This is a genomic window from Mesorhizobium sp. WSM2240, from assembly GCF_040438645.1.
In the GTDB taxonomy this organism is placed as follows: Bacteria; Pseudomonadota; Alphaproteobacteria; order Rhizobiales; family Rhizobiaceae; genus Allomesorhizobium.
On record NZ_CP159253.1, the window covers coordinates 4,503,863 to 4,557,264 of the forward strand.

Below are 53,402 nucleotides of genomic sequence, written 5' to 3' on the forward strand. Positions count from 1 at the left end.
CGCTCGCCCTTGCCGGATTTCAGCAGTTCGAGGCCGGCGTCGATCCGAGCTTGTCCGCCGGTCAGAACGATGATCGCATCGGCCCTGGGCAGGTCCTCGGGCGTGGCCATCCCGCTTACGTGGCTGGCGAAGAGGCCGAAGCCTGCGGCGAACAGAACGGCCGCCGCCACGAGCGAAAATGCAGCAATGCGAAGAAGAGACACGAGGCGGCGCGGCTTCATCTGGCCATGATGTCCCGTGCCGCCGTTTCCGGCGGCGGCAGTCGAATCGGTCGAGTTCGGCCCGTTCACCATACGATGGTTAACTCCGAATCGCCGTCTTGAACAGCGCCAACGCGCGTCGTGCACCGGTTCTGCACCTAGTCAGCCTCCATCCGGACGGCCGACGTCTATGTCACTTAAATAGGTCACGACCGTGAAATGCGAAGTCGCCGCCGTCAGCGCGCCGACGACCGCCACCACCAGCGCCACGCCGGCATAGCCGGTCACGCCTATGGCGAAATTGCCGAACAGCGCCGTCGCCTGGTCGGCCTCGGGCGTGGCGAGGTTCATCGACGACCACCAGGAAAACACGATGAACACCACGATGGCCGCCAGGCCTCCAACGGCCGCGCCCTTCATGCCGGTGAGCAGGAAGTGGCGCCGGAATTCGCTGGCGATGAAGCGTGCCTCGGCGCCGACGAAATGCAGCACCTCGATGATGTGACCATTGCCGGCCATGGCGCCGCGCGTGGCGAACACCACCGACAGCACCGTCGCCGAGAGCATCAGCACCAGCACCGCCACGCCGAGCGTGACGGTGGTTCGCGCCATGGCGACCAGCCGGTCGACCCATGTGCGGTGGTCGTCGAGCGCAGCGCTCGGGACTTCCGCGGCGAGCAGGGCCCGCATGGACGCGAAATCCGGCGGGTTGTCCTGGTCTATGGTGACGATGACCAGCCGCGGCACCGGCAGTTCGTCGATATTCAGCCCGGCGCCGAGCCAGGGTTCGAGCAGCCGCGCAGTCGCCGCGCGGTCGATGATCCTGGCGTTGCGCACGCCGGCGAACTCGCTGGCGATGCGCTGGGCGGTAGCCAGTGCGGCCTCCATGTCGAGCCCTTCCGAGGGCTTGATCTGGATCGTCGCCTCGCGCGCGATCTGGTTTTCCCAGACCGATGCCGTGTCGCGCACCAGCGTGACCGCGCCAAGCGTCAGGCAGGACAGGAAGGTCATGATGGCGATGACGGAGATCAGCGCACGGCCGGCGATGTTCTGTGACGGCACGATCGGCGCTAACTTGCGCTGCGCGCGCTCCTTGGCCGGACGTGCCTCGTCCAAGCCATGCCCGTCATGCTGCTCGGCCAGTTCAGTCATAGATGTCGAGCCTCCCGCCGGACAGGATCATGCGGCGTGCGTCGACCTGTTCCATCAGGCCGAGATCGTGGGTGGCGATCACCACAGCGGTGCCGAGCCGGTTGAGTTCGATGAACAGCCTGAGCAGTCGTCTGGCCAGCGGCGGATCGACATTGCCGGTCGGCTCGTCGGCCAGCAGGATTTCAGGCTGCTCGATAAGCGCCCGGGCGATCGCGGCGCGCTGCTTCTCGCCGCCTGACAAGACCGGAGGCAGCACATGCATGCGCTCGCCGAGCCCGACCCATTTCAGGAGCTCGATGACGTCGGTGCGGTAGCTCGCCTCCTCGCGCCCGCGCACGCGCAGTGGCAGCGCCACATTCTCGTAGGTGGTCATGTGGTCGAGCAGGCGGAAATCCTGGAACACCACGCCGATGCGCCGGCGCAGCATCGGCAGTTCGTGCCTGGTAATGCGCGAGCGGTCCTTGCCGAAGACATTGATCAGGCCTCGCGTGGGCTTGAGCGACAGGAACAGCAGCCTGAGCAGCGTCGTCTTGCCGGCGCCCGAAGGTCCGCTCAGGAACTGGAACGAGCGCTGCGGAATGTGGAAGGAGATGTCGCGGAGAATCTCCGGTCCCATTCCGTAACGCAGGCCGACATTCTCGAAGCGAATCAACTCATGAACCCTGGATTTTTGGAGCGCCGAATACGGGCTGCCTGTCTCGATCGACCATCGGTCCGCATGGTTAACCGGCGGTTAAATTTTCTGCGGTTTTGGCCCCATATCCGCCCGGTGGCAGCGAAGCGTTAACCAATTCCGTTTACCTCCGCAGCGGGGGACGATCGAAGGCTGGCCGGCATCATGGCAGACCAACGCACCGCACGCCCGGTTTCCGGCGAAATCATGGCCGGCAGGGGCGCGCATTCCCTGCCGTCGAGTTCCGTTGCGGCATTCGACGACATTGTCGACGCCGACTACGAGACCGTCTCGCCGCCCGAGCGCGACCCCGACCGCTCCAGATTCCCCGCCGCTCCCCGACATGCGGCAGGCGGCATGGCAATGCTGCGTAGCGCCGGCGACGATCTCACCGCCAGGGGCCCGGTGCGCGGCGGACCGATATTCTGGACGTTCGGCATGGCCGCCGTCGCCGCTGCGTTCTGGGTTTCAGGCGGGCACGCTCTCATCCGCGGCGCCTCGCCGCAGCCTGCCGCCGCGCTGACCATTTCGGGCGTTTCGTCGCGCATCCAGACCGCCGGCGAAAAGAGCTTTCTGCATGTCGACGGCCATGCCGCCAATGACGGCAAAGGGGCTGCGGCGCTGCCGCCTCTCGAAATACGCGTCGCCTCCAATGACGGCCGGGTGACCCGCTACAAACTGGGGACATACGCCCGACAAATGGAACCCGGCGAACGTTTCGCCTTTTCGAGCAGGCTCGACGTGCCTAAAAGCGGAGTGAAGACCGTTTTGGTCACATTCGGCGAGTAGGAATTGATCATGCCAATCGTTCGCGGCAAACAAATCGAGGTGCTGTTCTCCGCCTCGACCATCGCCAGGCGCAATCTCGAACTCGCCAAGGAGATCGCCGCCCACGACTACACCGATCTGCTGGTCATTTCGGTGCTGAAAGGCTCGTTCATCTTCGCCGCCGACCTGATCCGCGCCATGCACGATGTCGGCCTGTCGCCGGAGGTCGAGTTCATCTTCATCTCCAGCTATGGGACGGGCACGACCAGCGGCGAGGTCCGGGTGCTCCGCGACATCGACAACGAGGTCAAGGGCCGCGACGTGCTCCTGATCGACGACATCCTCGAATCCGGCAAGACGCTGTCTTTCACGCGCGACTTGATGCTGTCGCGCGGCGCCAAGAGCTGCGCCATCGCCGTTCTGCTCGACAAGCGCATGCGCCGGCAGACTACGCTCAACGCCGACTATGTCGGCTTCGACTGCCCGGATTATTTCGTTGTCGGCTACGGCATGGACGTCGCCCACGCTTTCCGCGAACTGCCATTCGTCGGCGTGGTGAAGGGCGACGCCTGAGCGGCATGACGATCAAGCTCTACGGCTACAGCTACAGCGTCTATCTGCGCATAGTGCGCATGACGATGCTGGAAAAAGGCGTTGTCTGGAGCCATGTCGAGGTCGATCCCTTCGCCGAAGAAATCCTGCCGGACTATATCGCGCTGAACCCGTTCGGGCGCGTGCCGACCCTCGACCATGACGGCTTCGTGCTCTACGAGACCACGGCGATCACCCGCTACATCGACGAGATGTTTGCCGGGCCGAGCCTTCAAGCCGAAGCGCCGCGCCAACGGGCGCGGATGAACCAGATCATCGCCATCGCCGATTCCTACGGCTACTGGCCGATGGTGCGGCAGGTGTTTTCGCAGCGTGTCTTCAATGCCCAGCGCAGGACGCCGGACGAGGCGGTGATCGCCGAAGGGCTGGCGCGCTCGCGCAAGGTTCTGGCCGCGCTGGAATCTCTGGCCGGGGGCGGCGATTTCCTGATCGGCGACAGGCTGACGCTGGCCGACCTGCATCTCGGCGCGATGGTCGCCTATTTCACAGCAGCCGATGAGGGCGCGGCCGCGCTCGGCGACTATCCGAAGCTCGGCGCCTGGTGGGCAGCCTTCGAGAACCGAAAATCACTCGCGGAAACCGACCCGGGACTGCCGGGCGACTGAGGCCCATCAAAGGTATTCGTCAGGCGCAATTGCGCGCAGGTCTCATGACTTCGGCTGAGCTGCGAGCACATCCGGATGTTCGATCGCCTGACGACCGAAATCCGGAACGTCGATATCCTGGCCGGCCTCGATGATCGAGCGGCGCACGGCGCGGGTGCGGGTGAACATGTCGAACAGCTTGTCGCCGTCGCCCCAGCGTATGGCGCGCTGCAGCGAGGCGAGATCCTCGGAAAACCGCGCCAGCATTTCGAGGATCGCGTCCTTGTTGTGCAGGCAGACGTCGCGCCACATGGTCGGATCGGAGGCGGCAAGGCGGGTGAAGTCGCGGAAACCCGAGGCCGAGTATTTGATTACCTCGGTCTTGGTGACGGCTTCGAGATCGTCAGCTGTGCCGACGATGTTGTAGGCGATGATGTGCGGCAGATGCGAGACGATGGCCAGCACCATGTCGTGGTGCTCGGGGTCCATCGTGTCGATATTCGAGCCGCAGCGCCTCCAGAATTCGGACAGTTTTCCGAGCGCCGCGGCGTCGGTGCCGGGCAGCGGCGTGAAGATGCACCAGCGGTTCTCGAAAAGATCTGCGAAGCCGGCGTCGGGGCCGGATTTTTCCGTGCCGGCGAGCGGATGGCCCGGAATGAAATGGACGTTGGCCGGCATATGCGGTTCGATCTGTGCGATCACCGAACGCTTGGTCGAGCCGACATCGGTAACGATGGCGCCGGCCTTCAGCGCCGGCGCGATCTGCGCGGCGACTTCGCCCGACGAGCCGACCGGCACGGAGATGATGACGAGGTCGGCATCCCTGACTGCTTCCGCCGCGTCGGTCGTGTAGGAGTGGCCGAGGCCGAGCTCCTTCGCCCGCTTCAATGTAGCGGTGCTGCGCGTAGAGATGGCGATGTGGCCGGCCAGCTTCTCGCGGCGGATCACCCGGGCCAGCGACGAGCCGATCAGGCCGATGCCCACCAGGGCAATCTTTTCAAACATGGCTTCGGACATTTTCGGTCAGCTTTTCAGGAATTCAGCGAGTGCGGCGACCACGCCGCGATTGGCCTCTTCGGTGCCGATGGTCATGCGCAGCGCATTCGGGAAGCCGTAGGCTGCCACCCTGCGCAAGATATAGCCGCGCGCGGTCAGATAATCGTCGGCGGCCGCTGCCGAATGCTTCTCGTCCGCCGGGAAGTGGATCAGGACGAAATTGCCGACGCTGGGCGTGACGCGCAGGCCGAGCTTCGGCAGTTCCTGGCTCAGCCAGCCGAGCCATTTTTCATTGTGCGCGACAGTGCGCTCGACATGGGCGCGGTCGCGCATCGCGGCTGCGCCGGCTTCGATCGCCACCGCATTGACGTTGAACGGCCCGCGCATGCGGTTCAGCGCATCGACGATATGGGCCGGCGCATAGGCCCAGCCGACGCGTACGCCGCCGAGGCCGTGGATCTTCGAGAAGGTGCGGGTCATCACCACGTTCTGCGACGACGAGACCAGTTCGATGCCGGATTCATAATCGTTGCGGCGGACATATTCGGCATAGGCCGCATCGAGCACCAGGAGCACATGCTTCGGCAGGCCGGCATGCAGCCGGCGGACTCCCTCGAAAGGAATGTAGGTGCCGGTCGGATTGTTGGGGTTGGCGAGGAAGACGATCTTGGTCCTCGGCGTCACCGCGGCCAGGATCGCATCGACATCGGCGGTCTCGTTCGTTTCCTTGGCGACGACAGGGACGGCGCCGGCGGCCTGTATGTAGATGCGATAGACCAGGAAGCCGTGCTCGGTGAACACGCCCTCGTCGCCGGGCTGGAGGTAACTCTGGGCGAGCAGGCCGATGATCTCGTCCGACCCGTTGGAGCAGACGATGTTCGCCGGGTTCAGCCCATGCGCCTCGGCGATCGCCTCGCGCAGCTTGGTGGCGGAGCCGTCCGGATAGAATTCGAGCTGGCCGGCTACCTCGCGCGCCGCCTCGATCGCTGCAGGCGAGGCGCCGAGCGGGTTTTCGTTCGACGACAGCTTGTGGACCTTGGCGACGCCCGCGGGCGCGGTGCTCTTGCCCGGCACATAGGCGGCGATGTCCATGACGCCTGGCTTGGGCTGCGGGCGGCTTTGATCGATCGGCTGCGTCATGGCTAAAAGTCCGGTTTTGGGGAGCCGCGAAGGCCGCACGGAGATACAAGCCGAGGCACGGATTGTCGAGAAAAAGCTTGGCCAGTTGACGCCGGCCGAGTGTGGATTTACAAGCGGGCCCTCGTGGTGATTTGGCCGGTCGGCTTGCAGCCACGTTAAACAACTTGCTAAAGGGCCGCGAAACAAGTCCGGAACCGGCCGCGATTTCGCAGCCGGTTTTTTGTTTGGAGCTTGTACCATGCCGATCAAAATTCACGATCAGCTTCCCGCTCACGAAGTACTCGTCCGCGAAGGCGTATCCGTCATGGACGAGCGGACGGCACGGCGTCAGGATATCCGCCCGCTGCAGATCGGGCTCCTGAACCTTATGCCCAACAAGATCCGCACGGAGACTCAGTTTGCACGGCTGATCGGCGCCTCGCCCCTGCAGGTTGAACTGACGCTGGTGCGAATCGGCAATCACAGGCCCAAGAACACGCCCGAGGATCACCTCATTACCTTCTACCAGACCTGGGAAGAGGTGGCGGAGCGCAAGTTTGACGGCTTCATCGTCACCGGCGCGCCCGTGGAGCTATTGCCCTTCGAGGAGGTCTCCTATTGGGAGGAACTGACGCGCATCTTCGATTGGACGACCTCTCACGTCCATTCCTCCTTCTTCATCTGCTGGGGCGCGATGGCCGCCGCGCGGCATTTCCACGGCGTTGCGAAACACACGCTTGAGAAAAAAGCCTTCGGCGTCTTCCGTCACCGCAACCACGCTCCCGCCTCGCCTTATCTTGCCGGCTTCTCGGACGACTTCGCCATTCCCGTCTCGCGCTGGACGGAGGTGCGCGCCGCCGACATTCCCACCGGCTCTGGCCTCGAAATGCTCATGGAATCGGACGAAACCGGGCCCTGTCTGCTCGCCGAAACGACCGGCAACCGGCTTTATATGTTCAACCACATCGAATACGATTCGACTTCGCTCAAGGAAGAATATGACCGCGATGTAGCCGCCGGGGTGTCGATCGAAGTGCCGCACGAATACTTCCCCGACGACGATCCGGCCCGCCCGCCGCTTAACCGCTGGCGTTCGCACGCCCATCTGCTCTTCGGCAACTGGATCAACCAGGTCTATCAGACCACGCCATACGAGATCGAGAAGATCGGCGAAGCCCCGCAACTCGTCATGCCGTGAACCGTCTCCTGGCCGCCCTGGACTCTAACGACCAGAAGATCGGCTTCAAATGCCGTGGTGGTTCTGGAACTTCTTCGGCCAGCAGGCGGTTTTTTGCTGAGGCGGCAGGCACTCGCTCCCCTCGTATTGCCGCCAAGCGGCGCGCGTCAGTTTTTCTTTTGCATATCTCGGACCATGCAATCGAACGCTTTTACAGGCGCGGATTGCACGCGTAAGAGTTGTTCTCCAACAATACCAAAAAGCATGGGGAACTGATGAGAAACGGGGCTTGGGCAATTCTTGTCGCGATGATTGCGATAGCCGGCTGTGCGACAGCCGGGCAACAGGATGCAAACGACCAGAAACTACTGAAAGATCCGGCCGCACGCCAGCAGGCGTTGAACAAGTGCATCTCGATCGTGAAGTGGTGGGATCCGCAGGTTAAGCATGAGGTTGCCGAGTTCATGCGGATTTCGACCGACAAGGTGCCGCCTGTTTTCTGTCAACGCATGATGGCAGGCGTTATGAGCGGCCGTATCACCAGCAAGGATATGGTAGCGTTGCGCACAGGCAGCGCGACCAACTTCTTCAAGATCATCAAGGGAGGCTGACGGCGGCACCCTTCCGGGAAGCTGCGACAGCCGCCGAATCCTACCTGTCCAGTTCCGGATAAAACCGGTCCGAAAGCCGCTGCCTTTCGCGTTCGCCGACGAGGCAATCGACCGGCGCGCCCGCCTGCGCCGGAAGGACCCGCGGATCGGGCGAGGCTCCGCTGACTTCCAGGATGAGCTTTCGCCGGATGGCTGTCGCGAACTCCGAGATCGAGCGGATCGGCAGCACAAAGGAGCCGGGGCCGCCGGTAACGCACTCGGCGTAGTAGCGGTCGATCGCCGGGAAGATCGGCGACGGCCGGATCAGGATCGGCAGGCCGTTGACGACGATGTTGCGGCGGAGCGCCGCGTCGCGCGCCTGCATGACCGGGCCGCCGAAATTATTGGGACCGTCGCCGGAGACATCGATGACGCGGCGCGCGCCGTCGAAACCGTTCGTCTCGATCGAAGACGCGCCAAAGTCCAACGCCGCCGAGATCGACGTGCCCCGGAACACGTCGGCCGGCAGGCTTTCCACGCTGTCGGCAAAGGCTCGCGCGCTGTCGGCGCCGTCGATCACCTGCCAGGGCACGATTGACTGCCGGCGAACCGTCCCCGCCCATTCGAAATAGCTGAGCGCGATGCGGCTATTCGGGCCAGAAAGGACGGCCCGGATGAAGCCGGGATGGCGGAGCGCCGCTGCATAGCCGGCGCGCTGGATGGCGAACTCTTCCGGGTCCATCGATTCGGACACGTCGACCGCCAGCACCAGTTCGACATCGACCGCAACGGCGTCGGCGTGGGCCGGGACCGGCCAATGGCATGCAAGCCAGAGAAGCAGGGGCAGTGCCGCTTTCATGTCGGGAACGATAGATCGCCCCGGCCGCCATGCACAGCCCGGCCACGGCCCGTCAGACCTCGGGCGGCATCCTGGCGGTCTGTGCGCCCTGCGGTGTAAGCACCGGCACGAAGACGCGGCGGGAGGCGCGCTTTGCGACGGGTAGGCCCTGATAGAGCCGCTTCTGCGCCTCGACAATGACGACGCCGGAAAAAATCGGCCAGCAGCGCCGGCCGGCGCGCTCGAGGATGCTGTGGAAGCGCAGCATCCAGCGCCGTTTCGAAGGCGGAAAGAGCAGCGCTTCCGACCACGCCGACGGGGTGAAATTCGCCTCGCGAAGCAGCGCGTTAAGCTGGGCGCGCGAAAACGGCCTGCCGGTGCCGAAGGGCGTGTGCTCGAAGCGCGCCCAGATGCCGCGGCGGTTCGGCGCCACGATGACAACGCGGCCCGCCGGCGCCAGCACGCGCCAGATCTCCTTCAAGGTCTCGCGCGGATTTTCGGCGTGTTCGAGCGAATGGACCAGCAGCATGCGGTCGACGGAGGAATCAACCAGCGGCAGTTCCTCGTCGAATACCAGCGCCGTCGCGGAAGGCCCATTGGCGGGCCAGAAAACCGCCCCCTGCGTCGCCGGCATGAAGGCGAAGACCCGCTCGGCATCTGCGCCGAAACGGTCGAGCCAGGGCAGCGCGTAGCCGAGCCCCACCAGCCGCTCATCGGGAAGGCTGGCCCAAATCGAGGCAAGCGCCATAGCGATCGACCGCTCGGCGATGCGGCCGAGCGTGGTGGCGTAGAAGGAGCGCAGATCGACGATGTCCGAATTCATGTGCGCGACGGTATCCGCGATGTCCGCCGAGTTCAACAAAGGCCGCGACAGGGGTGACACGGGCCGGCGAGCGCCCTATCGTCCCCGCAAAAATGGAGGCAAGAATGCCGTTGCAGATCGACCAGTTCATGTGCCGGAGCGACAATTTCGGCGTGCTCGTGCATGATGAGACGACCGGGGAGACGGCGCTGATCGACGCGCCGGAAGAGCGTCCGATCCTTGCCGCTGTCGAGCGCACCGGCTGGACGCCGACGGTGATCCTCACGACGCACCACCATGGCGACCATGTCGAGGCCAATCTGGCGTTGAAGCAGCGGTTCGGCCTGCGCATCATCGGCCCGGAGGCGGAGGCCACGAAAATTCCCGGCATCGACGACACGGTCGAGGATGGTTCGGTCATCCCGTTCGGCGGAGAGGAGATCCGCGTGATTTCCACGCCGGGCCATACAGTAGGCCACGTCTCCTATTATTTTCCCAAGTCGAAGGTGGCGTTCACCGCTGACACCCTGTTTGCGCTAGGCTGCGGCCGGCTGTTCGAGGCGAAGGCGCCGGTGATGCTGCAATCGCTGAAGAAACTCGCCGCGCTGCCGCCCGAAACGACTGTCTATTGCGGCCACGAATATACGCAGGCCAATGCCCGCTTCGCGCTTTCCGTCGATCCGACCAATTCGGCGCTGAGGGAACGCGCCGCAGAGATCGACCGGTTGCGCCTCGAAGGCAAGCCGACACTGCCAACGACGATCGGCGAGGAGCTCGCGACCAATCCGTTCCTGCGCTGGCACGATCCGGCGATCCGCCGCAACCTCGGCATGGAAACAGCGTCGGACGAGGACGTCTTCGCCGAAATCCGCAAGCGCAAGGACATCTTCTAGTGACAATGTCCGCGGCCGAGATCATCGCGGCGCTAGGCATGAAGCGGCATCCCGAAGGCGGCTGGTATGCCGAGACTTTTCGCGACGGTCCCGGCCGGGGCCACTCGACGGCGATCTACTTCCTGCTTGAGAAGGGCGATATCTCGGCCTGGCACCGGGTGAAGGACGCGGCCGAGGTCTGGCATTTCTATGCCGGCGCTGCGATCGAGCTGACGGTTCACGAGGAGAGCGGCGGCATTTCGAGCCATCGGCTCGGGCCGGATATTCTCGGCGGCGAGCGGCCGCAGCATGTCGTGCCGGCGGGATGGTGGCAGACGGCGAAAAGCCTCGGCGAGTGGACACTGGTCGGCTGCACAGTCGCGCCCGGCTTCGAATTCGCTCAGTTCGAACTGGCGGAGCCGGGCTGGGAGCCCGAGGGCGAGGCGAAGCCGAGCCGGTGAAGCGGATAGTAATCTACACTACAGCAGAAACTCCAGCGTGATCATAAGCTGCGCGGCGTAGTACAACGCCCAGACTGCATGGCGCATCCATTCGCGATGTTGGGAGATGGCGGCGACGAGAAACTTTTCGACGGCGAGCAGTCCGTCGGAAGCCATGAACAGCACCGCGCCCACGATGATCCAGACATTGTCCAGCGTCAGCGCTGAAACGCCCATGCCCAGGATCGCCACGGCATAGGCCGCGACCGGCAGGCGCAGATCCGGCCCGACCCGCTGCCACAGCATAATGAGCATTGTTGCGGCGAACGCGGCCATGGCTGCGGCGAGAACCGCCCGCCATGGCTGCCAGAGCGGTTCAAGCCCGGCGCCCGCCAGCGAAAACAGCGCGATATAGACGAGATGCGCGGCAAGAAAGCTGGCGAGGCCGCCGAGGAATGCCTTGTCGCCGTCGCGCGACAGGAAGGCGTCGCCGAGGGCGCTGAGCGCCAGCGCGGCCACAAGCAGGAGCGGCCCGCCGTGGATGAAGGCAAGCGCCGCCAGCAGCGCAACGGCAAGCGTCTTGGCGGCCGAGCGCAGCAACGTTTCGCGCGTATTCAGGATCAGCCCGTAAACGACCGCAGCGGCGAGCGAGAAGAGGAGCGTCGCGTTGGCCGTCGCCTCTATGCCGCCGGCAAACGGCATCATGCTTCGGCCCGGCGCGCCGTTGCCGAGCCCTTGCCGAACAGCAGCGACTTCGCCGCCAGCACCGCGCCAGAGGTGATCAGCAGGCAGGCGGCGATGATGCTGAGCGTCGGCTCGGCGAAGCCGGCCACGATCAGCACCAGCGTCGAGAGCAGGGGCGCGGCGTAGCTGGCAGCGCCAAGAACCTGGATGTTGCCGCGCTTGACGCCATAGTCCCAGGCGTAGAAGGCCGCCCCTACCGGCATCAGCCCGAGGCCGAGCACCGCCAGCCACTGCGAAACGCCCGACGGCAGCACGGTTTCCTCCAGCGCGAAATGGCAGACCAGAGACAGGGCCGACGTCACGGCGCAGAACCATGTGACGATGCTGGTCGGGACGGCGGCAAAGCGGCGCGACAGAAGCGAATAGCCGGACCAGAGGAAGGCGCATGCCCCCGCCATGGCATAGCCGAACAGATATCGGCTCTCGAAGGCGAGCCCGCCGCCCTTGGTGACGATCATGAAGGTGCCGGCAAGGCCAAGCAGCGCGCCGGCGATATGGTTCCAGCGCAGCCGCTCGCCCGGCATCAGCGCCGAGCCGAGCACGATCAGCAGCGGCCACAGATAGGCGATCAGGCTGGCCTCGACCGCCGGCGCGTTGCGCAGCGCCGTGAAATAGAAGAAGTGGTAGCCGAACAGGCCGCCAATGCCGATGATCCACACCTGCGGCGGGATTTTTTCACGCCGCGGCTGAGCCGGCATGAACAGGCGCGCGACGAGCCCGACCAGCGTGCCGATCGCGAATGTGATGGCAGAGAGCAGAAACGGCGGCACCGCGCCGGAGGCGTCGGTGAAGAGCGCCAGCGACGCCCACATGGCGACTGCCGAAAAGCCGATCAGTGTGGCGCGCCCCATGCTTCACATCCCTGGCGCGCGGCATTTCGCGCTATTTCGTGGCCTCGAACCTTCGCGCCTGGACGGTGATCGTGCCGATCTGGGTGCCGACCGTGGCGCGGACGGGGCCATATACCCCGGTCGTACCGAGCGGCGCAAACGTGATCGTCATGCGACTGCGGTTTTTCAGATAGTCCAGCGCCTTGCGACCCTTGCGGTAGCCTGCGACCGGATTGAAACGGACGTTGCAGGTGACCGTATTGCCTTCCCAGCCGTCGATCGCCATGGTGCCGGTCGATTGGTAGCTGAGCGTCAGGTCGAAGCGCAATTCGCCGTCATAGATCTTGATCGTGCGCCCGCAGACTTCCGCCAGGCTGTCGGCGCGAACCAGCGTCGCCGAGAGCGGATCGGTGACCGTCCGCAAATGGGCGTTCGTGAGAGGCACCCAGTCCTTGCCGCGCTTTTTCAGCGGCGGCACGTTGTCGGTCCTGGTGACGGAGCCGCCCTTGAAGCGGATCGAGGTCATCTGCGACTTCTTGCCTTCAGTATAGTCGACGCGGAATGCCGTGGGCTGCGTCCTGTTGCCTGCGAAGCGGCCGGCAGCCGACACCGAGCCCTGCGTGTCATCGAAAAGCTGCGCCAGCCCAGCGGCCGAAGCCGTGCCTTTCACCGAGAAGGAGTTGCCTTCGAAGGTGCTGTTGAAGGTCGAATACGCGACGGGGATGCCGAGGAATGTCACGGAATACTCGCCGCTGAAGGATTGCAGCCCCTCTTTGCGCGGGGCGGGCACGGTCACCACCAGCGCGACCAGAAACGCCTGGAAAAGTCCCGCCATGGCGATGTCCTTGTTCACGCGGACGGCATGGCCGCCCGCAAATATCCCTGTCGCCTTGGTTCAAGCGAGAAATTCCGGCATTAGTGTGGATGCCGGCGGCCGCCGCTCCCGCTCGGTTGCGGCTTGACGCCTGGCCGAAATGCCACTATGGAACGCCAACTTTTCCATGAGGCCGCTTGATGAGGCTGCGCGCCACCCGTCCTGGTGCGCTACGATCAATGGCCGTTCGAGACCTGAAGGTACTGAAATGTCCCGCGCTTGTGAACTGACCGGCAAGGCCGTTATGTCCGGCAACAATGTGAGCCACGCCAACAACAAGACGCGTCGCCGCTTCCTGCCCAATCTCCTCAACGTGACGCTGATCTCGGAGGCGCTGAACCAGAATGTGCGCCTGCGCATTTCGGCCAACGCACTGCGCACAGTCGAGCACCGCGGCGGCCTCGACGCTTTCCTGGCCAAGGCCGATGTCGCCGAGCTTTCACAGCGCGCGCGCCTGTTGAAGAAGCAGATCGCCAAGAAGGCCGCCGAACAGGCCGCCGCCTAATTTCGCTTTCGGGCGGGGGACAACCGCCCGGAGCTTGGTCCGTTCCGATAGCATCGAAATAGGCCAGGCTTCGCTTCACGGAGCGCCGTCTTTCAAGACCGCTCCCTGGTTCCATTACCCAGGCTAAAAAAATGAAATTCTCTTCCGCATATCTGCCTTTCGTGGCCGTCATGGCGCTTGTCGTCGTGGCATCGAACATCCTGGTACAGTTCCCCGTCGCGGGGCAGATCGGCGACCTGTCGCTCGCCGACCTTCTGACCTGGGGCGCCTTCGCCTATCCGTTCGCCTTCCTGGTCACCGATCTCGCCAACCGCCGCTACGGCCCCGAAATGGCGCGCCGCGTCGTGTTCGCCGGTTTCATGGTGGCGGTCGTCTGCTCGATTCTCATCCCGCCGCTGATGTTCCGCTACGGGCTGATCGGCTTCGATACCGCAGCCGACAGGCTGGCGCGCATCGCGATCGCGTCCGGTTCGGCCTTCCTGCTGGCCCAGCTTCTCGACATCACCGTCTTCAACCGGCTGCGCCGGCAAAGCTGGTGGCGCGCGCCGGTCATCGGCTCGCTGACCGGATCGGTGCTCGACACCGCAATGTTCTTCACAATCGCATTCGCCAGCGCCTTCGCCTTCGTCGGCCCCGACGATGCGTTCGCACTGGAGGCGGCGCCGCTGCTAGGCGTGCTGCCCGTCGAGGCGGCGCGCTGGATGTCATGGGCGCTGGGCGACCTTGCCGTGAAGCTTCTGATCGCCGTCTTCGCGCTGATCCCCTACCGGCTGATCGCGGCGCGCTGGAGTCAGCCCGCACTGGCTTAGGACGGCAATTCGTGATTCCCTGGATCCAGCTCGATTCCGCGCAAATCCCCGATGGAGGAGAACTCCGCCTCAAACGGCGCGGCGCCGAGTTTTCGATCATGCTCGGCACCAACGAATTGATGAACAGCCGGCTGAGCGGCTCCGAAGAGGCGCTCGCAAAACTCTCCTGCGACAGGATCCGCGGTCGCCGGGAACCGCACATTCTGATCGGCGGGCTGGGCATGGGATTTACCTTGCGCGCCGCTCTTGCCGAGATCGACGGCGACGCTCGCATCACCGTCGCTGAACTCGCGCCCGCGGTGGTGGCCTGGGCGCGCGGACCGATGGCCGAGATATTCGGCGGCTGCCTGGACGATGCCCGCCTGACCATCCGCGAAACCGATGTGGGCGATCTGATACGATTGGCCGAGGGGCGTTACGACGCGGTCCTGCTCGACGTCGACAACGGCCCCGAAGGGCTTTCCCGCACCGCCAACGACGCCCTCTACGACCGGGCAGGTCTGAAAGCCGCTCGCGCGGCGTTGCGGCCGGGAGGCGTGCTGGCGGTCTGGTCGTCAGGACCGGATGCTGGTTTCACCCGGCGGCTGCGCGATGCGGGATTCTCCGTCGAGGAGGTCGGAATACGCGCCAACGGCAGGCGCGGCGCCAGGCATGTGATCTGGATCGCGATCAACACCGGGCGCTAGCTCGCGCGCCCAATCCTCGCGGCGAATGCCGGTTCACCAGCCAAACGAGAGGCATGCCGTGCCAACGGTCCTTTCCTGTGCTAAGGGCTGAACCCGTCAACTCGGCAACCTGCGGCTGTATCGCGGACCGCATGGAACAGCAATCGCGGACCAGGACCGTCGATGACCAAACGTTTGCTTCTCTGGCTCCTGGGCATAGTCGTCGTGCTCATCGTGGCGGTCGTGCTGGCCTTCCGGCTCAGCCCCTGGCCGTCGGTGGCGATCATCCAGGAGGCGTTCTCCCGTGGCGACCGGGCATCTGAAGCCGCGCTCGAGAAGCACGTCCCGGACAACATCCTCACGCGGCGGGATCTCGCCTATGGCGACGGACCGGACGAGATGTTCGACATCTATTATCCCGAGGGCGCCGACGGGCCGCTGCCGACAATCGTCTGGGTGCATGGCGGCGGATGGGTGGCCGGCAGCAAGGAAGGCGTCGCCAACTATCTGAAGATTCTGGCCGGCCGCGGCTACACGACCGTGGGTCTGGAATATTCACACGGCTTCGGCGTGACCTATCCCAAGCCGGTCGAGCAGGTGAACGCAGCACTCGGCCATCTCGTTCGCAATGCCGCCGGTCTCAATATCGACCCCGACACGATCATCTTAGCCGGCGATTCTGCCGGGGCGCAGATTGCAGCACAGGTCGCCATCATCACCACCGATCCGGCCTATGCCGGGCAGGTTGGCATTGCACCGCAGCTGAACCCCGATCGGCTTGCCGCCATCCTGCTGCTCTCCGGCGCCTATGACATCGAATCGGTCGATTTGGAGGGCAATTACGGCTGGCTCGCCAGAACGGTGCTCTGGGCTTATTCGGGAACCAGGGACTTCATGAGGGATGAGCGGTTCAGGCTGGCTTCCGTGACGAACTACGTGACCAACGCTTTCCCGCCGGCCTTTATCTCAAGCGGCAACGGCGATCCCCTCGCACCACAGGCTGTAGCGTTGGTGCGAAGGCTTGAGGAATTGAACGTGGAGGTGGACAGCCTTTTCTTCCCGGCCAACTACAGCCCGCCGCTGCCGCATGAATATCAGTTCAACCTCGATATCGCCGCGGGTCAGGAGGCGCTCGATCGCATGCTCGCCTTTATGGCGGCAAATGTTGAGCGGTAGGATGGCTATGGCAGCGCTGGCCTTGTCCTGCGCCTGGCTTCGAATGCGAGCGCCGTCAGCGGACCGACGATGAGCCACTGCACGGCGGTGAATGCCGTCTCGATGACGAGATAATCGGGAACGGAGGTCATCACGTTCTTGGCCCCGACGGCGATGGTCGTGAAGCTCCAGGAAAGCAAGGCGCCAAGCGCGGCATAACGCAGCCCGCGCGCAAACCAGCCATCGCCGCTTCCCGCGAACATCCTGTCGAAGATGTAGGCGAAGATCACAGCTTGGATCAGGATCGAGACGAGGCCAAACGGCACGATGATGTCATCGCGATAGATTTGCAGCGCCTTGTAGTAACCCTCGAAGAGGATGAGGTGCCAGACAAAGCCGAGCGCAAAGGTCGGCACGAGGTAGGCAAGCACCGGCAAAACGTAGCGTTTCATCACTTTCGTCCCTCCGCGAACCACGACGGTTCCCGCCGGCTCCGCCGTCTAGAAATCCGCGGGCCATAGCGACTTTCATTTTGCAAGTCACCGTATGGAACCATATATCGGTGCCACTTGCAACATGAAAGTCGAGAGGTGCGCTTTGGTGTATCCGCAGTTCCGTTCGCCCTGCCCCGTCGCATCAGCGCTCGATCTGGTGGGCGACAAATGGAGCCTGGTGGTGCTGCGGACGATCTTTGCAGGCCGCCATCGCTACAATGAACTCGCCGACATCACCGAGAAAATCTCGACCAATATCCTGGCCGACCGGCTCGCGCGGCTTGAGGCGTACGGGCTGATCACGAAACGTGCCTATCAGCATAATCCGGAGCGCTTCGAATATCACCTGACGAGGCGGGGAGCGGATTTTCTTCCGATTCTGCAGCAGCTCGCCCTTTGGGCGCGGGAACATATTCCGGACCGCTGGTCGCTGCCGGACTGGTTCGCCGAAGGAAAGGCCGCGCAGTTTTATCCTGATCTCGGGACAGAGGACACCGCGTTCAGTCCTCGTGCAGGATGAATTCCAGATAGAGGTTTCGCTGCAGGATGGAGTGGTTGTCGTCGGAGATCAGCGATACGATTTGAGCGCCGTCGGCGCGCCGCCAGACGTCGAGCCCCTCCATATTGTCGATCTGGTAGCTCATGTCGGCTTCGAGCAGCACCGGCCCGTCGGCGACCACGCCTCTGGCGATAGACTCGCCGTAAATGCGTCGCAGCCGCATCTTCACGCCTTCCGCCATGGTGTAGCTGCGCTCGAGCAGCAAGAGGTCGCCGTCGGGCAGGAAGGCGCCGTCGGTGATGTCGAAATTGCCGTTGCGCTTAACCGTGAACACGCCGCGGTTGGGGCCTTCGATGATTGCGGCGAAGATGTTGCCCTTCTTATCGAGGCTCTTTTCCGAAACGATTACCAGTCCGCCCTCGTGCTGCCCGTGCGGATGGGCATGGGTGACGGTCTCAAAGCCGCGATTTTGGCGCAACTCGTTTGCCGGCACCAGAAATTCCAGTTGGCCGAAGGCGGCCTTCATGCCGTCCGGCTCGATCCTGAACTGCGCGATGCGATGGTTGCGTTCGAAGCCGACAGTGGCGACGCCATCCCTGACTGCGAGCCCCTCGGCGTCGACCAGCCATTTCCGGTCGACGGATTGTCCGCTCTCGTCGACCATCTGGGTCATTCGGAAATTTTTCATGCCGACCGGGCGCTGCTCGGCGTCGCGGACGATAGTTCCAAAGAACCAGAAGCCGGTATCGGCGACGCCGATGAAATCGGCGCCGGGCGTGATGAAGCGAAAGGCCGAAAGCGCGCCGAGATCGCGGGAGGAGGAGGTGAGTTCCAGCCCGCCGACGAATTCCAGTGCCCCGAATCTCTTGTTCTCACGCCCGATGTGGAAATTCGCGATCGGGCGGGCGGAGATGTCGATTTGACCGACGGCGGATTGGGCGAAGGTGGGCGCTGGAGAGATAAAAAAGGCTGCAAGGGCCAGCGCAAAAGTTGCAGTTCGTACAGGCTGACGTCGGACGGCGCGGCGAAGGAATGTTGAATCAAAAGATTTGATGCAGTGCCGCAGCGCTGAGAGTGTTTGTCTTGTCACCCCGCCCGCCTCAACCCGCCGCGGCGGGTTTCCCGCACACTCTCCTCGCCGAACAATGAGGCGAGTTGCTCGGTCATCGCGCCGGCCAGTTCCTCGGCGTCGACGATAGTGACGGCGCGGCGATAGTAGCGCGTCACGTCATGGCCGATACCGATGGCCAGAAGCTCGACCGGCGAGCGCGTCTCGATCAGTTCGATCACCGCGCGTAGGTGTCGCTCCAGGTAATTGCCCGGATTGACCGACAGCGTCGAATCGTCGACCGGCGCGCCGTCGGAGATCATCATCAGGATCTTGCGCTGCTCGGGACGTGCGATCAGGCGCTGATGCGCCCACAGAAGCGCCTCTCCGTCGATATTTTCCTTGAGCAGGCCCTCGCGCATCATCAGGCCGAGATTGCGCCGCGCCCGCCGCCACGGCGTGTCGGCCGATTTGTAGATGATGTGGCGCAAATCGTTGAGGCGGCCGGGGGTCGGCGGTTTGCCGTCCTTCAGCCATTTCTCGCGCGCCTGCCCACCCTTCCAGGCGCGGGTGGTGAAACCCAGAATTTCGACCGAAACGCCGCAGCGCTCCAGCGTGCGCGCGAGAATGTCGGCGCAGGTGGCGGCGACCGTGATCGGCCGGCCGCGCATGGAGCCCGAATTGTCGAGCACCAGCGTCACCACCGTGTCGCGGAATTTGGTGTCGCGCTCCTGCTTGAAGGAGAGCGGCTGCATCGGATCGATGACCACGCGCACCAAGCGCGCCGGGTCGAGGTATCCTTCTTCCAGATCGAAATCCCAGGAACGGTTCTGCTGTGCCATCAGGCGGCGCTGCAACCGGTTGGCAAGACGGCCGACCACGCCCTGCAGATTGGCGAGTTGCTTGTCGAGAAAGGCGCGCAGGCGGTCGAGTTCTTCCTCGTCGCACAGTTCCTCGGCGCCCACGGTTTCGTCGAAGGCGGTGGTGAATACCTTATAGTCGACCTGGCGCGGCAGGTCAGCAAAGGGATTGTCCTTGCGCTTGGCTTCGCCCGGCGTCTCGGCGTCGGCGTCCTCGTCGTCGGAAACATCCTCGGCGGTGGCGTCGGAGGCTTCCATCTCACCCTGCTGCTCTTCCTCGGAAGCGGCTTCGGCATCTTCGGCCTGCGACTGCTCGGCGCCGGAATCGGCCTCGCCACCCTCCTCGCTGTTTTCCTCGCCCTGCGGCTGGTTTTCCTCGCTGTCTTCGGACTCTTCGCTCTCTTGGTCTTCGCCGAGTTCCTCGGCCATCTCCATGGAGGCGAGCATCTCACGCACGACGCGGGCGAAGGCCTGCTGGTCGTCCAGCTTGCCGGCCAGCCCGTCGAGATCGGCGCCGGCCTTTTCCTCCACCCATTTGCGCCAGAGATTGACCATGCGCTCGCCGCTCTTCGGCGCGGCGCGGCCGGTCAGCTTCTCGCGCACCATCAGCGCCAGTGCTTCCTCGATCGGCGCGTCGGCCTGATCGCGGACGTCGGCGAGATTGGCTTTGGCGTATTTGTCCTCGAGCATCGAGCCGATATTGTCGGCGACGCCGGCCATTGCGCGAGAACCGATCGCCTCGACGCGGGCCTGCTCGACGGCGTCGTAGACGGCGCGCGCCTGCTTGCCTTCCGGCGCGAATTTCGAGTGGATGCGGAGATCGTGGCAAGCTCGCTTCAGCGCCATGGAATCGCCCAGGCCCCGGGTCACCGAAATATCCGTCGCGGTCGGCTTCTTCGGTATTTCGGGCAGGCGGGCGCGGCTGCCGGCAAGCGCCGGCTTGTCCTTGGCGAAGCCGACTTCCAGTTCGTGGTCGCCGGAAATCGCTCGCATGCAGACCGTCACCGCACGCTTGAACACATCGGCGTCGCCGCCGGTCTTAGGCTTGTTGCGTATATTGTCGCCCGGACCCGCCATCGCTCCCCGATCTTAGCCCAGCACCACGTTCGCCGCGCTCTCCGGCAGTTCCTCGCCGAAGGCGCGCTGGTAGAACTCGGCCACGATGGTGCGCTCGAGTTCATCGCATTTGTTGAGGAAGGTCAGCCGGAACGCCATGCCGACATCGCCGAATATCTCGGCGTTCTCGGCCCAGGTTATGACCGTACGCGGGCTCATCACCGTCGAAAGGTCGCCATTCATGAAAGCCGAGCGGGTCATGTCGGCGACGCGAACCATCTTGCCCACGATTTCACGGCCCTTGTCGTTGCGGTAGTGCTTGGCCTTTGCCAGCACGATCGCGGCCTCGTTGTCGTGCGGCAGGTAGTTGAGCGTAGTGACGATCGACCAGCGGTCCATCTGCGCCTGGTTGATCTGCTGCGTGCCGTGATAGAGGCCGGTGGTGTCGCCGAGGCCGACCGTGTTGGCGGTGGCGAACAGGCGGAACGCCGGATGCGGGCGGATGACGCGGCTCTGGTCGAGCAGGGTCAGGCGGCCGGCAGATTCCAGCACGCGCTGGATGACGAACATCACGTCGGGGCGGCCGGCGTCGTATTCGTCGAACACCAGCGCGACATTGTGCTGATAAGCCCAGGGCAGGATGCCGTCGCGAAATTCCGTGACCTGCATGCCCTCCTTGACCACGATCGCGTCCTTACCGACGAGATCGATGCGGCTAACATGGCTGTCGAGATTGACGCGGACGCAGGGCCAGTTGAGACGAGCCGCAATCTGCTCGATATGGGTCGACTTGCCGGTGCCGTGATAGCCGGACACAATGACGCGGCGGTTGTAGGCGAAGCCGGCCAGGATGGCCATGGTCGTCTGGCGGTCGAACAGATAGTCGGGGTCGATGTCCGGCACATGCGCGTCGGCGGCAGAATAGGCCGGCACCACCATCTTCGATTCGAAGCCGAATTTCTCTTTGACCGACACGGTGGTGTCTGGAAGGTTTGCGATGTCGCGATCGACTTTATTCATCTAGACCATCAATCTCCACGCGCGAAAGCATCACCTTTCGCCGGCAATCTCTTTCTCTCGGGCGCGGTCTTTAACAGAACGGCGGTTTAACACAAACCCGCTTGTTTGAGCACGCGATATGCCTGCAGCACATCACGGAACCGGTCTTCCGAACCCCTGTCGCCGCCATTGGCGTCCGGATGGTGGCGCTTCACCAGTTCCTTATAGCGCGCCTTGATGTCCGCGCCAGTCGCCTTGACGGTTAGACCAAGCGTTTCCAGCGCCTTGGCCTCAAGCGGCTTGGCCTTGCGCTCGCGCGGCTCCGAGCGGTCACGCGGCCCGTCGAACAGGTTGAAGGGATCGCGGACGCGGTTGTAGTAGCCGGCGCGGCCGGAGCGCTTGGTGGCGAAATCCGGCGAGGAGCGCGCATTGCCGTTGGAGCCCATGGCCCAAGTCGGCCGATGGCCGGTCAGCGCCTCCTTCTGGAAGCGGGCGATCTCCGAATCCGGCACGCCGGAGAAATAGTTGAAGCCCTTATTGTACTCGCGCACATGCTCGAAGCAGAACTTGAAGTACTCGCCTTCCTTCATGCGGCCAACCGGCGCGCGATGCGTGCCGGCTTCGCTGCAGCCGTCCCATTGGCAGATCGGCGCGCGCGGCTCGGCCTCCGCCGCTTTGCGGTCGGGGCGCACGCGAATCTTTTCGAAATATTTCGAATACGTACTCATCTCGACCCATTTATGGGGTGTTCGCGATACGAAACAAGAATTGACATTTTGGCGACGATCGCCCTAACCCGCTGAATCGCGGATTAATCCAAGAGTTCGGTGTTTTTTGTGGCGGCGCCGGCATATGTGGGCGAAGGAGACGGCAATGTCCATAGCGGCGACGATGGAAGCGAAACTGAAAGAGGCGTTCGCGCCGGAGCGGCTGATGGTCATCAACGAGAGCCATCTGCACGCCGGGCATCACCACGTCGACGGCGACCACCACGCCGAATTCGACGGCAAGGGCGAGACGCATTTCCGCATCCGTATCGTGTCGCCGAAATTCGCCGGCATGAGCCGCATCGAGCGCCATCGCGCAGTGAACCAGGCGCTGGCAGGCGAATTCGACGCCGGGCTGCACGCTCTGGCGATCGAGCCCGCCGCGCCGGGCGAGCAGACGAGGTGGTGAGGGTTGATTGCGTCCGCTATTGCAGTACTGAGGTTAATGCTGTAATTTACAGCAATTCCTAGATTGCCAGGAATGCTGTAGTGTCCGTTGATCAAACCTATTCGACAAGCGACCTCTCCCGGAAATCCGGCGATATCATCGCGGAAGCGTTGCGTCACCCTGTGACCATCACGCAGCGCAACAAGCCGCGCCTCGTTCTCCTAAATATTGAAGATTACCGGCGACTCAAGGCGCGCGCCGAGACCCGCCATTCAGGCACAATCGAAACCTTGCCCGCCACTTTGATCGAAGAGATCGAGGCAGCAATCGATTCCTATGCGGAGGATGACGAGGCGGCTGGGTGACGAGTTTTGATTCCATCCAGACCGCTTGTGTGATCCGATATCCTTATCTTTGGGCGCGTGAAGCTGCACGTGGAGAAACCGAAGGCCGAAAATGCCCGCCCTGTTACAGTGGGGATCCGCCTGCCCCGCAATGATGGCGACTTACTCCTCTTGTTTCCGATCACCAGCAAGGAGCCAGAGGCCGGCCGGCTTGCTGTTGAAATTCCGGAGACGGAGAAGCGGCGCGCAGGCCTGGAAGCCGATCTCCGGCTCTGGATCATATTCGACGAATACAACACCGACATTGTCGGAGAATCATTTTATTTGGAGCCAGAGGTGCCGATCGGGCGATTCAGAAAGGCGTTCTTCCTGCCCCTGATGCGCACATTCATTGCCAGCAGCAAGAAAGCCGCCGCGATCAAGCCGCTGAAGATCTCTGAACGTAGTCACCCCTCCACTGCCGGCCTGATCCTGAGCCGGGTGATGCGGTTCCTTTCGCGCTTCATCACCACGAAACGCTTGCCGTGGAAGGTGAAGGCCTGCTTTTCGTCAGGGATCGACTGCGTCTCGTGGATGACGAGGCCGGCGATGGTAACCGCCTCGTCGTCGGGAAGTTTCCAGTCGAGCGCGCGGTTCAGGTCGCGGATCGGCACCGACCCGTCGACCACCACCGAACCGTCGGCCTCCTGCTTGACGCCCTGCATATCGATGTCGTGCTCGTCGGCGATCTCGCCGACGATCTCCTCGATGATGTCTTCTAGGGTGACGAGCCCTTCGACTTCGCCATACTCGTCGACCACGATGGCAAAATGCGCCTTGCGGCGGAGGAAAGCCGCAAGTTGGTCCTGGAGCGTCGTCGTGTCGGGCACGAACCACGGCCTTGCAGCGATCTTCATCACGTCGATCTGCGAAAAATCGTTGCCGACGTCGTTGAGCGCGCGGAGCAGATCCTTGGCGTGCAGCACGCCGACAATATTGTCGGTCGAGCCGCGCCACAGCGGCATGCGGGTATGCGGGCTCTGCAGGATTTCGCGCACGACCGCTTCCGGCGGGTCGTCGGCGTTGACCGAACGCATGTGAAGACGGTGGACCATCACATCTGAGACTTCGAGTTCGTGCAGGTCGAACAGTGCTCCCAGGCGATCCAGCTTCATCGTGCCGCCTTCGCGCTCGGCCGGAACGCCGGCAGATCCCTCATGCGCCGCGGGCCGAGATTCGATGGAACGCAGTTCAAGGCCGAACGCCGCCAGCAGCCGCATGCGGAAGATGGTTGCCAGCACGATCAAGACGAGCAGGACGCCGGCAATTATCCAGCCGGCGTTCAGCATCGCGAGAAACCCCGATGGAAAGGAGATTGCCCCTCACCCTCTCCCCATGAAGAACGGGGAGAGGGGGACATCGGCGTTGCGGCCATCATCCTTCTCCCCGTGGTTACGGTGAGAATGTTCCGGCAGGGGGATGAGGGGTCGAAGAAAGAATCAGCGCTCATCCGGGTGATTCTCCCGGAGGAAGGAGAGCACTTCGGATGCAGGCACATCCCTGGCGATGAAGGACTGGCCGACGCCATGCGTCAGGATGAAGGTCAGCGCGCCGCGCGACACTTTCTTGTCCTGCGCGATATAGGCGAGGAGGCGCTCGGCGTCGGGCAGCGGGCCCGGAATATCGGCCATCCGCCAAGGCAGGCCGACTGCGGCGAGATGCGCCTCGACGCGCGCCGCATCGTCGTGGCTGGCGAGGTTGAGCCGGGCCGAAAAGCGATGCGCCAGCGCCATGCCGATGGCCACGCCCTCGCCATGAACCAGACGGGAGCCGTCATAACCCGTCGCCGCCTCCAGCGCGTGTCCGAATGTGTGGCCGAGATTGAGCAGTGCCCGGTCGCCGGTCTCGAACTCGTCGCGGGCCACGACCTCCGCCTTGGCGCGGCACGATTGCGCAATCGCTTCGGTGCGCGCCGGTCCGCCGTCGAATACTTCCTTCCAATTCTTCTCCAGCCAGGCGAAGAAATCCGGGCGGTCGATCAAACCGTATTTGGCGACCTCGGCATAGCCGGCGCGGAACTCTCTGGGCGGCAGTGTGTCGAGCGCGCCGGTGTCGGCCAGCACAAGGCGCGGTTGATGGAAGACGCCGACGAGATTCTTTCCATGCGCAGTGTTGATGCCGGTTTTGCCGCCGACAGAGGAATCTACCTGTGCCAGCAGCGAGGTGGGCATCTGGACGAAATTCATGCCGCGCCGGACGATGCCGGCGGCGAAGCCGGCGAGGTCGCCGATCACACCGCCGCCGAGCGCGATAATCGCGTCGCCGCGCTCGAACCGCGACGCGAGCACTCCGTCGACGACCTGCTGCAGCGCGTCGAAGCTCTTTGTCTTCTCGCCGGCCGGAAGCACGATCGACGTCGATTCGATGCCGCTCCCGGAAAGGCTTTCCGACAATGCGCCGAGATGGCGGGCAGCGACGTTCTCGTCGCTGACGATGGCCGCGCGAATGCCCGGCAGGCGTTTGGCGATCTCCTCGCCGGCGCGACCGATCAGCCCCGGGCCGATCAAAATGTCGTAGGTGCGCTCGCCGAGCCCGACTTCCACCGTCACCGCGTCTGCGCTCATATCCTGTCCTTCGGGGAATTGTTGGAGGCGGCCTGTCCGAAATGCCGGTGCAGCGCCTCGATAACCTCGGCGGCGATCACTTCCTTGCGTTCGTCGCGCGTCGGCACCGTCAGCGCCGCCAGCGCATAAACCGGGTAGCGCTCAACCATCAGCTTTTCCAGCACTCCGCGCGGATCGGGGTTCTTGAGCAGCGGCCGGTTCTGCTTCTTGGAAACGCGCTCCATCAGCGTGTCGAGATCGGCCTTCAGCCAGACCGAGACGCCGCTCGCCTCGATCGCGGCCCGGGTCTGCCCGTTTATGAACGCCCCGCCTCCGGTGGACAGCACCTGCGGGCCGCTTTCTAACACGCGCAGAATGACCCGCTGCTCAAGTGCCCGGAACTCGGCCTCGCCGTAGCGCTCGAACAGTTCGGGCACTGTCATGCGCGACACGCTCTCGATCTCGTGGTCGCTGTCGGTGAAGGGCAGGCCTAGCGCCGCCGCAACCTTGCGGCCGATGGCGGTCTTGCCGGCGCCCATCAGCCCGACAAAGACGATGGAGCGCTGACCGAGATGCTTCAGCACCTCGGCATGGCTGCCCGCCGTCGGAATTAGCGCTTCTGTACCCATCCGGCTCATAAATTCCGATAAAATCGGACTCTCCGCTCTTGCCGGCGTTTCGACATGAAAAGGGGGTTTGCGTCAAGCACTGGCCCGCTAGCCCTTGAACTGACCTGCACCCCGTCCCATAACCGAAACGGGGACGCATGTATTCGGACAGCTTATTAATGCCGACATTATTCCGGTTTCTGGTGACCTTGGGCGTATTGGCGGGATTGATCTATGGCGCGATGTTCGCGCTGGTCATGTATGTCGAGCCGAAGAAGGGCGAGATCTCGGTGCGCGTACCGACCGACAAGCTCAACCCGAAGCCGCGGCAGTAATCATGCGCAGCGCAGCGCGCATCGAAGCCTTCCTCGAAATGATGAGCGCCGAGCGCGGCGCCGCCGAAAACACGCTTTCCTCCTATCGCCGCGACCTCGAAGACGCCGCCGAACAGCTCGGCGGACGCCTGGCGGAAGCCGATGCGAGCGCAATCCGGGCCTATCTCGGCGACATCGCCTCGCGCGGATTCGCGCCGACCTCGCAGGCGCGCAAGCTCTCGGCCCTGCGCCAGTTCTACAAATTCCTCTATGCCGAGGGCCTGCGCGCCGACGACCCGACCGGCACACTGGACAGCCCCAGGAAAGACCGCCCGTTGCCAAAGACGATGAGCGTGACCGAGACCGGCCGGCTGCTCGACCGGGCGGCGCTGGAAGCAGCCGACAGCTCCACCGGCCACGGCTCGCTTCTCGCCGCCAGACGCATGCATGCGCTGGTCGAGGTGCTCTACGCGACCGGCCTGCGCGTTTCCGAACTGGTCGGCCTGCCGGTGAATGTGGCGCTGCGCGACGAGCGCTACTTCATCGTTCGCGGCAAAGGCAACAAGGAGCGCATGGTGCCGCTTTCGGCCAAGGCGCGTGCCGCCATGCGCGCCTGGATGGAGGTGCGCAACGGAACGCCTGTGCTGGCCGAGAGCCCGTATCTGTTTCCCGCGTCCTCGGAGAGCGGCCATCTGCCGCGCCAGGTGTTTGCGCGTGAGCTCAAGGCGCTCGCCGCCCGCGCCGGCATCGCCGCCGCGAAAATTTCCCCGCATGTGATCCGCCACGCCTTCGCCAGCCATCTCCTGCAGAACGGCGCGGATCTGCGCGCGGTGCAGCAACTGCTCGGCCACTCCGACATTTCGACGACGCAAATCTACACCCATGTGCTCGAGGAAAGGCTGGTGCGACTGGTCAACGACCATCACCCGCTTGCCGACAAGTCGGGCTGACGCTATGTGAAGGCACGTTTCGCGGCCAATGCCGCTGGTCTAAATGACGGCCACATTTCTTTTTCAGGCAATTCGGTCCGCTTGCGCATGTATAATTATCTCGACTTCGAAAAGCCCGTCGCCGAACTCGAGGCCAAGATCCACGAGCTGAAGAAGCTCGCGGAGAATGGCGAGGCGGTCGATGTCGGCGACGAGATCACCCGGCTGGAGAAGCGCTCGCGCGACGCGCTGCGCGACATCTACAAGGCTCTGACGCCCTGGCAGAAGGTTCAGGTGGCGCGACATGCCGACCGGCCGCACTGCCTCGACTACATCGGCTCGCTGTTCACCGACTTCACACCGCTGGCCGGGGACCGCGCCTTCGGCGAGGACAACGCCATCGTCGGCGGCTTCGCGCGCTTTCGCGGCGATCCGATCGCGGTGATGGGCCAGGAAAAGGGCTCCGACACCAAGAGCCGCCTCAAGCACAATTTCGGCTCGCCGCGGCCTGAAGGCTACCGCAAGGCGGTGCGCATCATGGAATTGGCCGATCGCTTCGGCATACCCATGGTGACGCTGGTCGACACCGCCGGCGCCTATCCCGGCGTCGGCGCCGAGGAGCGCGGCCAGGCCGAGGCAATCGCCCGCTCCACTTCGGCGTGCCTGGCCATGAAATCGCCGTCGGTTTCCGTGGTGATCGGCGAAGGCGGCTCGGGCGGCGCTATTGCCATCGCCACCGCCAACCGGGTCTACATGCTGGAGCACGCCATCTATTCGGTGATCTCGCCGGAAGGTGCAGCGTCGATCCTGTGGCGCGACACCACCCGCTCCAAGGATGCAGCAACAAACATGAAGATCACCGCTCAGGATCTTCTCGAGATGAAGATCATTGACGCGATCATCCCGGAACCGCTGGGCGGTGCACACCGCGTCCCCGAAGCGGTGATCAGCGCCACCGGCGATCAGATCGCCAGGAGCCTGCGTGAGTTTGGATCGCAAAACATGGATTTCCGCGAGCACCGCCGCGAAAAGTATCTGGCGATGGGCCGCAGCCTCTAAGTTGGTTCCAAACGGGCTTCGCGGATCGTCCCAAACGAGGCGATGTTGCGGCAACGAACCGGTTTCGCCACAAAATTGCCGCCAGTTTTCTGTCAATGGGTGGTTGGAGGGTCTGCTCTTGCTGCTTGCGGTAATCAAATTTCAAGGTTAACGGGCTTACGGTCGCGACCATTGGACTGGACCGGCGGGGGACCGCGGGACGGTCAGTACGACGGAAACGAAGACTATTCATGCCGATGACTGCCAAATTCGCGCGCGCCGGACTGCTGCTTGCCATGCTCGCCGTGGCGGGCTGCAACGGATCGACCACATTCGAGGACATCTCGCCCCAGGCCAAGAAGCCGCTGCCGGCCAAGGTCCTGGCGCAGATGAAGGCGAAGGGGATGCCCCGCAATTCGCCGGTTATGGCGCGCGTCTTCAAGGAAGAAGGCAAGGTCGAGATCTGGAAGCAGAAGACCAATGGCCGCTACGATCTGATCGCCGCCTACGACATCTGCAAATGGTCGGGCAAGCTCGGCCCGAAATTCATCGAGGGCGACCGCCAGGCGCCCGAAGGGTTCTACTCGGTGAAGCCGCACCAGATGAACCCAAGGTCGAACTACCACCTCGCCTTCAACATCGGCTACCCCAACGCCTATGACCGTGCCCACGGCCGCACTGGCTCCAATCTGATGGTGCACGGCGCCTGTTCTTCGTCCGGCTGCTATTCGATGACCGACGCGCAGATCGAGGAGATCTACGCCTTCGGGCGCGACGCCTTCCAGGGCGGCCAGACCGAATTCCAGATCCAAGCGTTTCCCTTCCGCATGACAGCGGCCAACATGGCGCGCTACCGCAACGATCCGAACTATGAGTTCTGGACCATGCTGAAGGAAGGCTACGACCATTTCGAGATCACCAAGGTGCCGCCGAAGGTCGACGTCTGCGAAAAGCGCTACGTCTTCAATCGCATTCCCGAAGGCGATGCCAAGTTCGGTTCGGCCAGCGACGCCTGCCCTCCCTTCACCCAGCCGGACTCGCTGAGGACCGCCTACCAATCCTACCGATCGACTTATGAGGCCGCGTTTTCGAACGCGGTCGGCACGAGCAGCGCAATCGCACCCAAGCCGACCATCGCCGGCCTCAAGGAAGCCAGCCTGGTTTCGGAATGGACCCGCAAGCGGGCGCGCGGCGAACGCGTTCCGGTCGAGCCGCCGTCGCTGTCGCATGACGGCACGGTGACCGCGACGTCCCGGATGGGCCGCATCGATTCGCCGGCCGGTCGCCAGATGGCCGAGCGCGAAGCCGCCGAGGCGGCAAAGCAGCAGGCTGCGGAGGCGAAGAAGAAAGCCGCCGAGGAAAAGGCCGCAGCCGCAGCGCTCGCCAAGGCCGCGGCGCAAGCGCCTGCGCAGGCCCCCGCCGAGACCGCTCTCGTGCCCGAACCCGCGCCAGTGGCGGTGCAGGCTCCGCCTGCCGAGAAGCCCGGCCTGCTCGGCAATATGACCAGGCGCATCACCAACATGTTCGGCAGCTGAGCAGCCGCTTGGGCTGAGGACGCTGTTTACGGCCTCCGACCCTCACAAGCGCACGTCCTCTTCCGCGAATGCGTCAGTCGTATTCCAGCTGTTCTTCCCAGTCGGAAGGCCTGCCCTCGCGCGTCAGGTCGAAAATATTCCAGGACGGCTCGATGGTGCCAGCGTGGCGAGGATCCTGGCCAGGGTCGGCGGGTGCGTAAAGCATCTCAGAACTCCAGAAGTGCCGGATTTCAGAGCCATCGCGATGGAAGATCGTCACCATCGGCATCTGGAATCCTTCGGGTGTCTCGGCAAGATAGTCGCGCTTGAAACTGTTCCCGGCCGACGACAGCAGGCGCAGGTTTCGCCACCCACGCTCCTTGGCGAATGTGGTCAAGCGGTCAAGTGGCGCTTTGGCGATCACCACGAAATTGAACCCTGCTCCTTCCACATGCTTCACCGCGCCGTCCAACGCATCGAGAAAGGCGACACATGACGGGCACGGTCCTTCTTCCAGTTTCAGTCGCGCCGTCGCGCCCTCGGCCGGACCGGGTCGATCGTCCTTAGGATAGCGGGGAAACATGAAGTTATAGACGACCAGCGAGTCCTTGCCCGGAGCAAACAGCTCCGAGAGTTTCAACCTGGCCGGAATGCCGTCCGGGCCGAGGCCGTCGAAAACATAGTCTTCGGGAATGAGCCCGCCCGGCGGCAGTTCGCGCCGGAGGACCGAAACCGCCTCCATGGCGCGGCGCAATTCGATCTCCTTCGCCAGCAAGCGGTCACGGGAAGCTCTATATTCGGCGGACTCGCCGGGAAAAGCGATGTTCATCGTCTCGCATCCTTTCTACGCGAGACGAATCTAGCCCCCCGATTGGATGCGGCAAGGCAAACCAGGTGTGGTTCAACTCAGCGGCCGGCAATCGCCAGCGGGTTGTTTTCCATCGCGGCCCGGTCGGCCGTGTCGACCTGCGGCTGGTTGGTGAACGCGGCGAACAGGCGGCGGACATAATCCTCCGGCATATCCAGCGTGATCAGCACCAGTCTCGTTCCACGCACCTCGTCCGGCCATGCCGGCAGGCGGGCCGGCGGATGCAGAAGCGTCTGCACGCCGTGTACGACCAGCGGTCGTTCCGGGCTCTCGGCAAGCTCGATGATGCCTTTCATCCGCAGCAGCTTTTCACCGTGCGCCGAGCGCAACAGGTCGAGGAACATCTCGATCGTCGCATAGGGCACCGGCCGGTCATGGACCAGCGTGAATGACCGGACACGACGGTCATGCCGGTGCTCGTGGTCGTGGTCGTGGTCGTGATCGTGCCCGGCATGGTGATGCGCCGCATGCTCTGCTTCGGCGCCCAGCCATTTGCGAACGTCGGCGGTCTTGGTCGCCGGATCGTAGAGCCCGCAATCGAGCAGGCCCGCCACGCCGGCAGCGGAAGCATCGAGCAGCGGCGCGCCCGGATTGATCTTCCGCAGCCTGGCGCGAAGCCGTTCCAGCGCTTCAGGCTCGTTAACGAGGTCGGTCTTGGCGATGACGATGCGGTCAGCGACGGCTACCTGCTTGACCGCCTCGACATAAGCGTCGAGCGTGGCCTCGCCATTGACCGCGTCGACCATGGCGACGACGCCGTCGAGCCGGAATGCATGCACCAGGGCGGGATGGCCCATGATGGACTGCAGCACCGGCGCCGGATCGGCGAGCCCTGTCGTTTCGATGACCACCCGCTTCAACCGGGCGATCCGGCCCGTCTGCAGGCGGTCCACCAGATCGGCCAGCGTGTCGACCAGTTCGCCGCGCACAGTGCAGCACAGGCAGCCATCGGAAAGCTGGATGACCCCGTCCGACGACTGCTCGACAAGCAGGTGGTCGATGGCGACATCGCCGAATTCGTTGATGATGACGGCGGTGTCGGTCAGCGCCGGATCCTTGAGCAGCCGGTTGAGCAGCGTCGTCTTGCCGGCGCCAAGAAAGCCGGTCAGCACCGATACGGGGATAGGGAAATCAGCCACTCGGCTTGCCCGATTGGTCGCCCTGCTGGGAGGCGGCGATTCCCGGCACGGGCTTGTCGGGACGCCAGGTCGGGATCGGCACGTCGGCATAGACCCGGTTGGCGGCGATAGTGGCGGCGGCAGCCGTCGACAGCGGCCCGGTCGCTCCGCCGAGTTCAACCTTGACCAGCACGCGTTCGCGGGTCATTTCGCCGAGATAGATCGTTTCCGGAGCCTTCTTGCCATCCTTCTCTGCCTTGGCGCGTTCCTTCTCTTCCTTGGCGCGCGCGGCCCGCCCCTGTTTGGTGCACAGTTCCTTTTGCATGTTGACCGGCTTGTCGGGCTCGCTGCCGGTAGGCTTGAGCTCGACGAGCGACGGCCCTCCGGACGTCGAGACGGTGAAGCCCCGCGCCAGCATGGCGGCGGCCTTCTCGTCGCGCGACTTCACGGTTTTGGATCCGACAACGACCGCGAGCAACGTGCGGCCGTTGCGCGTCGCCGAGGCGATGAGATTATAGCCGGACGGGCAGGTGTAGCCGGTCTTCATGCCGTCGGCGCCTTCGAAACGGCCTATGAGATTGTTGTGGCTGGGCAGAACCTTGTCGCCCGCTGCCAGCCCTTCGATCGAGAAATAGCCGGTATGTTGCGGGAATTCCTTGCGCAACGCGGTGGCAAGGATAACGAGGTCGCGCGCCGTCGTGTACTGGTTGTCGTCATGCAGGCCGTGCTGGTTGACCCAGTTGGAATCGGTCATGCCGAGCCGGCGCGATTCGGCGTTCATCCGCTCTGCGAAGGCTGATTGCGACCCCGCAATGCTTTCGCCGATTGCGGCCGCGACATCGTTGGCCGACTTGACCATGATGATCTTCAGCGCATTGTCGAGCGTCAGTTCCGAGCCGACCGGATAGCCCATCTTGCTCGGCGGCTGGGCCGCCGCCTTCTTGGAGATGACGACCGGGGAATTCAGCGACACCTCGCCCGCCTGCACCGCCCGAAACGCCACATAGGTCGTCATCAACTTGGTGAGCGATGCCGGATACCAGCGCTGGAACGGATTGTCGCTCTCGATCACCTGGTTGGTCCTGGTGTCGATCAGAAGCGAGGGATTGGCGCCTGCCGGACCGCCCGCCGACAGAGCGAGAACGCCCGAAAGAACCGCCGTGAGAATGAATCTGCGCCGCATGATGCCCGAATCGCCTCTTGTCGTGTTTGTTCCCTGGTCCTTAGATTTTCCGGACCGGGGCATATCGCCAAGCGGGGCAATCTGGCCCTCACTGCCCGCGCCCGGGATTTTTCCGGTGCTATTTAGCCTATGTGACGCCAAGATGGCAAAGCTGTAGGATGATTTTTCAATTTGCGGGACCGCGATTCCCGCGCCAACGGAGAGCGCCCATCATGCCCATCCTGAACCGAGCCGCCGAAATGCACGATGAAGTGACGGGCTGGCGACGCCATCTGCACCAGACGCCGGAACTGAACTACGACGTGTTCAAGACGGCGGAGTTCGTGACGCAGCGTCTGCGCGAATTCGGTTGCGACGAGGTCGTGACGGGCATCGGCCGCACCGGCGTGGTCGGCATCATCCGCGGCAGCCTGGGACCGGGCCGCACCATCGGGCTGCGCGCCGACATGGACGCGCTGCCGATCAACGAGGCGAGCGGCAAGCCCTACGCCTCGCAAAGTCCCGGCAAGATGCACGCCTGCGGCCATGACGGTCACACCGCCATGTTGCTCGGCGCAGCCAAGTACCTGGCCGAGACCCGCCACTTCGCAGGGTCGGTTGCGGTGATCTTCCAGCCGGCCGAGGAAGGCGGCGCCGGCGGCCTGGCCATGGTCAAGGACGGAATGATGGAGCGGTTCGGCATCGAGCGCGTGTTCGGGATGCACAACATGCCCGGTCTTCCTCTCGGCCAGTTCGCGATCCGGCCCGGCCCGATCATGGCCGCGACAGCCGAATTCACCATCACGGTGAAGGGCAAGGGCGGCCATGCCGCCATGCCGCACCGCGCCATCGACCCGATCGTGGTGGCGAGCCAGGTGGTGACCGCCTTCCAGACCATCGCCTCGCGCACCACCGACCCGGTCGAATCGGTAGTCGTCACGGTGACCAAATTTCATGGTGGTGACGCTTACAACGTCATCCCCGAAAAGGTCGAGCTCGCCGGCACTGTCCGTACGCTCAAGAAGGAAGTGGCCGCACTCGCGCGCGAGCGCATCCACGCCATCTGCGACGGCATCGCCGCAACCTATGGCGCGACAATCCATGTCGATTACGATTCCAACTATCCCGTGACGTTCAACCACCCGGACGAGGCGGTGTTCGCCGGCGACGTGGCGGCCGCCCTCGCCGGCGACGGCCAGATCCAGCGCGCCATGCAGCCTGTGATGGGCGGCGAGGATTTTTCCTACATGCTGGAAGCTCGGCCCGGCGCCTTCATCTTCATCGGTAATGGCGACAGCGCCAACCTCCACCACGAGGCCTATGATTTCAACGACGAGGTCATCCCGCACGGCATGAGCTATTGGGTGCGGCTTGCCGAGTCCGCGCTGGCTGCTTAGACGCTTGGCGAAAGCGCCCGAAGCGATTATGTGTCGTGGCGGTCGGTCCCGTAGCTCAGTAGGATAGAGCGACAGATTCCTAATCTGTAGGCCGCTGGTTCGAATCCAGCCGGGATCACCACTCAGCCGCTTGTTTTCGCGCTCTCTTTTTGGCCTCGGAAATGTACCGTCATTTCCGGAGATTACCAGCTGTCTTACCGTGGCTGTTGGAGAGACTGCCGCCATTCCTGCCACGTTTTGTCGGTTTTGCACCGCCCGTCTCTGTCGGACGTTTTGCCAGTCCAACAGTTTTTGAAGCGATGCACGATGACGCTGCGACTGCGGGAGAAAGGGTCCGGAAATTGGTGGCCGGCCTGCTTTTCAGATGCCTAAAGCTTCCGACTGATGCGTCCAGAGGATTGGAAGATCGTCTGCCCGCAGAAGCTGGTGTCGAGTGAAAACATGTCCATACGCCCACGGCCGAAGTTGCAGAGAGGGCCAAAACGAGCGCCGCGCCGAATCAAGTGCGGGTTGATTCGGGGTCCCAGCAGAAAGATTCCGGCCGTCGCTGAAAGCCCCCTGGCGGTCGTAGACCAAGCAAGAAGCGCGGGTCCGGACCGTTGATTGATCTTGTCGCTCAAACCTGTGCGCGGGCCTCGCGAGACAACCTGCAACTAGTACCGCGGCCGACGGCGGAACCGCCGATAGCTCCGCTTCTGGCGTGGAGGATGTGCATAAAACCGCCTCCGGGCGTCTAATTCTGCAAGCACCCGTTCCCGTCTCGACCGGTCGGCAATCATTCCACTATCGCTCGGCTGGGGATAATGTGCGTCTGTTGACGAGCCGCATGAATAAACCCTCGTCGCGAAATTGCCGCAACCACAGCCTGTCCCTCGGCGCGCCCTGGCAATAAGCACCACAGCCGACCGTCCTTCTCCCCGGAGATGTCGGTTTGTTGCCGCCACACCGTCGAAATCGAAGAACACGGGCATCGCGCAGTTAAGCCACAAAAACGGAAAGCACTCCTCCGGACGGGGCGTGACGACAACACCCTTGAGCCATGTGGGCCGGCAATGAGGCTCCTTTAAGAAACCGTGAATGGTCCCTTTTAGCCGCGTTCCGTCCACCACCCAGACCATATTGCGGTGGAAGGTCTCGCGTGCAGCCCTTTCAACTGGCGGAAGATGCGAGTACTGGAACTCGATAACCAAGCCACTGTCGGTTCTCACATCCGCGATATGCTTCTCACCTTTTTCGTCGAGGCCGAAGACTTCCTGCCACTCAGAGGGGAACTGGTCCTTCCAGGCGCGATGCCACCGGGTTTCCGGCTCCCACCAAGGATCGCAACTTCTCTTGCCTTTGTGCGCCCAGTGCCAGACTCATTGAGTTCCGCATTTTGCGATCATGGGCTGCAAGCATCCTGGACAGGAAGAAAGCAATCCAGGCGAGGCTTCACATCGAAGATTATTCATCACTCCAAAGCGCATGATCCTCTCCATGTACGTCGGAGACCGCACGCCATCGCAGGCCACGGTCCGATTTTTATTGGGAAAGTATGTGGGCAGCGCGGCCAGCCAAGACTGGTGCTGTTTCTTCTTATCTTAGACGTGCGAGCGTCGTCGGTTTGCACGACTAGTGAAAATGCCCGGCGCCGCTTGTTCTCAAGGCACGCCGAAAAGGTAAACGATCATCGAGGCGAGTCAAGGCTTTCACCGCTTCGTAAATTGCCTGTAGGGTGCCGGTGATCGAAGCCTGGTGCCGTAGCGAGCGCGTGCCATATCCTTGGCACGCAGACCAATCGCTCCACGCTTCTGCGACGGACAATCTCGCCGAGGTCGCAACGCCCATTTCAGGATGTCGAAGATGGCTGGCAGCTCTCTTCGACTGCCCTTTCAGGAGAAGTGACTGAATTTGCTGCCCCCAAGTCGGATAGCTGGAGACCACCTTTTGGCCGCCGCCACCTATAGTCAAACGGACCGGCAGCTTTCAGGGTTTTGAGAGCAGCCCACGATGGCCGGGAAGGCGCAAAGCAGTCATGCACGGCTCACCTTTGAGAGACCAATGAGCTTGAGTCTGAGCGAACGAGCGACTGCCGCAATGCGGTCGTGAGCCGCATTGGTGATTTAGCAATCCTGTCCCACCGTTGTGCACGCCGGTCCCGGATTAGCGCACTGCAATCTTGGCTGGCGTCAGCGCCAAACTAGGCTGGAGCACGCGCCATCCGCCAAACAGTAATTCATTCCCGGATAACGGCAATCCTATCCCACATAACGACAATCCGTTCCCGCGGAACGACAAGCATTTTCCCTGTTAAGGGCGAATTAGGTGGACCAAATCCCTGTTGCGCGCGAAAAATTCCCTGTTTTTCTGCGCAGGGAATTAGCGTTAAACTGCTGTTATCTTAAGGTAAATTGCTGGGTAGCAAACCCTCCGATCCGAGAACCGAGCGCCGAATTTCTCTGTTTTTAGCGGAATTAGCACGGAATCTGTAAGAGAGACTGGTTATCCAAAGACCACTCGGTTCACCATCTTTCATGTTGGCAAGCATTGACCAATGCTTCCTGCTGCCTAGTGCAGGACGTCACGCGCGCTCACGGCAATATGTCAATCAACCGGAACAAGGCGGTACAGCGGCTCGTTAGGGCGACGCCCATGCTGGAAATGCGGCATGGTCTGCAACCGGCGCTGCCGGGCCTGTTGACCTGCTCGCGCCCATGCCGGCTGAATGCGAAGACGAGGCGACCATGCCAGGCACCATCGAGGACCTCGCCGAAGCCGTCCGGGAGCGGAAGGCGATCCTCTTCGTCGGCGCCGGCGTCTCGCGAAGCGTCGGGCTTCCGTCCTGGGAGACATTGATCGACCACCTCGCCTCGGAACTCGGGCTGAACGAGCAGCGCGCGGAGAATGGCGTCAATTATCTCACGCTCGCCGAATATTACCGGTTGAAGAAAGGCAGTCTTGGCGCGCTGCGCAGTTGGATGGACCGCAATTGGAGCGTATCCCGCAGCGACGTGGAAAAGTCCGTTCTGCACCGACTGATCGTATCGCTCGATTTCCCCATCATCTACACCACCAACTACGACCGCAACCTCGAAGTCGCGTTCGAGATTCACGGCAAGGAATTCGTGAAGGTCGCAAATGCACGCGACGTGGCGCGGACACGCGAGGGCGTGGCTCAGATCGTCAAGTTCCACGGCGATTTCGATGACGATGATTCACTGGTTCTGACGGAGACGGATTATTACGACCGGCTCTCCTTCGATTCACCGCTCGATATCAAGTTCAGGGCCGACGCGCTTGGTCGTACAATCCTGTTTATCGGGTACAGCCTCTCGGACCTGAATATCAGGCTCCTCCTGCACCGTCTCTGGCAGACCTGGGAGCGATCCGGCTATGCGAAGGACCGGCCGCAATCCTTTGTCTTCATGGCGCGTCGGGACCCGATAGAGGAGGCTGTGCTGGCGAATTGGGGAATTACCGCCCTCAGTGGCGAATCTGACGATGCGCAGCAGGCGTTGACAGCATTTCTTGAGCGCCTGAATCAGATGCGCTAGCCAAGGATCTGCGCCCGCCAGCGCCTCACCGTCATGCGGCGCCCGACAGAGCGCGTTCGTAGTAACTGCTCCTCCGCCGTCTCTCCAGATCTGATTGCTTCCGCCCCCTTACCCAATGGTCAGGTTGGCTTGCGCAATCTCCTAAAAAGCGCCAGTCGGCGCAAAGATGCGGTTAACCGTCGTCGGCTACGCTCGCGCCTTGAATGGGCCGGGCACCGCAAACGAAGATGGTCAAGCAACTTATGGACTTTTCCGCCGTTGGCCGGGGGCGGGTCATTGTGCTGAGCGCACTCGGCACGCTTTGCTGCATCGCCGTGGCCTTCGGCATCGACAGCTATTCCTTCGGGACCGGGACATGGCGCTGGGGCTCGCAACCGCTCAACAATCTTATCATTCCCCTGCTGCTTGCCCCGCCATTCTTCGGCTATCTGCTCAGCAAGCAGCGTGAACTCGCCATAGCGCATCGCGAACTCATGGTCGTCGCCTCGACCGACCCGCTCACCTCATGCCTGAACCGCCGGGCGTTCACGGCCATGGTGGACCGCTACCTTGACCGCATCGCCGCCCGGAAGGACGGGCATTCCGGTGCGCTGCTGGTCATCGACGTCGATCACTTCAAGACGATCAACGACCGGTTCGGGCACGTTTGCGGCGACGAGGCGCTCAAGGCCATCGCCCAGGCGATCAGGCATGCGCTGCGCGAATTCGACATTTTCGGGCGCATCGGAGGCGAGGAATTCAGCGTCTTCCTGCCGGGCGTCAGCCCCGACCGCGCAGGCATTGTCGCCGACCGCATCCGCACGGAAGTGCTGGCCACCGAACTCAATCTCGGCGAGGAAAGCTGCAGGCTCTCGGTGAGCGTCGGCGGCGTCACCTTCGACCGCGAAACCTCCTTCAGCGAACTCTACCGCCATGCCGACCAGCGGCTGTATGAGGCCAAGCGGAACGGCCGTAACCGCGTGGAGATCGTCCATCACGGTTCGTCCGCGTCACCGAACGCGCAGGTCAGCGTGCACTAGCTCCCTGCTGCAGAGTATCCCGGGCCATCGGCTTTCGTCTGCTGACCCACCATCCGCAAAACATTGCGGCAATTGCGGCCCCCATGGTGTAATGATTGCCAAAACAGCGTGAATTGCGCAGCGCGCGACGAGATATGGAGTTTGGCATGGCCCGCAAAGAGGAAAGTCAGAACATGGCCGTGCCTCCGCATCTCAGGCTCCGCTCGGGCGAACTGAAAGCCGCAGCCACCGACGCGGTGGCCCGCAGCATCAACGAGGACCGGGTCGAGGCGCGCGAGAAGAAGACCGCAAGGCTGAAGGCGCTACGCGAGGCGAAGGAGGCGAAGGAGCGCGCGGAAGCTGCAGCCACCCCGCCGCCCGCCAAGGCGAAAAAGAAGCGGAGCCGCTAGTATCCCGCACAGCCGCATGGCGGCCGGGTACAGATTCATCGGGACCAGAACAATGCCAAAGACACCGCGCCGACCCACTGATCCGATGGCTGCCGCCGAAGCCGCGTTCAAGCCGGCGAGAAAGCCCGAGCCAGCCGCGCCCGTCGCCCGGGCAGTGCCCGCGCCACGCGAACTCGTTTCGATTCGTATCGACCGCGACGTGCTCGACTATTTCCAGGAAGGCGGGCCGGGCTGGCAGGAGCGCATCAACGCAGCGCTGCGCGAGGCGGCCGGCATGACGGGGCGTGCCGACGAAGGCAAACGGCCCGAAGAGCTGAACGCCACCAACGACGACTGACGTCTGCCTTGAAAAACCGGAAGCGGTTTCGGAAAAGATGATGCGCAGATTCAAAGCCTTGGAGCGCCTTCGCGCGTCCACGAGGACACGCGGCGCTCTCAGCTTGGCAAGGCTGGTAGTTATGCGCCCATCGTCTGATCCAGACCGCACAAATCCGTTGCGAAGGCAGGGTCGTCGTGATGAGTTGCGGTCAAAGCAGGTAAGGGGGCGATGACCGGCACAGGGTCCTCGGACATAGACAGCGAGCGCAGGCTGGCGATCGCCACAAGGGCGGCGGCGCTGGGGATCTGGGATTGGAACCTGATCACCAACGAGATGATTTATTCCGACCGGGCGAAGGAAATCTGCGGGTTTCCGCTGGACGAGCCGGTCAACGTCGAGATGGTCCGCTCGATCACCCATCCCGACGACCTGCCGCAAGCCTCGGCGCAGGCCCGCCGCGCGATCGATCCGCAGATCAGATCCCGCGACATCTACCGCTACCGCATCCGCCATTTCGCGACCGGCGAGGTTCGCTGGGTCGTCGCGCATGGCGAGGCGATCTTCGAGGAGGTGGATCGCGTCGAGAAAGCGGTGCGCTATGTCGGCACGCTGCAGGACGTTACCGAACAAGCCAAGGCGGAAGAGGCTGCGCTGGAAAGCGAGGCGCGGCTGCGGCTGGCGATGGAAGCCGCCGACATTGCCGTGTGGGAGGTCGACTTGGCCAACGATACGATCACCCATTCGCCGGAGTTGAACCGGCTGTGCGGCTTTCCCGAGGACGCCCGGCCGACCATCGAGGAATTTCGTTCGCGCTACGCTCCCGGCGAACGCGAACGGTTGAAAAAGGAGGGCGCGGAAGCGCTCGCCCGCGGTGAGACGAGACTACAGTCGGAATTCCGTCAGCTCTGGCCCGACGGCACGCAGAAATGGATGCTTTTGCGCGCCCAGTTCGTGCCCGGCGGCCAGGGAGCCGGGCAGCGGGTCATCGGCGTGTTGCTCGACATCACCGAGCGCAAGCGGGCGGAGGAGCGGCTGAAGATCATCGCGCGCGAACTCCAGCACCGGGTGAAAAACTCACTTGCCATCATTCAGACCATCGCCAACCAGTCCTTCCGCGGCAAGACCGACATGGAAGAGGCGTTCGGCTCGTTCTCGGCCCGGCTGCGCGCGCTGGCCGCGGCCAACGACGCGATCACGCTGGGCGATTTTTCCAGTGCGCAATTGGTCGACGTGGTGAACAAGGCGACGACGCCCTATCGCGACCCGAAAGGCGACCCCTTCGTGTTCTCGGGCGAGGATACCGCCGTCTCCAGCAAGAAGGCGGTTGCGATCACCATGGCGCTGCACGAGCTGTCGACCAACGCCGCCAAATATGGCGCGCTGAGCCGGCCGTCGGGGCGCGTCTCGATCTCATGGTCGGTCTCGCCGGATGGCGCTCTTAGCCTGCAATGGCGGGAGATCGGCGGGCCGCCGGTGAAGCAGCCGCGCAAGAAGGGATTTGGAACGCGGCTCCTCGAACGCGGTCTGTTTGCGCGCGGCGAAGGTTCGGTCACACTGCTCTTCGATGAGTGCGGACTGAAATGCGAGATAAGCATCGGCAAGCCGCAGGAAGCCGTTTGATCCGCTGGCGAGAGGCGGCTCGAAACAAAAAGCCCGCCGGACGCACCGGCGGGCTTTTCCATGGGGTGGCCAGCATCCAGGGGAGGGAAAGACGCTGGCCGGTGTCGGCAGGGAGGGAGGAGAGCCCCGCCGAATAGTGTTACAGGGATTTGTTGGCGACTACGGTGATGTCGGCGCGGTTGATGCCGAGATCGTTTAGTTCGCGGTTCGACAGGCGGCTCAGCTCGTTCACGGTCTCGCGATAGCGGCGCCAGTTACGGTAATTGCGGATCAGGTTCATGATACCCTCGTTCATTCCGGTATTTCGTTTGCCGGCATGAGATAGGTGCGGTCGGTTCAAGTTTGAACGACTGCTCTTGCATAGCCGCAATGCAAATTTTGCATTTCACAAAGGCGTGACCGCAAATTCGGACGTTCAACCCTTGCGGGCGACCACGCCGTCGCAGAACGCCTCGACGATGAAGGTGATCTGGGCGGCTATCTCGGCCGGCGGCACGGCCATGAAGCGCCGCTGCTGGCCGAGGCTGACGATACCGTGCACCGCCGAAAACAGCGATTTTGCAAGCAGCGACAGCCGCTCCTCGCTTTCCTCCGGCAAAAGCAGCCGCAGCGGCTTGACGATGTGGCCGAGCAGATGGATGTGCTCGGCGACCTGCCATTCCGGCACATCCTTCGAGGCGCGGAGGCCGAGCTCGAAAATCGCCGACCACAGCCGGGGGTTGGCCAACACGAACTCGAAATAGGTCTGGCCGAGCAGCGTCAGCGCGCGCTTTGGCAGTGCGCTCGAAGGATCGCGCGCGAAGGCCTCGGCGACCGCCGCCTCGAGACGCGCCACCGTGCGCGAATTGACCGCCGCCACCAGCGCGTCCATGTCCGGAAAGATGTTGTAGATGGCGCCGACCGCGCAGCCGGCCTCACCTGCCACGTCGCGCGCCGTCAGCGCCGGATAACCGTTCTCGGCGATCCTGCGCTCGGCGATCTCGATCAGCGACCGCCTGAGCTGCTCGCGCCGTTCTTGCGTCTTCTTCGCCAATGATCCATCCTTGGCCGCCATGATTTGAACACTGTTCACAAACATCTTGAACAGTGTTCATAATTATGGCAATAGAGACGTGAACGTGGTTCAAGTCAAGGTTTGCGGACTCGGGGGAGCCGTTCTGATGCCGACACTTTACGCGCTGAAACCTGCATTCCAGTCATCGCTCCGGCCGCTGGTCGACATGCTCGCCGCCAATGGCGCGACCGCCAACCAGGTGACGCTCGCCGCGGCAGTACTGTCGATCGCGGCCGGCGCCGCGATGGCGGCGTTTCCAACTGTCGGCTGGGTGTTTCTGCTGCTGCCGGCCGTTCTGTTCATCCGCATGGCGCTGAACGCGATAGACGGCATGCTGGCGCGAGAGCATGGCCAGGCCTCACGGCTCGGAATGTATCTGAACGAACTCTGCGATGTCGTCTCCGATCTTGCCCTCATTCTTCCCTTCGCGCTGGTCGCGACCTTCCCCGCCTGGGGCGTGGCCGCCTTCGCCATCGCGGCAGTGTTCGCCGAGTTTGCCGGCGTGCTCGGCGTGGCCGCCGGCTCCGGCCGCAACTATGCCGGCCCCTTCGGAAAGAGCGACCGCGCGCTGGCTCTCGGCGCGATTGCGGTGGCGGTCGCAACGGGCTTCGCCATTCCGGTGATCGCCTCGTGGATTTTCCCGGCGATGGCGCTCCTGTCGCTCGTCACTGTCATCAACCGCGTCCGCAGCGGCCTCGCCGTCGGCGCGGCCTGATTTGCGTCCTGAGGAACCCGCAAATGCCGCACGAGACCCTGTCTGCCGCGCCGCCTGCCGCCGGGCGACCCGCCGTCGAGCGCACCTTCCTCACTCATGACGGCGCCGAAATATTTTACCGCTGCTGGCCGGCAGCAAGCGCTGCCCCAAAGGGAGCAATTGTGCTGTTCCACCGCGGCCACGAGCATGGCGGGCGCGTCGCCCATCTGGTCGACGAACTCGCAATGCCGGACTACGCCTTCTACGCCTGGGACGCGCGCGGCCATGGCAGGTCGCCGGGCCAACGCGGCTATTCCCCGTCCTTCGCCGCATCGGTGCGCGACGTCGATTGCTTCATGCACGAAATCGAGGCGCGAGACGGCTTCAAGCCCGGCGACATGGCGGTCGTCGCCCAATCCGTCGGCGCCGTGCTTGCCGTAACCTGGGTCCACGACTACGCACCCGACATCCGCGCCCTGGTGCTGGCCTCGCCCGCCTTCTCCGTAAAACTCTACGTACCCTTCGCTAGGGAAAGCATCGCGCTGTGGCAGAAGCTGCGCGGCGTGTTCTTCGTCAATTCCTATGTGAAGGCCAAATTCCTGACCCACGACCCAGAGCGCATAGCCTCTTTCGAGGCCGACCCGCTGATCACAAGGCCGATCGCCTCGAACATACTCGTCGAGCTTTACCGGCACGCCGCCCGCGTGGTGGGCGATGCCCGCGCCATCACCGTGCCGACGCAATTGCTGATCTCTGGCAGCGACTGGGTGGTCAGGCATGCGCCGCAGCACGAATTCTTCGTCAATCTTGGCAGTTCCATCAAAGAGCGCCACGTGCTGAAGGGCTTTTTCCACGACACGCTGGGCGAGCGCGACCGTGCGCCGGCGGTCGCGGAGGTACGGCGCTTCATCTCGGAGCAATTCGCCAAGCCGGTCGCCCGCGCAGACCTGACCCAGGCGCATCGGTCGGGCTTCACCCGCGACGAGGCCGACCGGCTCGCTTCGCCGCTCGATCCCATGTCTCCGAAGGGCCTCTATTGGGCGCTGAACCGCGCTTTCATAAAACTCGGCGCATGGTTCTCCAACGGCCTCAAGACCGGCGTTCAAACCGGCTTCGATTCCGGCTCCACCCTCGACTATGTCTATGAGAACGAAGCGCGCGGCGGCGGGCCTATTGGCCGCGCCGTCGACCGTATCTTCCTCGATGCAATCGGCTGGCGCGGCATTCGCCAGCGAAAGATCCACCTGGAAGATATGATCCCGGCCGCCATCGCGCGCCTGAAGCTGGCGGGCCGGCCGGCAAACGTGCTCGACATCGCCGCGGGCCACGGCCGCTACGTGCTCGACGCGATCGCCAAATGCCCCGAACAGCCCGCCGCCGTTCGCCTGCAGGACTATTCCGACATCAATGTCGCGGCTGGCCAGAAGCTGATCGCAGCGCGCGATCTGCCGCCGAGCTTTTCGTTCCACCGCGCCGACGCCTTCGACGGCGATACGCTCGCCGCGCAGGACCCCGCGCCCGATCTCGCCATCGTCTCCGGCCTCTACGAACTCTTTCCGGACAATGCGCTGATCGCGCGGTCTCTCGGCGGGCTCGCGCGCTCCATGACGCCCGGCGCGCTGCTGATCTACACCAACCAGCCGTGGCACCCGCAGCTCGAGATGATCGCGCGCAGCCTGACCTCGCATCGCGGCAACGAGGCCTGGGTGATGCGCCGGCGCACGCAAGGCGAGATGGACCAGCTCGTCGAGGCCGCCGGCTTTCGCAAGCTCGACCAGCGCATCGACCAGTGGGGCATCTTCACCGTGTCGCTGGCCGAGCGCATCTGAGGTTTTTGTCCGAAATGCATGCGCAGGAAACGGTGGCAGAACCCTACGGGCCGGTGGCGAAACGCGCGGCCTTGTGGCTGCTGTTCCTGGCGCCGTTCTTCTATCTGACCTATGGCGGCGCCAACTGGCTCGCCTCGCGGCGCGAGGATGTCGGCAGCATCGTCTTCGAGTGGGAGCGCGCTATTCCGTTCATCGCCTGGACCATTGTGCCCTACTGGTCGATCAATCTGTTTTATGCGCTGTCGCTGTTCGTCAACGATACGAAGGGTGGCCTCGACCGCCTTGCCGGACGCTATCTGACGGCGCAGGTCGTCGCCGTCTCCTGCTTCCTCGCCTTTCCGCTGGCCGCGACTTTCGTGCGGCCCGAAACCACCGGCCTGCCGGGCTTTATGTTCGCCGTGCTCGGCGGCTTCGACAAGCCGTTCAACCAGGCGCCCTCGCTGCACATAGCGCTGCTCGTCATCATCTGGGATCATCTGCGCCACCGGCTTCCCGAGCCGGCAAAGATTGTCTGGCACGGCTGGTGCCTGCTCATCGGCGCGTCGGTGCTGACCACATGGCAGCACCATTTCATTGACATCCCGACCGGCGCATTGCTTGGCCTGTCCGCGTTGTGGCTGTTTCCCCGCGCCGGCGCCCTGCCCTTTGCCGGCTTCGCGCTGACCGGCGATCCTTGGGCAAGACGGCTCGGCGCATGTTATGCGGCCGGCGCCATGCTGCTCCTCGCAGCGTCAGTCATCGGCGCATTCGCTTCAGCGATCTGGCTGGTGCTGCTGTGGCCGGCGCTGGCGCTTGCTATCGTCGCCTTCGGCTATTTCGGCGCGGGCGCAAAAATCTTCCAGAAAGAAGCTGACGGCACGGTTTCTCTGGCCAGCCGTCTTCTGCTCGCGCCATATCGGCTCGGTGCGAAGGTCAACGCCTGGGCCTGGACGCGGCGCCTGCCGGCGCGAGTCGAGATCGCAGACGGCGTGTTTCTCGGCCGCTTTCCACGATCAAGTGAATCGAGCGGCTACGGCTCGGTAATCGATCTCGCCTCCGAATTCGCAAGACCATTTGGGCCGACGCCGGCATGGGCGAGCATCGCCGCCATGGACCTCGTGCAGCCCACCGCGACCGACCTCGAACGGGCTGCGCAGGCGATCGAGGCGGCGCGGGCGCATGGAACCGTGCTGGTCTGTTGCGCGCTGGGCTTCCAGCGCAGCGCCGGCGCCGTCGCCCATTGGCTGATTTCGACCGGAAGGGCAAAGGACCTGGCCGCAGCGGAGGCGATGCTGCGCAAGGCCGGACGGCCGGTCCATCTTGCGCCGCCGCTTGTTGCAGCCGGGGAAACCGCGCAATGACGCCGGTGCTGGAAACCTGCAACGGCTTTGCCGGCTGGCTGGCGCGTCAGGCGCTGTGGCCGACTGTTGTCGTGGCGGCGGTGCTGGCCGCCGCGCCTCTGGCCGCGCTCGCCGGCGGGGTCGCGCCGAATAGTTGGCCGGCGGCGGCGATCGCGATCGTCGCCACGGTGAGCGGGCTCGCCGTTCTCGCTCTTTCGGCGCTCATCCGCTTCGACGCAGCGCTCTTCCACCTGATGGCGAGTTACGAAGGAGAAACGGCCGGCGGTGCAGCGGTCGACGATGCGCTGGCGCGCATGCGGCTGAAGCCGCAACCGGAACAGACACGAAGCCTCGCCGAGCGCATGGCCGGCGCGCGGCGGCTGGTTTTCCGGCAGCGCCTCGCCTTGGGCGTCTTCGCCATTGCGGTCACGGCCGCACCGCTGGCGTTCCAACCATGAGCGACGCGATGGCTGTTCGAGATAAGCTCGAAACCCCAAGCAGTACGAGGCCCGCCGGCCGCCGCCTGCTCGGCGCGATCGCCTCGGCTGCACTTGCCATGCTGGCGCGCGCCGTCACCGGCGTACGGCCGATCTGGAGCGGTTCGGCGCCGTCGCAGCGCCAGCGCATCTACTTCGCCAATCACGCCAGCCATGGCGATTTCATTCTGCTGTCGGCCAGCCTGCCGGCGAGCGAACGCGCCCGTACCCGCGCCGTCGCCGCCGCCGACTATTGGGGCAAGACCAGGCTGCGCCGCTTCATTGCCGAGGACCTGCTTGGTTCCGTGCTGGTCCATCGCGCCTGGACGGAGCCCGCCCAGAACCCGATCACGATCATGCTGGACGTGCTGGGTAGGGGCGATTCCCTCATCATCTTCCCGGAGGGAACGCGCAACATGACCGACGAGCCGCTGCTGCGCTTCCGCTCGGGCCTTTACAATCTGTCGATCGCCCGGCCCGATGTCGAACTCGTCCCCTGCTGGATCGAGAACATGTCGCGCGTGCTGCCCAAGGGCCAGTTCCTGCCGGTGCCGCTTTTGTGCCGCGTCATCTTCGGCGCGCCCATAGCGGTGGCCGAAAACGAGGACCGCCGCGATTTCCTGAACCGCGCCCATGCCGCACTTCTGGCGCTCGACCCGTCCTTGAGCCGGAGATCTTCCCGATGATGCGCGAAACGACGCTTCTGGTCCTTGGCCTTGCCGGCGTTCTTACAATCGCCAGCGTTGTGGCCGGAATATTGACCTGGCGCGCGGCCGAACCAAGTCCGACGCTGATCAATCTCAACCAGCGCATCAAGGCGTGGTGGGTGATGGTGGCGCTGATCGCCATCGCCTTCCTGTTCGGCAAGGACGGCATGATCGTGCTGTTCGCGCTGATCTCGTTTGCGGCGCTGCGCGAATTCGTGACGCTGACCCATTCGCGGCGCAGCGACCATTGGGTGCTGCTCGGCATGTTCGGCATCATCATTCCAATGCAGTACTGGCTGGTGTGGACCGAATGGTACGGCCTCTTTACCATCTTCATTCCGGTCTATTGTTTCCTGATCATGCCGGCGATCACCGCGCTGCATGGCGACACCGAACGTTTCCTTGAGCGCATCGCCGCGCAGCAATGGGCGGTGATGATGGCGGTCTATTGCGTCAGCCACGTGCCGGCGCTGATGACCCTGCCGATCCCCGGCTATGAAAATCGCGGCCTGCTGCTGATCGCCTTCCTGATCGTCACCGTCCAGGGCAGCGATGTCTTGCAGTATATTTTCGGCAAGCTGTTCGGAAAGCATCGGTTTTCGCCGACCGTATCGCCATCCAAGACCTGGGAAGGGCTGATCGGCGGTCTGTTGAGCGCCAGCGCGCTCGGCGCGCTTTTGTCCGGGCTGACGCCGTTTTCGCCGCTGGAAGCGGCAGGCGTCGCCTTCCTTGCCTGCCTGATGGGCTTTCTTGGCGGCCTTGTCGCCTCGGCCATCAAGCGCGACCAGGGCGTCAAGGACTGGGGTCATCTGATCGAGGGCCATGGCGGCATGATGGACCGCGCCGACAGCCTTGTCTTCGCGGCCCCGGTCTTCTTCCACATCGTCCGCTACTTCTGGACGGTGTGAGAGATCGTTTGAGAATTCGCTCCGGCGAGGCAGATGGCGTGGTTTTCGAGAACCGGAGCGCAGCGGACATTTGGGTCCGTGAGCACCGGAAGCGGAGAAAACAGCGTCAGGCGCCCGCCGGAGAATTATCAAACGGTCTCTGAGAGCCCGTCACTTCACGATGACAATGCTGGTGTTGCTCGGGCCGAAGGTCTGGACGAGTTGGTAGAGATCCGCGGCATGATCCGGGTGCAGCCGGATGCAGCCATGCGAGGCGGGCCGGCCGAGCCGCTTGATGTGCGGCGTGGCGTGAACTGCGTAGCCGCCATGGAAGAAGATCGAATGCGGCATCGGCGCATTGTCGTATTTGCGCGAATACCACATTTTGTGCATGCGCGTCGGCTTGAACGAACCGGTCGGCGTCCTGTAGCCCTTGCCGGCGGTCGAGACTTTCCAGGCGAAAGTCGGGCGGCCGTCGATCAGCACATCCATCCTCTGTTGGGAGATGGAGATGCGGGCGACGATCTGGCTGCCGGAGGCATGCGCGCTGCTGGATCCGGCCTCGAGAAAGAGCGCGATGCCGGCAAGAGCGGCTGCGATGACGTTGATGAGTTTCGTGGAAAGCGTGGCGTTCATGGATGTCTCCCCCAAATGGCCCCTCGGGCCGTCTTCGATGGAGTGCCTTATCGTTCCTGAGTGTTTCGATTTGATTTCGCCGGTTATAGTTTTGGTTTCGTAATTGTTTCCGGTTTTGCCCGATTTTGCCCACAACGATGCCCGATTATGGAGCGGACGGTCACAAAGCAGGTAAAAGCAGCATCCAACAACACAGTATTTGCAACAGAACCGCGCTCTGCGCGGCATCGTCCGGATACATTTCAGGCTTAGCTCACAGCCAACGCAACGAAACGCGCATGGAAAACGAAGATGATACGGATTGGAGCAACCTGGCTGGTGCGGGTGGGGATCGCTACTGCGGCGCTCGCCGGCGTCGGCGTGATGGCGGATCCCGCCCGCAAAGTAGCCTCGGGAGCAGTTGCCGGTGCAAGCGACGCGACCCTTCTGCACGCAATGGCGCTGTTTGCGATCGTCTGGCTGATCGCCAGCCTGCGCATTCGCCGCGAAGCAGGCCGCTGGCGGCTGGGTTTCGACCCGCTTCCGGTCAGGCGCGCTTCCGCAGCCCAGACGGCCAATGCGGGCGATCCCCGCCGCACCGACAGTTTTTAGCACTGCCCAGGCATTCCGAAGGACGCCGCCATGAAATCGAAATTCGCCGCCGGCGCGCTCAGCGCGCTAATCTACTTCCAGGGACTGCTCGGCTTTGCCGGCGTGGCGACCGTGTTGCTAAAGGAGCGCGCGCATGCCGCCGACACCGCCTATCATGACAGTCTGCCGCAGATAGGAATCGTGGCGCTTTAAAAGCGTGCGTGGGCGCCTGTCATTCACGAAAATCCGCTGGCGGGTCGAACCTGTAGCCGGCGCCGCGAATCGTGACGATGCTTTCGGTATCGAGCTTGCGCCGCAGGCGCACAATGCGCGAATCGATCGACCGGTCGAAGGCGTCGGCGCTTTCGGCCGGCGCGGCGGCGATGATGTCGTCGCGAGTCAGCACCTTGCGCGGACTCGCCAGAAACAGCCGCAAAAGCGCGATCTGGCCGGGCGAAAGCTGCTCTTCCCCGCCGGACCGGTGCATGACCAGCGCCGCTTTCAGGTCGACGGTCGCATTCTCGAAAATGGCGAGTTCCGGGGCCGCCTTACCCAGGCGCGCCAGCAGGCCGCCGATGCGGGCGGCCAGTTCCCTCGGATTGACCGGGCTTTCGACGACATCGGCCGCCCCGAGTTCCAGCGCCAGCACCCGCTCGACCAGGTCGCCGGGCCGGCAGATCATGATGAATGCCGGTCCGCTTTCGCCGCCGAACCGCTTCAGGAGGTCGCGCGCGGATGCCGCCGGCAAGCCCCCGGCAACAACAACAACATCAAGGCCGGGCGCGGAAAGCAGCGACGCCGCGGCCCATTCTTCTGCAGCTTCGCGGACCTCGAAGCCGCGCCGCTCCAGATGATCTCGAAGGTCACGGCCAGTTTCGCGCGACGCGCAGACAAGCCCAATGACAGGTCTTCTTGCCATCTATTTTTCCCCACCGCCCAGCAATTTCGGATGATCACTGGACAACATGTTTATACCCAATCTACTTTCCGCTGATAGCGGAGGCGAGACCATACTGCGCGCGCGGATCGTCATTGTTGAGGATGAGCCCGATTTGCGGGATGCTGTCGCCGAATATCTCGGCGCGAACGGCTATGACGTGACCGCGGTGGGCGATGCGCAGGCGATGCGCGATCTGGCCGCCACCGAGAGCTTTCATCTGGCAATTCTCGACATCGCCATGCCCGGCGAAGACGGCTTGTCGCTCGGCCGCTGGCTGCGCTCGAAAATGCCGATAGGCATCATCTATGCCACGGCGGCCGGCGCCTCGATCGACCGCATTGTCGGCCTGGAACTCGGCGCCGACGACTACATGGTCAAACCCTATGAATTGCGCGAATTGCTGGCGCGCGTCCGCAGCGTGCTCCGGCGCGTGCCGCCGCCGGAAGAAATCCAGCCTAAAAAAATCGCGGCCGAAGCGCGTCCGCGCCGCATCGTGTCCTTCGGCGGCTTCAGCGCCGATCTCGACGGCCGCATGATAACCGGCCCCGGCGGTGTGCTGGTCGACATGGCCAAGAGCGAGTTCGACGTGCTCGAAGTGTTCCTGACCCGGGCCAACCGGCTGCTCAGCCGCGCCGCATTGTCCGAGGCCATCGGCTTTGCCGATGAGCCGGAAGTTTCGCGCGCCGTCGACATCCGTATCATGCGGCTGCGCAAGAAGATCGAGGACGATCCGGCCAACCCGAAATTCCTGCGTACGGTGCGCGGCGAAGGTTATATCTTCTCACTTCCAGAGGACGGTCATTGACGATGTCCGCCCTTTGCTCGGGTATCGCATGATCGGCACCACGCCTCCCAGCGTCGACCTTGAGATCGCCGATCCGGGCGTGACAGTGGCGGCCATGCGCATTGCGCGCAGGTTAAGGCATGCCGATGACTGGCAGCCGGAGATCGGCGGTATTCTGGAACTGCTCGGGCGGTCGCTGCACGTCCATCGTACTATCCTGTTCCGCCTGCGAGAGGATCCCGAACAGGGCCTCGTCCAGTCGATCTCCGGATACTGGCTGGACGAGACCCTGGAAGGCATTTCAGCGCCACCAACGATCATATTGCAGTCGCATATCCACTCCGACCCGCTCCTTGGCAGGCTGGCAGTAGAGGGCCGGCAGGGCAAGATATTTGCCGGCCTGACCAGCGAGATAGATGGTTTCCTTCGGCATGATTTCGAAAGGCAGAAGATCAAGACCTTCATGTCCGTAACGGTGTTCGCCCACGGCCACGCCTGGGGCACGGTGGCAATCAACGACTGCGTCCGGGAACGCACCTGGACCGACGAGGAGAAGGCCGCGCTTGAAATCGTGGCCCTGGCTATGGGCGACGCCATCGAGCGCTCGCTTTCCGAGCGGCATGTCGGAGAGATCATCCACGCGGCCATGCTGCAGGCCTCGCTCGATGCCATCATCGTCATCGACGAAAGTGGTAAGATTCTCGAGTTCAATCCCGCCGCCGAAAAGATGTTTGGCTACGGGCGCGCCGAAATTATCGGCAAGGATGTCCTCGACACCATCATTCCCGAATTTTACCGCGAGGGGCACGCCAACGGCGGCGAGTACATGCGGCGCCGTGGCGCGCCGATGATCGGCCGCCGGCTTGAAACTATTTCACAGGATGCATCCGGGCAGATCTTCCCGATCGAACTGACGGCGACCGAAGTCAAGGTCGCCGACCGGTGCCTCTTCATCGGTTCGATCCGCGATCTGCGCGAGCGGCGGCAAGCCGAGGAGGAGATCGACCGCCAGCGGGAAAAACTGCACCAGAACGAAAAAATGGCCGCCATGGGCTCCCTGCTTGCCGGCGTGTCGCACGAACTCAACAATCCGCTGGCCGTCGTCGTGGCGCAATCGACGCTGCTGCACGAATTCGCACCCGATCCTCCGACGAAACTGCGCGCCGAAAAGGTGCGCGCCGCGGCCGAGCGCTGCGGCCGCATCGTCAAGAGCTTTCTCGGCATGGTGCGGCTGCACCAGACCGCGCAGACGGAAATGGATCTCAATTCCGTTCTCCGCGCCGCACTCGAGATCACCGCCTATGGTGCACGAAGCAGCGGCATCGGCATCGACACCGAATTCGCCGAGGGACCTCTCACCATTCTCGGCGATGCCGACCACCTGACCCAGGTGGCAGCAAATTTCCTGGTCAACAGCCAGCACGCGCTGGCGGCGTGGAATGGCGAGCGCCGCATCAAGGTGCGCAGCTTCCGCACCGAAGACGGGAATTGCGGCTTTTCGGTCGCTGACACCGGCCCAGGCATACCCGAAACCATCCGCCACCGCATCTTCGAATCCTATTTCACCACCAAGCCGGTCGGCGTGGGCACCGGCATCGGTCTGTCGATCTCGAAATCGATCGTCGAGCGGCACAATGGCAGGTTGCGCTTCGAGGCGATGGAGCCCACCGGCGCACGCTTCGTTGTCGAACTGCCGGCCGCCAGCGGGACCATGGTCACGCCGGGCGCGAGCGCCCATTCCGGTGGGCTCCGGCATGCGCTGATCATCGACGACGAGCCTGACGTCGCCGGCTCCCTTTCGGATCTTCTGGAACTGATGGGCATCAAATCACATATCGTCCCGGCCTGGACCTCGGCGGCCGACATTTTCGACGGATACGAGGCCGATATAATCTTCAGCGATCTGCGCATGCCTGGCTACAGCGGCATCACGGTCTATCGGCAGTTGATGGCTGAACGGCCGGACCTCGCCCGGCGCTTCGTGCTGGTCACCGGCGACATGATCGGTGCGAAGGTCGAAATCGATGCGCTCCCGGCACATCTCAGGCCGCAGATACTGGAAAAGCCGTTCGCCACTCTCGACGTGCGCGGCGTGCTTGCGGTCATCAACGACCAGGTCGATTTCGCCCGGTAGAGGGACAAAAAAGACCCTTCATCGAGGGGCGTCGATGAAGGGCGAATTTACGCCGGAGGTTTGGGCCCGACGGCGATCAGAATATATTCGGGGTATGTGTCA

The 53,402-nt window shown here is 63.4% G+C and carries 60 protein-coding genes, 1 tRNA gene, 1 pseudogene and 1 riboswitch (2 of these 63 running past the window's edge); of the genes and pseudogenes, 36 read left to right on the forward strand and 26 right to left on the reverse strand.

From position 1 onward, the window contains the following. The 3 genes from ABVK50_RS22205 to ftsE form a co-directional block, all read right to left on the reverse strand. On the reverse strand, positions 1-221 hold the beginning of the coding sequence (locus ABVK50_RS22205) for a YdcF family protein (RefSeq protein WP_353645853.1). Its footprint begins 436 nt before the window's first position; the window shows 221 of its 657 coding nt (coding positions 1-221); its start codon is at positions 219-221; the stop codon falls past the left edge of the window. A 141-nt stretch (positions 222-362) separates the two neighbouring features. Then, the gene (locus ABVK50_RS22210) at positions 363-1,352 is read right to left on the reverse strand and encodes an ABC transporter permease (RefSeq protein ID WP_353644519.1); all 990 of its coding nucleotides are present in this window, start codon (positions 1,350-1,352) and stop codon (positions 363-365) included. Further along, the gene (gene ftsE, locus ABVK50_RS22215; RefSeq protein WP_008835049.1) at positions 1,345-2,004 is read right to left on the reverse strand and encodes a cell division ATP-binding protein FtsE; all 660 of its coding nucleotides are present in this window, start codon (positions 2,002-2,004) and stop codon (positions 1,345-1,347) included. The genes ABVK50_RS22210 and ftsE overlap by 8 nt, the downstream gene beginning before the upstream one ends. Before the next feature lie 186 nt (positions 2,005-2,190). On the opposite strand from ftsE, the gene ABVK50_RS22220 reads away from it, so the two are divergent. The 3 genes from ABVK50_RS22220 to ABVK50_RS22230 are packed head-to-tail and all read left to right on the forward strand — an operon-like array spanning position 2,191 to position 4,010. Next, positions 2,191-2,814, forward strand: a complete 624-nt coding sequence (locus ABVK50_RS22220; protein ID WP_353644518.1) for a hypothetical protein — start codon at positions 2,191-2,193, stop codon at positions 2,812-2,814. A gap of 9 nt (positions 2,815-2,823) precedes the next feature. Continuing rightward, on the forward strand, positions 2,824-3,366 hold the full coding sequence (gene hpt, locus ABVK50_RS22225; protein ID WP_353644517.1) for a hypoxanthine phosphoribosyltransferase: 543 nt from the start codon (positions 2,824-2,826) through the stop codon (positions 3,364-3,366). A gap of 5 nt (positions 3,367-3,371) precedes the next feature. Next, positions 3,372-4,010, forward strand: a complete 639-nt coding sequence (locus ABVK50_RS22230; protein WP_353644516.1) for a glutathione S-transferase family protein — start codon at positions 3,372-3,374, stop codon at positions 4,008-4,010. A 42-nt stretch (positions 4,011-4,052) separates the two neighbouring features. On the opposite strand, the gene ABVK50_RS22235 is transcribed toward ABVK50_RS22230, so the two are convergent. Together ABVK50_RS22235 and hisC are read right to left on the reverse strand one after the other, a co-directional pair. Next, positions 4,053-5,006 (reverse strand): prephenate/arogenate dehydrogenase family protein, encoded by a 954-nt coding sequence (locus tag ABVK50_RS22235; protein WP_353644515.1) that lies wholly within the window; start codon positions 5,004-5,006, stop codon positions 4,053-4,055. A 6-nt stretch (positions 5,007-5,012) separates the two neighbouring features. Continuing rightward, positions 5,013-6,125, reverse strand: coding sequence for a histidinol-phosphate transaminase (gene hisC / locus ABVK50_RS22240; RefSeq protein ID WP_353644514.1), 1,113 nt, complete (start codon positions 6,123-6,125; stop codon positions 5,013-5,015). A gap of 113 nt (positions 6,126-6,238) precedes the next feature. Further along, positions 6,239-6,316, forward strand: a riboswitch (SAM riboswitch). Between the two features lie 47 nt (positions 6,317-6,363). Here hisC and metA point away from each other — a divergent pair. Both metA and ABVK50_RS22250 read left to right on the forward strand, forming a co-directional pair. Beyond that, on the forward strand, positions 6,364-7,302 hold the full coding sequence (gene metA, locus ABVK50_RS22245; protein WP_353644513.1) for a homoserine O-succinyltransferase: 939 nt from the start codon (positions 6,364-6,366) through the stop codon (positions 7,300-7,302). A gap of 218 nt (positions 7,303-7,520) precedes the next feature. Then, positions 7,521-7,892, forward strand: coding sequence for a hypothetical protein (locus tag ABVK50_RS22250; protein WP_353644512.1), 372 nt, complete (start codon positions 7,521-7,523; stop codon positions 7,890-7,892). A 40-nt stretch (positions 7,893-7,932) separates the two neighbouring features. Here ABVK50_RS22250 and ABVK50_RS22255 read toward each other — a convergent pair whose 3' ends face one another. After that, a complete protein-coding gene (locus tag ABVK50_RS22255) occupies positions 7,933-8,730 on the reverse strand; it encodes a DUF1194 domain-containing protein (protein WP_353644511.1) in 798 nt (265 codons plus the stop codon). A gap of 52 nt (positions 8,731-8,782) precedes the next feature. Then, complete coding sequence (locus ABVK50_RS22260; protein ID WP_353644510.1) at positions 8,783-9,532, reverse strand: methyltransferase domain-containing protein; 750 nt, start codon at positions 9,530-9,532, stop codon at positions 8,783-8,785. Positions 9,533-9,636: 104 nt separating this feature from the next. Between ABVK50_RS22260 and gloB the strand changes: the two genes are divergently transcribed. Both gloB and ABVK50_RS22270 read left to right on the forward strand, forming a co-directional pair. After that, positions 9,637-10,404: a hydroxyacylglutathione hydrolase gene (gene gloB / locus ABVK50_RS22265; protein ID WP_353644509.1), complete on the forward strand. Its 768-nt coding sequence runs from the start codon at positions 9,637-9,639 to the stop codon at positions 10,402-10,404. A 5-nt stretch (positions 10,405-10,409) separates the two neighbouring features. Continuing rightward, positions 10,410-10,844: a cupin domain-containing protein gene (locus tag ABVK50_RS22270; RefSeq protein ID WP_353645852.1), complete on the forward strand. Its 435-nt coding sequence runs from the start codon at positions 10,410-10,412 to the stop codon at positions 10,842-10,844. Positions 10,845-10,862: 18 nt separating this feature from the next. Here the strand turns inward: ABVK50_RS22270 and ABVK50_RS22275 are convergent, their stop codons facing one another. Genes ABVK50_RS22275 through ABVK50_RS22285 form a run of 3 tightly spaced genes read right to left on the reverse strand, consistent with a single transcriptional unit; the run spans position 10,863 to position 13,232 of the window. Further along, positions 10,863-11,528, reverse strand: a complete 666-nt coding sequence (locus tag ABVK50_RS22275) for a lysoplasmalogenase (RefSeq protein WP_353644508.1) — start codon at positions 11,526-11,528, stop codon at positions 10,863-10,865. After that, positions 11,525-12,418, reverse strand: coding sequence for an EamA family transporter (locus tag ABVK50_RS22280; protein ID WP_353644507.1), 894 nt, complete (start codon positions 12,416-12,418; stop codon positions 11,525-11,527). Before ABVK50_RS22280 ends, ABVK50_RS22275 begins: the two co-directional genes overlap by 4 nt. Before the next feature lie 31 nt (positions 12,419-12,449). After that, positions 12,450-13,232 carry a DUF3108 domain-containing protein gene (locus tag ABVK50_RS22285; RefSeq protein WP_353644506.1) on the reverse strand — a complete coding sequence of 261 codons (783 nt, stop codon included), beginning with the start codon at positions 13,230-13,232 and terminating at the stop codon, positions 12,450-12,452. A 247-nt stretch (positions 13,233-13,479) separates the two neighbouring features. On the opposite strand from ABVK50_RS22285, the gene rpmB reads away from it, so the two are divergent. The 4 genes from rpmB (at position 13,480) to ABVK50_RS22305 (ending at position 16,426) form a co-directional block, all read left to right on the forward strand. After that, a complete protein-coding gene (gene rpmB / locus ABVK50_RS22290) occupies positions 13,480-13,776 on the forward strand; it encodes a 50S ribosomal protein L28 (protein ID WP_165030995.1) in 297 nt (98 codons plus the stop codon). Between the two features lie 131 nt (positions 13,777-13,907). Further along, positions 13,908-14,585, forward strand: coding sequence for a queuosine precursor transporter (locus ABVK50_RS22295; protein ID WP_353644505.1), 678 nt, complete (start codon positions 13,908-13,910; stop codon positions 14,583-14,585). Positions 14,586-14,596: 11 nt separating this feature from the next. After that, a complete protein-coding gene (locus tag ABVK50_RS22300) occupies positions 14,597-15,271 on the forward strand; it encodes a hypothetical protein (RefSeq protein WP_353644504.1) in 675 nt (224 codons plus the stop codon). A 162-nt stretch (positions 15,272-15,433) separates the two neighbouring features. Next, positions 15,434-16,426, forward strand: coding sequence for an alpha/beta hydrolase (locus ABVK50_RS22305; protein WP_353644503.1), 993 nt, complete (start codon positions 15,434-15,436; stop codon positions 16,424-16,426). 5 nt (positions 16,427-16,431) lie between these two features. Here ABVK50_RS22305 and ABVK50_RS22310 read toward each other — a convergent pair whose 3' ends face one another. After that, positions 16,432-16,857 carry a hypothetical protein gene (locus ABVK50_RS22310; RefSeq protein WP_353644502.1) on the reverse strand — a complete coding sequence of 142 codons (426 nt, stop codon included), beginning with the start codon at positions 16,855-16,857 and terminating at the stop codon, positions 16,432-16,434. A 223-nt stretch (positions 16,858-17,080) separates the two neighbouring features. Between ABVK50_RS22310 and ABVK50_RS22315 the strand changes: the two genes are divergently transcribed. Continuing rightward, positions 17,081-17,419, forward strand: coding sequence for a helix-turn-helix domain-containing protein (locus tag ABVK50_RS22315; protein ID WP_353646968.1), 339 nt, complete (start codon positions 17,081-17,083; stop codon positions 17,417-17,419). On the opposite strand, the gene ABVK50_RS22320 is transcribed toward ABVK50_RS22315, so the two are convergent. From ABVK50_RS22320 to ABVK50_RS22335, 4 genes are all read right to left on the reverse strand, one after another. Beyond that, the gene (locus tag ABVK50_RS22320; RefSeq protein ID WP_353645851.1) at positions 17,400-18,380 is read right to left on the reverse strand and encodes an esterase-like activity of phytase family protein; all 981 of its coding nucleotides are present in this window, start codon (positions 18,378-18,380) and stop codon (positions 17,400-17,402) included. The two genes, ABVK50_RS22315 and ABVK50_RS22320, sit on opposite strands and share 20 nt — an antisense overlap. Before the next feature lie 104 nt (positions 18,381-18,484). Continuing rightward, on the reverse strand, positions 18,485-20,383 hold the full coding sequence (cobT, locus tag ABVK50_RS22325; RefSeq protein ID WP_353644500.1) for a cobaltochelatase subunit CobT: 1,899 nt from the start codon (positions 20,381-20,383) through the stop codon (positions 18,485-18,487). Between the two features lie 12 nt (positions 20,384-20,395). Continuing rightward, positions 20,396-21,382: a cobaltochelatase subunit CobS gene (gene cobS / locus ABVK50_RS22330; protein ID WP_353644499.1), complete on the reverse strand. Its 987-nt coding sequence runs from the start codon at positions 21,380-21,382 to the stop codon at positions 20,396-20,398. An 86-nt stretch (positions 21,383-21,468) separates the two neighbouring features. Beyond that, positions 21,469-22,089 carry a J domain-containing protein gene (locus ABVK50_RS22335; RefSeq protein WP_353644498.1) on the reverse strand — a complete coding sequence of 207 codons (621 nt, stop codon included), beginning with the start codon at positions 22,087-22,089 and terminating at the stop codon, positions 21,469-21,471. A 145-nt stretch (positions 22,090-22,234) separates the two neighbouring features. On the opposite strand from ABVK50_RS22335, the gene ABVK50_RS22340 reads away from it, so the two are divergent. The 3 genes and pseudogenes from ABVK50_RS22340 to ABVK50_RS22350 all read left to right on the forward strand — a co-directional run. Then, positions 22,235-22,537, forward strand: a complete 303-nt coding sequence (locus ABVK50_RS22340) for a BolA family protein (protein WP_353644497.1) — start codon at positions 22,235-22,237, stop codon at positions 22,535-22,537. An 80-nt stretch (positions 22,538-22,617) separates the two neighbouring features. After that, positions 22,618-22,881 carry a type II toxin-antitoxin system prevent-host-death family antitoxin gene (locus ABVK50_RS22345; RefSeq protein WP_353644496.1) on the forward strand — a complete coding sequence of 88 codons (264 nt, stop codon included), beginning with the start codon at positions 22,618-22,620 and terminating at the stop codon, positions 22,879-22,881. After that, positions 22,878-23,256 (forward strand): annotated as a pseudogene (locus ABVK50_RS22350) (hypothetical protein); the annotation flags it as partial. The gene ABVK50_RS22345 and the pseudogene ABVK50_RS22350, both read left to right, overlap by 4 nt. Before the next feature lie 50 nt (positions 23,257-23,306). On the opposite strand, the gene ABVK50_RS22355 reads toward ABVK50_RS22350, so the two are convergent. The 3 genes from ABVK50_RS22355 to ABVK50_RS22365 all read right to left on the reverse strand — a co-directional run bounded on the left by ABVK50_RS22355 (position 23,307) and on the right by ABVK50_RS22365 (position 26,071). Further along, positions 23,307-24,188: a transporter associated domain-containing protein gene (locus tag ABVK50_RS22355; RefSeq protein WP_353644495.1), complete on the reverse strand. Its 882-nt coding sequence runs from the start codon at positions 24,186-24,188 to the stop codon at positions 23,307-23,309. 150 nt (positions 24,189-24,338) lie between these two features. Then, positions 24,339-25,463 (reverse strand): 3-dehydroquinate synthase, encoded by a 1,125-nt coding sequence (aroB, locus tag ABVK50_RS22360; protein ID WP_353644494.1) that lies wholly within the window; start codon positions 25,461-25,463, stop codon positions 24,339-24,341. Further along, positions 25,460-26,071 (reverse strand): shikimate kinase, encoded by a 612-nt coding sequence (locus tag ABVK50_RS22365; RefSeq protein ID WP_353644493.1) that lies wholly within the window; start codon positions 26,069-26,071, stop codon positions 25,460-25,462. The genes aroB and ABVK50_RS22365 overlap by 4 nt, the downstream gene beginning before the upstream one ends. A gap of 158 nt (positions 26,072-26,229) precedes the next feature. On the opposite strand from ABVK50_RS22365, the gene ABVK50_RS22370 reads away from it, so the two are divergent. The 4 genes from ABVK50_RS22370 to ABVK50_RS22385 all read left to right on the forward strand — a co-directional run bounded on the left by ABVK50_RS22370 (position 26,230) and on the right by ABVK50_RS22385 (position 29,866). After that, the gene (locus ABVK50_RS22370) at positions 26,230-26,385 is read left to right on the forward strand and encodes a histidine kinase (RefSeq protein ID WP_353644492.1); all 156 of its coding nucleotides are present in this window, start codon (positions 26,230-26,232) and stop codon (positions 26,383-26,385) included. 2 nt (positions 26,386-26,387) lie between these two features. Beyond that, a complete protein-coding gene (locus ABVK50_RS22375) occupies positions 26,388-27,314 on the forward strand; it encodes a site-specific tyrosine recombinase XerD (RefSeq protein ID WP_353644491.1) in 927 nt (308 codons plus the stop codon). An 87-nt stretch (positions 27,315-27,401) separates the two neighbouring features. Beyond that, positions 27,402-28,352 carry an acetyl-CoA carboxylase carboxyltransferase subunit alpha gene (locus tag ABVK50_RS22380; RefSeq protein ID WP_353645850.1) on the forward strand — a complete coding sequence of 317 codons (951 nt, stop codon included), beginning with the start codon at positions 27,402-27,404 and terminating at the stop codon, positions 28,350-28,352. Between the two features lie 236 nt (positions 28,353-28,588). Then, complete coding sequence (locus ABVK50_RS22385; RefSeq protein WP_353645849.1) at positions 28,589-29,866, forward strand: murein L,D-transpeptidase family protein; 1,278 nt, start codon at positions 28,589-28,591, stop codon at positions 29,864-29,866. Positions 29,867-29,939: 73 nt separating this feature from the next. Here the strand turns inward: ABVK50_RS22385 and ABVK50_RS22390 are convergent, their stop codons facing one another. The 3 genes from ABVK50_RS22390 to ABVK50_RS22400 form a co-directional block, all read right to left on the reverse strand. Next, entirely contained in the window at positions 29,940-30,674 is a 735-nt protein-coding gene (locus tag ABVK50_RS22390; protein ID WP_353644490.1) for a DUF899 family protein, read from the reverse strand. Positions 30,675-30,751: 77 nt separating this feature from the next. Next, on the reverse strand, positions 30,752-31,852 hold the full coding sequence (locus ABVK50_RS22395; RefSeq protein ID WP_353644489.1) for a GTP-binding protein: 1,101 nt from the start codon (positions 31,850-31,852) through the stop codon (positions 30,752-30,754). Next, on the reverse strand, positions 31,845-33,014 hold the full coding sequence (locus ABVK50_RS22400) for a D-alanyl-D-alanine carboxypeptidase family protein (RefSeq protein WP_353644488.1): 1,170 nt from the start codon (positions 33,012-33,014) through the stop codon (positions 31,845-31,847). Before ABVK50_RS22400 ends, ABVK50_RS22395 begins: the two co-directional genes overlap by 8 nt. Before the next feature lie 212 nt (positions 33,015-33,226). Between ABVK50_RS22400 and ABVK50_RS22405 the strand changes: the two genes are divergently transcribed. The 7 genes from ABVK50_RS22405 (at position 33,227) to ABVK50_RS22435 (ending at position 41,270) form a co-directional block, all read left to right on the forward strand. After that, positions 33,227-34,390 carry a M20 aminoacylase family protein gene (locus tag ABVK50_RS22405; RefSeq protein WP_353646969.1) on the forward strand — a complete coding sequence of 388 codons (1,164 nt, stop codon included), beginning with the start codon at positions 33,227-33,229 and terminating at the stop codon, positions 34,388-34,390. 44 nt (positions 34,391-34,434) lie between these two features. Continuing rightward, a tRNA-Arg gene (locus ABVK50_RS22410) sits at positions 34,435-34,511 on the forward strand. 2,602 nt (positions 34,512-37,113) lie between these two features. Next, on the forward strand, positions 37,114-37,923 hold the full coding sequence (locus ABVK50_RS22415; RefSeq protein WP_353644486.1) for an SIR2 family protein: 810 nt from the start codon (positions 37,114-37,116) through the stop codon (positions 37,921-37,923). 227 nt (positions 37,924-38,150) lie between these two features. Further along, a complete protein-coding gene (locus ABVK50_RS22420; protein WP_353644485.1) occupies positions 38,151-38,942 on the forward strand; it encodes a GGDEF domain-containing protein in 792 nt (263 codons plus the stop codon). Positions 38,943-39,088: 146 nt separating this feature from the next. Further along, positions 39,089-39,331 carry a hypothetical protein gene (locus tag ABVK50_RS22425; RefSeq protein WP_353644484.1) on the forward strand — a complete coding sequence of 81 codons (243 nt, stop codon included), beginning with the start codon at positions 39,089-39,091 and terminating at the stop codon, positions 39,329-39,331. 52 nt (positions 39,332-39,383) lie between these two features. Further along, positions 39,384-39,668 (forward strand): BrnA antitoxin family protein, encoded by a 285-nt coding sequence (locus ABVK50_RS22430; RefSeq protein ID WP_353644483.1) that lies wholly within the window; start codon positions 39,384-39,386, stop codon positions 39,666-39,668. A gap of 210 nt (positions 39,669-39,878) precedes the next feature. Further along, positions 39,879-41,270 carry an HWE histidine kinase domain-containing protein gene (locus tag ABVK50_RS22435; RefSeq protein ID WP_353644482.1) on the forward strand — a complete coding sequence of 464 codons (1,392 nt, stop codon included), beginning with the start codon at positions 39,879-39,881 and terminating at the stop codon, positions 41,268-41,270. A gap of 139 nt (positions 41,271-41,409) precedes the next feature. Here ABVK50_RS22435 and ABVK50_RS22440 read toward each other — a convergent pair whose 3' ends face one another. Together ABVK50_RS22440 and ABVK50_RS22445 are read right to left on the reverse strand one after the other, a co-directional pair. After that, a complete protein-coding gene (locus tag ABVK50_RS22440) occupies positions 41,410-41,550 on the reverse strand; it encodes a DUF1127 domain-containing protein (RefSeq protein WP_353645848.1) in 141 nt (46 codons plus the stop codon). A gap of 135 nt (positions 41,551-41,685) precedes the next feature. Next, the gene (locus ABVK50_RS22445; protein ID WP_353644481.1) at positions 41,686-42,303 is read right to left on the reverse strand and encodes a TetR/AcrR family transcriptional regulator; all 618 of its coding nucleotides are present in this window, start codon (positions 42,301-42,303) and stop codon (positions 41,686-41,688) included. Positions 42,304-42,430: 127 nt separating this feature from the next. On the opposite strand from ABVK50_RS22445, the gene ABVK50_RS22450 reads away from it, so the two are divergent. The 6 genes from ABVK50_RS22450 (at position 42,431) to ABVK50_RS22475 (ending at position 48,257) form a co-directional block, all read left to right on the forward strand. After that, the gene (locus ABVK50_RS22450) at positions 42,431-43,039 is read left to right on the forward strand and encodes a CDP-alcohol phosphatidyltransferase family protein (RefSeq protein WP_353644480.1); all 609 of its coding nucleotides are present in this window, start codon (positions 42,431-42,433) and stop codon (positions 43,037-43,039) included. A 23-nt stretch (positions 43,040-43,062) separates the two neighbouring features. Further along, a complete protein-coding gene (locus tag ABVK50_RS22455) occupies positions 43,063-44,847 on the forward strand; it encodes a bifunctional alpha/beta hydrolase/class I SAM-dependent methyltransferase (RefSeq protein WP_353644479.1) in 1,785 nt (594 codons plus the stop codon). Positions 44,848-44,861: 14 nt separating this feature from the next. Next, positions 44,862-46,187, forward strand: a complete 1,326-nt coding sequence (locus ABVK50_RS22460) for a phosphatase PAP2/dual specificity phosphatase family protein (RefSeq protein ID WP_353644478.1) — start codon at positions 44,862-44,864, stop codon at positions 46,185-46,187. Beyond that, positions 46,184-46,624, forward strand: coding sequence for a hypothetical protein (locus tag ABVK50_RS22465; protein ID WP_353644477.1), 441 nt, complete (start codon positions 46,184-46,186; stop codon positions 46,622-46,624). Before ABVK50_RS22460 ends, ABVK50_RS22465 begins: the two co-directional genes overlap by 4 nt. A 98-nt stretch (positions 46,625-46,722) precedes the next feature. Further along, positions 46,723-47,328, forward strand: a complete 606-nt coding sequence (locus ABVK50_RS22470; protein WP_353645847.1) for a lysophospholipid acyltransferase family protein — start codon at positions 46,723-46,725, stop codon at positions 47,326-47,328. Further along, positions 47,325-48,257: a phosphatidate cytidylyltransferase gene (locus ABVK50_RS22475; RefSeq protein ID WP_353644476.1), complete on the forward strand. Its 933-nt coding sequence runs from the start codon at positions 47,325-47,327 to the stop codon at positions 48,255-48,257. Before ABVK50_RS22470 ends, ABVK50_RS22475 begins: the two co-directional genes overlap by 4 nt. A gap of 150 nt (positions 48,258-48,407) precedes the next feature. Here the strand turns inward: ABVK50_RS22475 and ABVK50_RS22480 are convergent, their stop codons facing one another. Continuing rightward, a complete protein-coding gene (locus ABVK50_RS22480) occupies positions 48,408-48,872 on the reverse strand; it encodes a L,D-transpeptidase (RefSeq protein WP_353644475.1) in 465 nt (154 codons plus the stop codon). A gap of 291 nt (positions 48,873-49,163) precedes the next feature. Here ABVK50_RS22480 and ABVK50_RS22485 point away from each other — a divergent pair, with 291 nt between their 5' ends. Further along, positions 49,164-49,463 carry a hypothetical protein gene (locus ABVK50_RS22485; RefSeq protein WP_353644474.1) on the forward strand — a complete coding sequence of 100 codons (300 nt, stop codon included), beginning with the start codon at positions 49,164-49,166 and terminating at the stop codon, positions 49,461-49,463. 30 nt (positions 49,464-49,493) lie between these two features. Continuing rightward, positions 49,494-49,655 carry a hypothetical protein gene (locus ABVK50_RS22490; protein WP_353644473.1) on the forward strand — a complete coding sequence of 54 codons (162 nt, stop codon included), beginning with the start codon at positions 49,494-49,496 and terminating at the stop codon, positions 49,653-49,655. A gap of 19 nt (positions 49,656-49,674) precedes the next feature. Here ABVK50_RS22490 and ABVK50_RS22495 read toward each other — a convergent pair whose 3' ends face one another. Beyond that, positions 49,675-50,361, reverse strand: coding sequence for a response regulator transcription factor (locus ABVK50_RS22495; protein ID WP_353644472.1), 687 nt, complete (start codon positions 50,359-50,361; stop codon positions 49,675-49,677). Between the two features lie 46 nt (positions 50,362-50,407). Between ABVK50_RS22495 and ABVK50_RS22500 the strand changes: the two genes are divergently transcribed. Both ABVK50_RS22500 and ABVK50_RS22505 read left to right on the forward strand, forming a co-directional pair. Further along, positions 50,408-51,187 (forward strand): response regulator transcription factor, encoded by a 780-nt coding sequence (locus ABVK50_RS22500; protein WP_353644471.1) that lies wholly within the window; start codon positions 50,408-50,410, stop codon positions 51,185-51,187. 28 nt (positions 51,188-51,215) lie between these two features. Beyond that, complete coding sequence (locus tag ABVK50_RS22505; RefSeq protein ID WP_353644470.1) at positions 51,216-53,300, forward strand: PAS domain S-box protein; 2,085 nt, start codon at positions 51,216-51,218, stop codon at positions 53,298-53,300. Between the two features lie 76 nt (positions 53,301-53,376). Here ABVK50_RS22505 and ABVK50_RS22510 read toward each other — a convergent pair whose 3' ends face one another. Beyond that, positions 53,377-53,402: the 3' end of a hypothetical protein gene (locus ABVK50_RS22510; RefSeq protein ID WP_353644469.1), read on the reverse strand. 385 nt of this gene lie beyond the right edge of the window; the window shows 26 of its 411 coding nt (coding positions 386-411); its start codon lies off the right edge, out of view; it ends in the stop codon at positions 53,377-53,379.

Bases quoted from the DNA above. Each gene is read 5' to 3' on its own strand.
- rpmB (WP_165030995.1), top strand. From the start codon at position 13,480: ATGTCCCGCGCTTGTGAACTGACCGGCAAGGCCGTTATGTCCGGCAAC.
- ABVK50_RS22295 (WP_353644505.1), top strand. From the start codon at position 13,908: ATGAAATTCTCTTCCGCATATCTGCCTTTCGTGGCCGTCATGGCGCTT.
- ABVK50_RS22385 (WP_353645849.1), top strand. From the start codon at position 28,589: ATGACTGCCAAATTCGCGCGCGCCGGACTGCTGCTTGCCATGCTCGCC.
- ABVK50_RS22255 (WP_353644511.1), bottom strand. From the start codon at position 8,730: ATGAAAGCGGCACTGCCCCTGCTTCTCTGGCTTGCATGCCATTGGCCG.
- ABVK50_RS22375 (WP_353644491.1), top strand. From the start codon at position 26,388: ATGCGCAGCGCAGCGCGCATCGAAGCCTTCCTCGAAATGATGAGCGCC.
- ABVK50_RS22220 (WP_353644518.1), top strand. From the start codon at position 2,191: ATGGCAGACCAACGCACCGCACGCCCGGTTTCCGGCGAAATCATGGCC.
- ABVK50_RS22495 (WP_353644472.1), bottom strand. From the start codon at position 50,361: ATGGCAAGAAGACCTGTCATTGGGCTTGTCTGCGCGTCGCGCGAAACT.
- ABVK50_RS22425 (WP_353644484.1), top strand. From the start codon at position 39,089: ATGGCCCGCAAAGAGGAAAGTCAGAACATGGCCGTGCCTCCGCATCTC.
- ABVK50_RS22390 (WP_353644490.1), bottom strand. From the start codon at position 30,674: ATGAACATCGCTTTTCCCGGCGAGTCCGCCGAATATAGAGCTTCCCGT.
- ABVK50_RS22505 (WP_353644470.1), top strand. From the start codon at position 51,216: ATGATCGGCACCACGCCTCCCAGCGTCGACCTTGAGATCGCCGATCCG.
- ABVK50_RS22480 (WP_353644475.1), bottom strand. From the start codon at position 48,872: ATGAACGCCACGCTTTCCACGAAACTCATCAACGTCATCGCAGCCGCT.
- ABVK50_RS22280 (WP_353644507.1), bottom strand. From the start codon at position 12,418: ATGGGGCGCGCCACACTGATCGGCTTTTCGGCAGTCGCCATGTGGGCG.
- ABVK50_RS22400 (WP_353644488.1), bottom strand. From the start codon at position 33,014: ATGCGGCGCAGATTCATTCTCACGGCGGTTCTTTCGGGCGTTCTCGCT.
- ABVK50_RS22465 (WP_353644477.1), top strand. From the start codon at position 46,184: ATGACGCCGGTGCTGGAAACCTGCAACGGCTTTGCCGGCTGGCTGGCG.
- ABVK50_RS22285 (WP_353644506.1), bottom strand. From the start codon at position 13,232: ATGGCGGGACTTTTCCAGGCGTTTCTGGTCGCGCTGGTGGTGACCGTG.
- ABVK50_RS22275 (WP_353644508.1), bottom strand. From the start codon at position 11,528: ATGATGCCGTTTGCCGGCGGCATAGAGGCGACGGCCAACGCGACGCTC.
- ABVK50_RS22370 (WP_353644492.1), top strand. From the start codon at position 26,230: ATGCCGACATTATTCCGGTTTCTGGTGACCTTGGGCGTATTGGCGGGA.
- ABVK50_RS22365 (WP_353644493.1), bottom strand. From the start codon at position 26,071: ATGGGTACAGAAGCGCTAATTCCGACGGCGGGCAGCCATGCCGAGGTG.
- ABVK50_RS22460 (WP_353644478.1), top strand. From the start codon at position 44,862: ATGCATGCGCAGGAAACGGTGGCAGAACCCTACGGGCCGGTGGCGAAA.
- ABVK50_RS22500 (WP_353644471.1), top strand. From the start codon at position 50,408: ATGTTTATACCCAATCTACTTTCCGCTGATAGCGGAGGCGAGACCATA.
- ABVK50_RS22270 (WP_353645852.1), top strand. From the start codon at position 10,410: ATGTCCGCGGCCGAGATCATCGCGGCGCTAGGCATGAAGCGGCATCCC.
- ABVK50_RS22415 (WP_353644486.1), top strand. From the start codon at position 37,114: ATGCCAGGCACCATCGAGGACCTCGCCGAAGCCGTCCGGGAGCGGAAG.
- metA (WP_353644513.1), top strand. From the start codon at position 6,364: ATGCCGATCAAAATTCACGATCAGCTTCCCGCTCACGAAGTACTCGTC.
- ABVK50_RS22230 (WP_353644516.1), top strand. From the start codon at position 3,372: ATGACGATCAAGCTCTACGGCTACAGCTACAGCGTCTATCTGCGCATA.
- ABVK50_RS22485 (WP_353644474.1), top strand. From the start codon at position 49,164: ATGATACGGATTGGAGCAACCTGGCTGGTGCGGGTGGGGATCGCTACT.
- cobS (WP_353644499.1), bottom strand. From the start codon at position 21,382: ATGAATAAAGTCGATCGCGACATCGCAAACCTTCCAGACACCACCGTG.
- ABVK50_RS22260 (WP_353644510.1), bottom strand. From the start codon at position 9,532: ATGAATTCGGACATCGTCGATCTGCGCTCCTTCTACGCCACCACGCTC.
- ABVK50_RS22420 (WP_353644485.1), top strand. From the start codon at position 38,151: ATGGTCAAGCAACTTATGGACTTTTCCGCCGTTGGCCGGGGGCGGGTC.
- ABVK50_RS22310 (WP_353644502.1), bottom strand. From the start codon at position 16,857: ATGAAACGCTACGTTTTGCCGGTGCTTGCCTACCTCGTGCCGACCTTT.
- ABVK50_RS22340 (WP_353644497.1), top strand. From the start codon at position 22,235: ATGTCCATAGCGGCGACGATGGAAGCGAAACTGAAAGAGGCGTTCGCG.
- ABVK50_RS22440 (WP_353645848.1), bottom strand. From the start codon at position 41,550: ATGAACCTGATCCGCAATTACCGTAACTGGCGCCGCTATCGCGAGACC.
- ABVK50_RS22430 (WP_353644483.1), top strand. From the start codon at position 39,384: ATGCCAAAGACACCGCGCCGACCCACTGATCCGATGGCTGCCGCCGAA.
- aroB (WP_353644494.1), bottom strand. From the start codon at position 25,463: ATGAGCGCAGACGCGGTGACGGTGGAAGTCGGGCTCGGCGAGCGCACC.
- ABVK50_RS22405 (WP_353646969.1), top strand. From the start codon at position 33,227: ATGCCCATCCTGAACCGAGCCGCCGAAATGCACGATGAAGTGACGGGC.
- ABVK50_RS22335 (WP_353644498.1), bottom strand. From the start codon at position 22,089: ATGAGTACGTATTCGAAATATTTCGAAAAGATTCGCGTGCGCCCCGAC.
- ABVK50_RS22380 (WP_353645850.1), top strand. From the start codon at position 27,402: ATGTATAATTATCTCGACTTCGAAAAGCCCGTCGCCGAACTCGAGGCC.
- ABVK50_RS22455 (WP_353644479.1), top strand. From the start codon at position 43,063: ATGCCGCACGAGACCCTGTCTGCCGCGCCGCCTGCCGCCGGGCGACCC.
- ABVK50_RS22355 (WP_353644495.1), bottom strand. From the start codon at position 24,188: ATGCTGAACGCCGGCTGGATAATTGCCGGCGTCCTGCTCGTCTTGATC.
- ABVK50_RS22235 (WP_353644515.1), bottom strand. From the start codon at position 5,006: ATGTCCGAAGCCATGTTTGAAAAGATTGCCCTGGTGGGCATCGGCCTG.
- hpt (WP_353644517.1), top strand. From the start codon at position 2,824: ATGCCAATCGTTCGCGGCAAACAAATCGAGGTGCTGTTCTCCGCCTCG.
- cobT (WP_353644500.1), bottom strand. From the start codon at position 20,383: ATGGCGGGTCCGGGCGACAATATACGCAACAAGCCTAAGACCGGCGGC.
- ABVK50_RS22435 (WP_353644482.1), top strand. From the start codon at position 39,879: ATGACCGGCACAGGGTCCTCGGACATAGACAGCGAGCGCAGGCTGGCG.
- ABVK50_RS22305 (WP_353644503.1), top strand. From the start codon at position 15,434: ATGACCAAACGTTTGCTTCTCTGGCTCCTGGGCATAGTCGTCGTGCTC.
- gloB (WP_353644509.1), top strand. From the start codon at position 9,637: ATGCCGTTGCAGATCGACCAGTTCATGTGCCGGAGCGACAATTTCGGC.
- hisC (WP_353644514.1), bottom strand. From the start codon at position 6,125: ATGACGCAGCCGATCGATCAAAGCCGCCCGCAGCCCAAGCCAGGCGTC.
- ABVK50_RS22475 (WP_353644476.1), top strand. From the start codon at position 47,325: ATGATGCGCGAAACGACGCTTCTGGTCCTTGGCCTTGCCGGCGTTCTT.
- ABVK50_RS22490 (WP_353644473.1), top strand. From the start codon at position 49,494: ATGAAATCGAAATTCGCCGCCGGCGCGCTCAGCGCGCTAATCTACTTC.
- ABVK50_RS22450 (WP_353644480.1), top strand. From the start codon at position 42,431: ATGCCGACACTTTACGCGCTGAAACCTGCATTCCAGTCATCGCTCCGG.
- ABVK50_RS22470 (WP_353645847.1), top strand. From the start codon at position 46,723: ATGCTGGCGCGCGCCGTCACCGGCGTACGGCCGATCTGGAGCGGTTCG.
- ABVK50_RS22210 (WP_353644519.1), bottom strand. From the start codon at position 1,352: ATGACTGAACTGGCCGAGCAGCATGACGGGCATGGCTTGGACGAGGCA.